A 56,334-nucleotide genomic window follows, 5' to 3' on the forward strand; every position below is an offset into this window, starting at 1 on the left:
CACCCGGTCCGGCGACCTCGGCCACGCGCCGGTGGCCGGCCTGGTCCGGGCCGCCGAGGCGGAGAGCCCCGGACGATTCGTCCTGGTCGAGTCCGACACCGACCGGCTCGACCTGCTGCCCGCGGTGGCCGCCGCCGGGGAGCCCGAAGCGGCCCTGCGCGCCGGCACCGTCCTCCTCCCGCGCCTGGCCGAGACGGCCGTGCCCGCCGCGTCCGGCGACCGGCCGGGCCCGCTGGGCACCGGAACGGTCCTGGTGACCGGCGGCACCGGCGGCCTCGGCGGCCTGCTCGCCGAGCACCTGGTCGCCGCGCACGGCGTGCGCCGGCTGCTCCTCACCAGCCGCCGCGGCCCGGCCGCGCCGGGCGCCGGCGACCTCGCGGAGCGGCTGACCGCGCTCGGCGCCGAGGTGACCGTGGCCGCCTGCGACACCGCCGACCGCGACGCCGTGGCCGCGCTGCTCGCCGCCGTCCCCGCCGACCGCCCGCTCAGCGCCGTCGTGCACGCCGCCGGCACCGCCGACGGCGCGCTGCTCGGCTCGCTCACCGCCGAGCAGCTGCACTCCGTGCTGCGCCCCAAGGTCGACGCCGCCTGGCACCTGCACGAGCTGACCCGGGACCTCGACCTCACCGCCTTCGTGCTGTTCTCCTCCGCCGGCGGCCTGGTGCTCGCCTCCGGGCAGGCGAACTACGCGGCGGCCAACACCTTCCTCGACGCCCTCGCCGAACACCGCCGCGCCCGGGGCCTGCCGGCCACCGCGCTGGCCTGGGGCCTGTGGGACCACAACACCGGGCTCGGCGGCGAGCTCGGCGAGTCCGACCTGCGCCGGATGGCCGGCCTCGGGATGCCCGCGCTCAGCGTGGAGCAGGGCCTGGCCCTGTTCGACCGGGCGCTCGGCGCGGAGCCGGCCGTGCTGGCCGCGCTGCGCCTGGACCCGGCCGCGCTGCGGGCCCGGGCCGAGGACCTGCCCGCCCTGCTGCGCGCCTTCGCCCCGGCCCCGGTGCGGCGCGCCGCCCGCGCCGCCGGCCGGGCCCGCGGCGGACCGGCCCTGGCCCAGCGCCTGGCCGGCCTGGCCGGCGCCGAACGCGACCGGGTGCTGCTGGAGCTGGTGTCCACCCAGATCGCCGCGGTGCTCGGCCACGCCGACGCCTCGGCGGTCGACGCGGACCGGGCGTTCAAGGAGCTCGGCTTCGACTCCCTGGCCGCGGTGGAACTGCGCAACGCGCTCAGCTCGGCCACCGGGCTCGCGCTGCCCGCCACCATGGTCTTCGACTACCCGACCGCCCGGGCCGTGTCCGAGTTCGTCATGGGCCGGCTGATGGAGACCGCCGAACCGGCGGCCGGGGCCAAGGCGGCCACCACCGCCCGCGGCCGCTCCGACGAGCCGATCGCGATCATCGGCATGGGCTGCCGCTACGCCGGCGGGGTCGCCTCGCCCGCGGACCTGTGGCGCCTGCTGGTCGACAACGTCGACGCGGTGACCGAGTTCCCGACCAACCGCGGCTGGGACATCGACGGGGTCTACGACCCGGTGCCCGGCAAGCGCGGCAAGACCTACGCCCACGAGGGCGGGTTCCTGCACGAGGCGGCCTGGTTCGACCCGGCGTTCTTCGGCATCGGCCCGCGCGAGGCGATGGCCATGGACCCCCAGCAGCGACTGCTGCTGGAGACCGCCTGGGAGACCATCGAGCACGCCGGGATCGACCCGAAGTCGCTCAAGGGCAGCCTGACCGGCGTCTTCGCCGGCGCCATGTACGACGACTACGGCAGCCGCCTCAAGGACGCGCCGGCCGACGTCGAGGGCTACCTGGCCAACGGCAGCTCCGGCGCGGTGGTCTCCGGCCGGATCTCCTACCTGCTCGGCTTGGAGGGCCCGTCCCTGACCGTGGACACGGCCTGCTCCTCCTCGCTGGTCAGCCTGCACCTGGCCACCCAGGCGCTGCGCAACGGCGAGTGCTCGCTGGCCCTGGCCGGCGGCGTCACGGTGCTCTCCGCCACCGACCTGTTCGTGGACTCCAGCCGGCAGGGCGTGCTGTCGCCCAACGGCCGCTGCAAGTCCTTCGCCGCGGCCGCCGACGGCGTCGGCTGGGCCGAGGGCGCGGGCCTGCTGCTGCTGGAGCGGCTCTCCGACGCCCGGCGCAACGGCCACGAGGTGCTGGCCGTCGTGCGGGCCTCCGCGGTGAACCAGGACGGCGCCTCCAACGGCCTGACCGCCCCGAACGGCCCGTCCCAGGAGCGGGTGATCCACGCCGCGCTGGCCGCGGCGGCGCTCACCCCGGCCGACGTCGACGCGGTCGAGGCGCACGGCTCGGGCACCCGGCTGGGCGACCCGATCGAGGCGCAGGCCCTGCTGGCCACCTACGGCCAGGGCCGCCCGGCCGACCGGCCGCTCTGGCTCGGCTCGGTCAAGTCCAACATCGGCCACGCCCAGGCCGCCGGCGGCGCGGCGGCGGTGATCAAGGTGGTGCAGGCGCTGCGCCACGACCTGCTGCCCAGGACCATGCACGTGGACGCGCCGTCCCCGCACGTCGACTGGTCCAGCGGCGCGGTGCAGCTGCTGACCGAGGCACGGCCGTGGACCCCGCAGGGCCGCCCGCGCCGCGCCGGCATCTCCTCCTTCGGCATCAGCGGCACCAACGCGCACGTCATCGTCGAGGAGGCCCCGCCGGCCCGCCCGACCCGGCCGGAGCGCCCCGCCGACCCCGCGCCGGCGCTGCCGCTGGTCCCGCTGGCCGTGTCCGGCAGCACCGCGGACGCGCTGCGCGAGCAGGCCGCCCGGCTCGCCGAGCGGCTGGACGCCTCGACCGAGCTGCTGGACGCGGCCTTCTCCTCGGCCACCACCCGCGCCGCGCTGGACCACCGCGCGGTGGTCCTGGCCGCGGACCGCGAGGCCGCGGTGCGGGCCCTGACCGAGCTGGCCTCGGGCGGCGCGTCCGCGGGCCTGGTCCGGGCCACCGCCCGCTCGGCCGGCCGGCTGGCCTTCCTGTTCACCGGCCAGGGCTCGCAGCGGGTGGGCATGGGCGCGGAGCTGTACCGGGTGTTCCCGGCCTTCGCGTCCGCCCTGGACGAGGTGTGCGCGGTCCTGGACAAGGGTCTTGAGCGTCCGCTGAAGGACGTCATGTGGTCCCCGTCGGAGGAGGGCCTGCTCGACCGGACGGGCTACGCGCAGTGCGCGCTGTTCGCCGTCGAGGTGGCGCTGCTGCGGCTGTTCGAGTCCTGGGGCGTGCGGCCGGACTACGTGGCCGGGCACTCGATCGGCGAGTTCGCCGCCGCGTACACCGCCGGCGTGTGGTCGCTGGAGGACGCCTGCGCGCTGGTCTCGGCGCGGGCGCGGCTGATGCAGGCCCTGCCCACCGGCGGGGCGATGACCGCCATCGTCGCCACCGAGGACGAGGTCCGCGCCGCCCTGGTGCCGGGCGTCGACATCGCCGCCGTGAACGGCCCCCGCGCCGTCGTCGTCTCCGGCGACACGGAGGCGGTGGCCCAGGTCGCCGCCGGCTTCCGGCGCAGCAAGGCGCTGACCGTCTCGCACGCCTTCCACTCGGCCCTGATGGAGCCGATGCTGGAGGAGTTCCGCGCCGTCGCCGCCCGGCTGACCTACCGGGAGCCGACCGTCGCGGTGGTCTCCACGCTCACCGGGAAGCTCGCCACCGCCGAGGAACTCGCCAGCCCCGACTACTGGGTGCGGCAGGTCCGCGAGAGCGTCCGCTTCGCCGACGCGGTCACCACCCTCGGCGCCAGCGGCGTCACCCGGTTCGTGGAACTCGGCCCCGACGCCGTCCTGACCGGCATGGCCGGACACAGCGTCACCGACGGCCAGGTGCTGCTCCCGACCCTGCGCCGCACCGGCGAGGAGACCAGGACCGTGCTGAACGCCCTGGCCGGACTCCACGTGCGCGGCGTCGCCGTGGACTGGCACGGCGTGTTCGCCGGACGCGGCGCCCGCAAGGTCGCCCTGCCGACCTACGCCTTCCAGCGCAAGGAGTACTGGCTCAACGCCACCGCGCCGGCCGGCGACGTCGCCTCCGCCGGTGTGGACGGGGCCGGGCACCCGCTGCTCGGCGCCGTGGTCGAACTGCCGGACACCGGCGGCGTGGTGCTCACCGGGACGCTCTCGCTCGCCCGCCAGCCGTGGCTGCGCGACCACCTGGTCATGGACACCGCGCTGCTCCCCGGCGCCGCGTTCGTCGAACTGGCGGTCCGGGCCGGCGACGAGGTCGGCTTCGACCTGCTGGAGGAGCTGACCCAGCAGGCCCCGCTGATCCTCCGGGACGGCGTCTCCACCACCGTCCGCGTGGTGCTCGGCGGCGACCTGGACGGCCGGCGCACGCTGGCGGTCTACTCGCGCGACTCGGCCGCCGTCGGCGCGCCCTGGACCCAGCACGCGGCCGGCACGCTCGCCCGCGCCGACCGGCCCGGGCAGCCGTCCTTCGACGCCGCCGCGTGGCCGCCGGCCGACGCCCGGCCGGTGGACATCGACGGCGTCTACGCCGACCTCGCCGACCTCGGCTTCGGCTACGGCCCCGTCTTCCAGGGCATGAAGGCCATCTGGGTCCGCCGCGCCGACGACGGCGCCGTCGCGGAGGTCCTCGCCGAGATCGCCCTGCCCGAGGGCACCGACACCGCGGGCTTCGGCATCCACCCGGCACTGCTGGACTCCGCCCTCGGCGCCATGGACTTCCTGGTGGACGGCGGCCCGAAGGCCGTCGGCGAGGCGACCATCCCGTTCGCCTGGACCGGGGTCCGGCTGTACGCGGCGGGCGCGAGCGCGCTGCGGGTCCGGGTGCTGCCCGGCGCCGGGGGCACCACCCTGGACCTGGCCGACCCGGCCGGAGCGCCGGTGGCCCGGATCGACGCGCTGGTGGTCCGCCCGGTCACCGCGGACCGGCTCGGCGGGGCCGACCCGGCCCGGGACGCGCTGCTGCGGATCGGCTGGCAGCCCGGCCCCGCCGTCGGAACGGCCGAGGCGCCCGAGGGCTGGGCGCTGCTCGGCACCGCGGACGGCCCGGCGCTGCCGTTCCCGGTGGTCCCCGCCACCGAGGCACCGCACGCCGAGGTGGTCCTGCTGACCTGCGCATCGGGCACCGGCACCGTGCCGCAGGAGGTCCGGACGCTGGTCCACCGCACGCTCGCCGGCGTCGCCGACTGGCTCGCCGAGCCGGGAGACCCGCGGGCGCGCCTGGTCGTGCTGACCACCGGCGCCGTCACGACCCCGTCCGACACCGAGGGCCCGGACCTGGTCCAGGCCCCGCTGTGGGGCCTGATCCGGTCCGCGCAGGCCGAGAACCCGGGCCGGCTGGTCCTGGTCGACACCGACGGCTCGCCCGCCTCGCTGCTGGCGCTGCCCGCGGTCGTCGCCTCGGGCGAGCCGGAGGCCGCGGTGCGCGAGGGCGCCGTCTGGCTGCCCCGCCTCGAACGGGCCGAACCGCTCCCGGCGGACCCGGCCGACCCGGCCGCCTGGGACCCGGAGGGCACGGTCCTGATCACCGGCGGCGCCGGCCTGCTGGGCGGACACCTGGCCCGGCACCTGGCGGCCGAGCACGGCGTGCGGCACCTGCTGCTGACCAGCCGTCAGGGCGCGGACGCGCCGGGCGCCGCCGACCTGGCCGCCGAACTCGGCGAGCTCGGGGCCGAGGCCACCTTCGCGGCCTGCGACGTGGCCGACCCCGACGCGCTGGCCGCACTCCTCGGCTCCGTCCCGGACGGCCACCCGCTCACCGCCGTCGTGCACGCCGCCGGACTGATGGACAGCGCCGTCTTCGGCTCCCTGACCACCGGCCAGGTCGACGCGGTGCTGCGGCCCAAGGTCGACGCCGCCTGGCACCTGCACGAACTGACCAAGGGGCTGGACCTGAAGGCCTTCGTGCTCTACTCCTCCGCCGGTGGCCTCGTGCTCACCGCCGGCCAGGCGAACTACGCGGCGGCCAACGTGTTCCTCGACGCCCTCGCCGAGTACCGGGCCGCCCAGGGCCTGCCGGCCAAGGCCCTGGCCTGGGGCCCGTGGCAGGGCAGCGAGGACCAGGTGGACCTGGAGCGGCTCGCCCGCTCCGGCGTCGCCGAACTGTCCGCCGAGGAGGGCCTGGCCCTGTTCGACGCCGCGCTCGGCACCGCCGCACCGGCCCTGGCCCCGATCAAGCTGGCCCCGCGCCCGCCGGCCCCGGCCGGCCAGACCCCGCCCGAACCGCCGGCCCTGCTGCGCGGCCTGCTCCGCGGCCCGGCCCGGCGCACCCTGGCCGCCGCCGCGGCCGGCTCCGCAACCCCGGAGGCGGCGCTGGACGTACGGCTGGCGGCGATGGCCCCGGAGAAGCGGACGGCCGTCGTACTCGACCTGGTCCTGCGGCACACCGCGGGCGTGCTCGGCTACCCCGACACCACCCAGATCGACCCGGACAAGGGCTTCACCGACCTGGGCCTGGACTCCCTGGCGGCGGTGGAGCTGCGCAACCGGATCGGCGCCGAGACCGGGCTGCGCCTGCCCGCGACGCTGATCTTCGACTACCCGACGGCGCAACCGCTGGCGGACTACCTGCTGGACGAACTGGTCCCGGACGCACCCGAGGAGCAGGCCGGGCCGACGGCGGACGGCGCTTCCGCCGCCGAGAGCGCGTCGCTCCAGCAGGAGATCGCCGCCATGAGCGTCGAGGAACTGATGAAGTCGGTCTACGGCGAACAGGATGGCCAGTCGTGAGCGAGTCGGAATCCACCGAGCGGATCGTCGCGGCACTGCGCCAGGCGGTTCTGGACAACGCGGTGCTGCGCCGGGAGAACGACCGGCTGACGGCGGCCCAGGACGAGCCCGTGGCGATCATCGGCATGGGCTGCCGCTTCCCCGGCGGGGTCACCTCGCCGGAGGGGCTGTGGCGGCTGGTCGCCGGGGGCGTGGACGCGGTCGGCACCTTCCCCGGTGACCGCGGCTGGGACCTCGGCCGGCTCCACGAGCCCGGCTCCGCCGCCCGCGACGCGGCCTACACGCCCGGTACCACCTACTCGCTGGACGGCGGCTTCGTCGACGGCGCGGGCGAGTTCGACGCGGAGTTCTTCGGCATCTCGCCGCGCGAGGCGCTGGGCATGGACCCGCAGCAGCGGCTGCTGCTGGAGGTGTCGTGGGAGGCGCTGGAGCGGGCCGGGATCCGGCCGGGCACGCTGCGCGGCTCGGCGACCGGGGTCTACGCCGGGGTGATGTACCACGACTACGGCCCGGGCAGCAGCGACGGCAGCCTGATCTCCGGGCGGGTCTCCTACACCCTGGGCCTGGAGGGCCCGGCGGTGTCGGTGGACACGGCCTGCTCGTCCTCGCTGGTCGGCCTGCACCTCGCGGCGCAGGCGCTGCGCCGGGGCGAGTGCACGCTCGCCCTGGCCGGCGGCGTCACGGTGATGACCGAACCCGACATGTTCGTCTACTTCAGCGAGCAGCGCGGGTTGGCGCCCGACGGGCGCTGCAAGGCGTTCGCCGACGCGGCCGACGGCGTCGGCTGCTCGGAGGGCGCGGGCATGCTGCTGCTGGAGCGGCTCTCCGACGCCCGGCGCAACGGGCACCCGGTGCTCGCGGTGATCCGCGGCAGCGCGGTGAACCAGGACGGTGCGTCGAGCGGTTTCAGCGTCCCCAACGGTCCTGCGCAGCAGCGGGTGATCCGGGCGGCGCTGGCGGACGCGGGCCTGGGCACGGGCGACGTGGACGCGGTCGAGGCGCACGGGACCGGGACGACGCTGGGTGACCCGATCGAGGCGCAGGCGCTGCTGGCGACGTACGGGCGCGAGCGGGCCGAGGACCGGCCGCTGTGGCTGGGGTCGGTGAAGTCGAACTTCGGGCACACGCAGGCAGCGGCGGGTGTGGCCGGGGTCATCAAGATGGTGATGGCCATGCGGCACGGTGTGCTGCCGCGCACGCTGCACGTGGACGCGCCGTCCTCGCACGTGGACTGGTCCAGGGGCGGGGTGCGGCTGCTGACCGACGAGGTGGCGTGGCCGGCCGGGGAGCGGGTGCGCCGGGCCGGGGTGTCCGCGTTCGGGCTCAGCGGCACCAACGCGCACGTGATCGTCGAGGAAGCCGCCGCCACGGATGAAGGCGACGTGCAGGCTCCTTCCGGTGTGGTGGTGTGGCCGGTGTCGGCGCGCACGCCTGCGGCACTGCGGGCGCAGGCAGGGCTGCTGCTGGATCGCTTTGAGGACGTTTCGGACGACGAACTGCCCCTGATCGGGCGGTCGTTGGCGACGGCGCGTACGCACTTCGAGCAGCGTGCGGTCGTGGTCGGCTCCGGCCGTGAGGAGGTGCTCGCGGGCCTGACCGCGCTGGCGACCGGAACCGATGCCCCCGGCATCGTCCACGGGACGCACATGGCCGGGCGGACGGCGTTCCTGTTCACCGGCCAGGGCTCGCAACGCGTGGGCATGGGCGAGGAGTTGTCCCGGGCGTTCCCGGTGTTCGCCGCCGCCCTGGACGAGGTCTGCGCCATCCTCGACAAGGGACTGGAGCGTCCACTGAAGGACGTCATGTGGTCCCCGTCGGAGGAGGGCCTGCTCGATCAGACGGGCTACGCGCAGTGCGCGCTGTTCGCCGTTGAGACGGCCCTGCTACGGCTGTTCGCGTCCTGGGGCGTCACCCCCGACTACGTCGCCGGGCACTCCATCGGCGAACTCGCCGCCGCCCACGCGGCCGGGGTGTGGTCCCTGGAGGACGCCTGCACCCTCGTCGCGGCCCGGGCCCGGCTGATGCAGGCCCTGCCCACCGGCGGCGCCATGACCGCCATCGTCGCCACCGAGGACGAGGTCCGCGCCGCCCTGGTGCCCGGCGTCGACATCGCCGCCGTCAACGGCCCCCGCGCCGTCGTCGTCTCCGGCGACACGGAGGCGGTGGCAAAGGTCGCGGCAGGCTTCGAGCGCACCAAGGCCCTCACCGTCTCGCACGCCTTCCACTCCGCCCTGATGGAGCCGATGCTCCAGGAGTTCCGCACCGTCGCCGCCACCCTCACCTACCACGAGCCCACCGTCCCCGTGGTCTCCACCCTCACCGGGAAGACCGCCGCCGAAGGCGAGTTGAGCGACCCCGAGTACTGGGTCCGCCAGGTCCGCGAGAGCGTCCGCTTCGCCGACGCCGTCACCACCCTCACCACCACCGGTGCGACCCGCCTCGTCGAACTCGGCCCCGACGCCGTCCTCACCGCCATGGCCGCACACAGCACCACCGACGGCGACCAGGCCCTCATCCCCACCCTGCGCAAGAACCGCCCCGAAGAACAGTCCGCCGTCACCGCCCTCGCCGCCCTCCACACCCACGGCACCACCGTCGACTGGACCACCTTCCACCCGGGCACCGGCACCACCGACCTCCCCACCTACCCCTTCCAGCGTCGGCGCTACTGGCTGCTCTCCGACACCGCGCGCGACGTCGCCGACACCGGCCTCGAACCGGTCGAGCACCCCTTCCTCGGCGCCGGCACCGCGCTGGCCGACGGGCAGGGCTGGGTGCTGACCGGGCGGCTGTCCCTCGACGCCTTCCCGTGGCTCGCCGACCATGTCGTGTCCGGTCAGGTCCTGCTGCCGGGCACCGCGTTCGCCGACCTGGCGCTGACGGCGGGCGAGCGCGCGGGCTGCGGCCAGGTGGAGGAGCTGATCCTCGAAGCCCCGCTGGTGTTCGGCCCGGACGAGCCCGGCCGGACCACCGCGGCGCGCGCCGTCCAGGTGCGGGTGGGCGCGGCCGAGGCGGACGGCAGGCGGCCGGTCGCGGTGTACTCGCGGGCGGCCGACGCGCCGTCCAGCGCCGAGTGGCTCCGGCACGCGAGCGGCCGGCTGGCCGAGGCCGGGATCGACGGCTTCACCGACCTGGCGGTCTGGCCGCCGCAGGGGGCGGAGCAGCTGGACGTCTCCGAGGTCTACCCGGCGCTGGCCGCGTCGGGGCTGCGCTACGGCCCGGTGTTCCAGGGGCTGCGCGCCGCCTGGCGCCGCGGCGAGGAGGTGTTCGCGGAGGTCGCGCTGCCCGAGGGCGCGCAGACCGACGGGTTCGCCGTGCACCCGGCGCTGCTGGACTCGGCGCTGCACGCCGGTGCGCTGCGCGACACCGAGGCGGTCGACGGGCCTCCGATGGTCCCGTTCTCCTGGGGCGAGATGGCCGTGCACGCCCGGGGCGCCGGCGCCCTGCGGGTGCGGGTGCGGCCGGCCGAGGGAGGCGCCGTCGGGGTGCACTGCGCCGACGGCACCGGGGCGCCGGTCTTCTCGGCCGAGTCGCTGGCGGTGCGTCCCGCCCCGCAGCCGGTCGCGGACTCCGCCGACGACTCCCTGCTCGTCCTGAACTGGATCCCGGCCGACCCGGCGGAGCAGCCGAACCGCGGCGCCCGCCGCTGGGCGGTCGTCGGCGCGGACACCGCGGGCATCGCCGCGGCGCTCGAACCGTCGGGTGCCGGCGAGGTCCACGCCGACCTGGCCGCGCTGCGCGCCGCGCTGGCGGCCGGTGCGCAGGCGCCGGAGCTGGTCGTGGTGCCCTGCCTGCCCGGCGCCGACGACGAGCCCGGCATCGCCGGGGTGCACGCGGCGGTGCACCGGATGCTCGCCCTGGTCCAGGGCTGGTTGGACGAGGAACTGCTGGACGGTTCCCGGCTGGTCGTGGTCACCCGGTGCGCGATGGCGACCGGGCCGGCGGACCCGGCGGTCACCGATCTGGCCGCCGCGGCGGTCTGGGGCCTGGTGCGCACGGCCGAGGTGGAGAACCCGGGCCGGGCGATGCTGATCGACCTCGACGAGGCGCTCGCGCCCGGCTCCGAGGCCGCCGCGGCGGAGGCCGGACGCACGGCCGCGCTGGCCGCCGCGCTCGCCCTGGACGAGCACCAGGTCGCCGTGCGCGGCGACCGGCTCCTGGTGCCGCGCCTGGCCCGGGCCGCGGACAGCCTCGGCCCGTCCGGGGACACCGTGTGGCCCGACCCCGCCGCCGGGCGGGAGCTGTCCGCCGGCACCGTGCTGCTGACCGGCGGCACGGGCGTGCTCGGCGGCCTGATCGCCCGGCACCTGGTCACCGCGCACGGCGTCGAGAGCCTGCTGCTGGTCAGCCGGCGCGGCCCGGACGGCCCCGGCGCCGCCGAGCTGGTCGCCGAGCTGTCCGGACTGGGCGCCGAGGTCAGGTTGGAGGCCTGTGACGCCGCCGACCCGGCCGCGCTGGCGGCGCTGCTCGCCTCGGTCCCCGCCGACCGGCCGCTGACCGGCGTCGTGCACTGCGCCGGCGTCCTCGACGACGGCGTGCTCGGGTCGCTGAACCCCGGGCGGATGGACACCGTGCTGCGCCCCAAGGCCGATGTCGCCTGGCACCTGCACGAGCTGACCGCGCACCTGGACCTCGCGGCCTTCGTGCTGTTCTCCTCGGCCGCCGGGACCTGGGGCGCGCCGGGGCAGGCCAACTACGCCTCGGCCAACTCCTTCCTGGACGCCCTGGCCGCGCACCGGCGCGCCCGGGGCCTGGCCGGGCAGTCGCTGGCCTGGGGCATGTGGGCCGAGCGCGGCATGTCCGGCGAGCTGCCGCAGACCGACCTGATCCGGATGGCCCGGGCCGGGGTGCTCGGCCTGTCGACCGAGGAGGGCCTGGCCCTGTTCGACACGGCGCTCGACCTGGCCGCGCCGATCCTGGTGCCGATCCGCCTGGACCGGGGCGCCCTGCGCGCCCAGGGCGAGGAACTGCCCTCCATCCTGAACGCACTCGCCGGACCGGGCGGCCGGGGCGGCCCGGGCGGGGGAGGAGCGCCCCGGTCGGCGGCGGCCGCGGCCCACGACGGGCCGGCGGTGCTCTCCGCCCGGCTCGCCGGCCTGGACGCCGGCGGTGCGCAGCGCGTGTTCGAGGACCTGGTGCGCGGTCTGGCCGCCACCGTGCTCGGGCACGCGGGCGCCGGCGCGATCGGACCGAACCAGCCCTTCCAGAACATGGGCTTCGACTCGCTGACCACGGTGGAGCTGCGCAACCGGCTGGCCACGGCCAGCGGCCTGCGGCTGCCGGCCACGGTGGTCTTCGACTACCCGAACCCGGCCGAACTCGCCGCCCACCTGCGCGAGCGCTTCGTGCCCGAGGCGGCCGCGGACGGGCCGTCCGGCGATCCGGACGAGGTCGCCGCGCTGCGCCGGGCGTTCGGCTCCATCCCGGTGGAGCGGCTGCGCGCGGCCGGCGTCTACGAGGTCCTGCTCGGCCTGGCCGAGCTGGACGGCGCCGCCGGCCCGGCGGTGCCCGCCGCCGCTCCCGCTGCTGCCGCCGCGGTGGCCGCGGCCGCCGTCGGGTCCGAGGACGAGGACGAGGACGACGACGACCTCGACGACCTGGACACCCAGAGCCTGATCGACCTCGCGCTCAGCGACGGCGCATCCCGTTGACCGTTCCACCCCCGGAAGATTGCGAGGCCCGCACGTGACCGGCTCCACCGAACGTCTGGAAGAGGCGCTGCGGGCGTCCCTCAAGGAGGCCAAGCGCCTGCGCCGGCAGAACCAGCAGCTGGCCGCCGCGGCGGCCGAGCCGCTGGCGGTGGTCGGCGTCGGCTGCCGCTACCCGGGCGGTGTCGACGGTGCCGACGCGCTCTGGGAGCTGGTCTCCGAGGGGATCGACGCCGTCGGCGAGTTCCCCGCCGACCGGGGCTGGGACGTCGAGGGCATCTACCACCCCGACCCGGAACACGCCGGCACCACCTACGCGAAGTCCGGCGGGTTCGTGGAGGGCGCGGCGCGGTTCGACGCCGGGTTCTTCGGCATCTCCCCCCGGGAGGCGCTGGCGATGGACCCGCAGCAGCGGCTGTTCCTCCAGTGCTCCTGGGAGGCCCTGGAGGACGCGGGCATCGACCCGGTCGGCCTGCGCGGCAGTGCCACCGGGGTGTTCGCCGGGTGCAGCTTCTCCGACTACGGGGTGCGCGGCGCCGACGCGGCGGACGCCGCCGGGCACCTGCTGACCAGCACCGAACTCAGCGTGGTCTCCGGCCGGGTCTCCTACACCCTGGGGCTGGAGGGGCCGTCGATGACGGTGGACACGGCCTGCTCCTCCTCGCTGGTCGGCCTGCACCTGGCCGCGCAGGCGCTGCGCCGCGGCGAGTGCTCGCTGGTCCTGGTGGGCGGCGTGACGGTGATGGCCACACCCGAGGCGTTCATCGAGTTCTCCCGGCAGCGCGGCCTGGCCTCGGACGGGCGCTGCAAGTCGTACTCGGCGTCGGCCGACGGCGTCGGCTGGGCCGAGGGCGCCGGCGTCCTGGTGGTCGAGCGCCTGTCGGACGCGATCCGCAACGGGCGCCGGATCCTGGGCGTGGTGCGCGGGACGGCGGTCAACTCCGACGGCGCGTCCAGCGGCTTCACCGCGCCCAACGGCCCCTCGCAGCAGCGGGTGATCCGGGCCGCCCTCGCCGACGCGGGCCTGGCGGCGGCGGACGTGGACGCGGTGGACGGCCACGGCACCGGCACCCGGCTCGGCGACCCGATCGAGGCCCAGGCGCTGCTGGCCACCTACGGGCAGGAGCGGGCCGACGGCCGGCCGCTGTGGCTGGGGTCGGTCAAGTCGAACATGGGGCACGCCCAGGCCGCCGCCGGCGTCGCCGGGGTCGTCAAGATGATGATGGCGATGCGGCACGGCGTGCTGCCCCGGAGCCTGTACGGCGACGAGCCGTCCCCGCAGGTGGACTGGGAGGCCGGCCGGGTCGAGCTGCTGAAGGAGCCGGTGCCCTGGCCCGCCGGGGAGCGGGTGCGCCGGGCCGGCGTCTCCTCGTTCGGGATCAGCGGGACGAACGCGCACGTGATCCTGGAGGAGTTCCGCGCCGAGGAGCCCGCGCGGGAGGTCTCCGCCCCGGCGGGGCCGCTGCTCTGGCCGGTGTCGGCGCACAGCGCCGAGGCCCTGCCGGTGCAGGCGGCCCGGCTGCGGGACGCCCTCCTCGGGGCGGGCCCCGACCCGGTCGACGTCGGGTTCTCGCTCGCCACCTCCCGGGCCGCCCTGGAGCACCGCGCGGTGGTGCTCGGGGCCGGCACCGGCGAGCTGCTCGACGGTCTGGCCGCGCTCGCCGCGGGCCGTCCGTCGCCGTCCGTGCTGGGCGGCGTGGTACGGCCCGGCGCGGCCACCGCGTTCCTGTTCACCGGCCAGGGCGCGCAGCGGGCCGCGATGGGCGCCGGAGCGGCCGCGGCCTTCCCCGCGTTCGCGGCCGCGTTCGACGAGGTGTGCGCCGAACTGGACCGGCACCTGGACCGGCCGCTGCGCGCGGTGATCGGTACGGACGCCGAGGCCCTGAACCTGACCGGCTACGCCCAGGCCGCGCTGTTCGCCGTCGAGGTGGCGCTGTACCGCCTGGCGGAGTCCTGGGGGCTGCGCCCGGACTTCGTGGCCGGGCACTCGATCGGCGAGCTCGCGGCGGCGTACGCGGCCGGGGTGTGGTCGCTGGAGGACGCCTGCGCCCTGGTGGCGGCCCGCGGCCGGCTGATGCAGGCCCTGCCCGCCGGCGGCGCCATGGTCGCGATCGTCGCCACCGAGGACGAGGTCCGCGCCGCACTCCAGCCGGGCGTCGACATCGCCGCCGTCAACGGCCCCCGCGCGGTCGTCGTCTCCGGCGACGCCGACGCGGTGGCCGCCGTCGCCGCAGGCTTCGAGCGCACCAAGGCGCTGACCGTCTCGCACGCCTTCCACTCGGCCCTGATGGAGCCGATGCTCGACGAGTTCCGCCGCACGGCCAAGGGCCTGGAGTACCGCCCGGCCCGGATCCCGGTGGTGTCGAACCTGACCGGCGCCCTGGTCGCGGCCGGCGAGCTGCAGGACCCCGAGTACTGGGTGCGGCACGTCCGGGAGACGGTGCGGTTCGCCGACGGCATCGCGACCCTGCGCGACCAGGGGGTGACCCGCTTCGTCGAACTCGGCCCGGACGCCACGCTGACCGCCCTGGTCGGCCAGTGCCTCGACGCCGCCGAGGACGCAGCCCCGGATTCCGCCCGGGACGCCGCCGAGGACGTCCTGGCCGTCCCGCTGCTCCGCCGCAACCGGGGCGAGGAGACCACGCTCGCCACCGCCCTCGGCGCCCTGCACGCCCACGGGGCGCCGGTGGACTGGCACGCCTACTACGCGGGCAGCGGCGCCCGCCGGGTGGACCTGCCCCGCTACGGCTTCGAGCAGCGCGAGTACTGGCTCGGCCGCTCGCCCGGCGGCGCGGCGGCCACGGGCTCGGCGGGCGCCGGCCAGGGCGCGGCGGCCCATCCGCTGCTGGGCGCGGTCGTGGACCTGCCCGAGTCCGGCGGGGTCGTGCTGACCGGCCGGATCTCCCCGACCTCCCGGCCCTGGCTGGCCGACCACGCCGTCCACGGCACGGTCCTGCTGCCCGGCACCGGGTTCGTGGAACTCGCCGTCCGGGCCGGCGACGAGGTCGGCTGCCCGCTGCTGGAGGAGCTCACCCTGGAGGCCCCGCTGGTGCTGGACACCGCGGCGGGCACCGACCTGCGGGTCGCGGTGGGCGGCCCGGACGGGGCGGGCCGGCGCACCGTCGCGATCCACTCGCGCCCGGCCGCAACGGCCGCCCCCGAACCGGACTGGACCCGGCACGCGGTCGGCACCCTCGCCGCGGACGGCGCCGAGAGCGCCCCCGCGCCCCTGCCGGAGGCCTGGCCGCCGGCCGGGGCCACCGCCCTGGACCTCTCCGGCGTCTACCCGGCCCTCGCCGAGCAGGGGTACGCCTACGGCCCCGCCTTCCGCGGGCTCACCGCGGCCTGGACCGCGGGGGAGGAGATCCACGCCGAGGTCGCGCTGCCCGCCTCGGAGCAGGAGGAGGCCGGCGCCTTCGGCCTGCACCCGGCGCTGCTGGACTCGGTGATGCACGCGATCGGCTTCGCCGGGCCGCAGACCGACCGGGGCATGGTGCCGTTCTCCTGGTCGGGCGTGCGCCTGCACGCGGCGGGCGCCGCGGCGCTGCGGGTGCGGGTCTCGTTCAACGGCCCCGACGCGGCGGCGATCAGCGCGGTCGACCCGGACGGCCGGCCGGTCCTGAGCGTCGCCGAACTCGCCTTCCGCTCGATCCCGGCCCCCGGCGGCCCGGCGGCCGGCACCGGAGCGGACCGGCTGTTCCGCCTCGACTGGACTCCCGCGGCCGACCCCGGGCAGACCCCCGCTCCCGCCGCCCGCACCGTCCTGGGCGCCGACGGCCTCGGGCTCGGCGCGGCACTGGCGGCCGACGGGCACCCGGTCCTGGCGTACCCCGACTGGGACGCGCTGGCCGCGGCCGGCCCGCAGCCGGGCACCGGCGCGGCGGCACCGCTCGTCCTCCTGCCGTGCTGGGCGCCGCCGCAGGACCAGGACGCGCCCGCCGCCCGCGCCGCCGCGGACCGGATGCTCGCCCTGGTCCAGGGCTGGGCCGCCGACCCGCGGTTCGCCGACCACCGGATGGTCGTGGTGACCCGGGGCGCGGTCGCCGCCGGCCCCGGGGACACCGTCACGGACCTGGTGCACGCCCCTCTCTGGGGCCTGATCCGCACCGTCCAGCAGGAGTACCCCGGCCGCTTCGTCCTGCTGGACCTGGAGCCCGGCACCCCGTCGGACCCGGCGCCCGACGCCGTCCTGCCGCCCGCCGCGCTCGGCCTCGCCCTGAGCGGCGAACCGTGCCTCGCCGTGCGGGGCGGCGTGCTCACGGTCCCGCGGCTGGCCCGCACCCGGCCGGAACCGGCGGACCGACCCGGGCTCGACCCGGCGGGAACCGTGCTGGTCACCGGCGGCACCGGGGCCCTCGGCGCCGCGCTCGCCCGGCACCTGGTGACCGGCCACGGCGTCCGGCACCTGCTGCTGGCCGGCCGCCGCGGCCCGGACGCCCCCGGCGCGGCCGAGCTGGCCGCCGAACTGACCGCGCTGGGCGCCGAGGTGACGGTGGCCGCCTGCGACGCCGCCGACCGGGACGCGCTGGAGCGGCTGCTCGGCTCGATCCCCGCCGACCGGCCGCTCACCGGGCTGGTGCACGCGGCGGGCGTGGTCGACGACGGCGTGATCGGCTCGCTGAACCCGCAGCGGATGGCGGCGGTGCTGCGCCCGAAGATCGACGCGGCCTGGAACCTGCACGTCCTGACCGAGGGCCTCGACCTGGCGGTGTTCGCGCTGTTCTCCTCGGTCAGCGGCACCCTCGGTGCCGCCGGCCAGGGCAGCTACGCGGCGGCCAACGCCTTCCTCGACGCCCTGGCCGGCCGGCGCGCCGCCGACGGCCGGGTCGCGCACAGCCTGGCCTGGGGCCTGTGGGCCGACGAGGCGGCGGGCGGCGGCATGGGCGCCGGGCTGCGGGAGTCCGACCGGGTCAGGCTGGCCCGGGGCGGCGTGCGGGAGCTCTCGGTGGCCGAGGGGCTCGCCCTGTTCGACGCGGCGGTCCGCGGCGACGAGCCGGTCCTGCTGCCGGTCAACCTCGACCTCTCCGCACTCGCCGCCCAGGCCGCGGACGCCGGCGAGGTGCCGCACCTGCTGCGCGGCCTGCTGCGCGGACCCGCGCGCCCCCGGGCGGCGGCGGGGCCGGGTACGGGCGCCGAGGGCGCGGGCGCACCGGCCGCGGGCGGGGCCTGGGCCCGGATCGCCGAGCTGGCCGGGCGCGACCGGGCGGACGCGCTGGTCGAGCTGGTGCAGGCCGCCACCGCGGCGGTGCTCGGACACGACCGTCCCGAGGCCGTCGACCCGGACAAGGGCTTCCTCGAACTCGGCCTCGACTCGCTGACCGCGATCGAGCTGCGCAACCGGCTGGACGCCGTCACCGGCTGCCGGCTGCCCGCCACGGTCGTCTTCGACTACCCGGCGGTGTCCGCCCTGGCGGCCCGGCTCGGCGAGGAACTGCCCAGCGCCGGATCCGCGCTGGCCGACCACCTGGCCGCGATCCGGGCGCTGCTGGAGTCCGGAGCCCTGACGGACCCGGAGCGCTCCGAGGCCACGGCCGGGCTGCGCGCCCTGGCCGCTGCCGCCGCCGGTGCCCCGACCGGTGCCTCCGCCGCACCCGGGGCGCCGGGGACGGCCGCCGGCCCCGCGCCGGCCGAGGACCTCGACGCGATCACCGCCGAGGAGCTGTTCGGGATCCTCGACGACGAGCTCGAATCCTCGTGACCGGCCCGTCGGGACCGTCGGGACCGACCGGCCCCACCGGCCCGTCGGGCCCGACCGGTCCGCCCGGACGCGGCCGGCGCCGCTTCCGGCACCGGCCGGAGGCCGCGACCACCTGAGCGACGACCCGGGCCGACGAGCACCTGAGCCGACGACGCCCCGGACCGACGACGCCCCGGCCCGGCAGACGGAAAGATCCCGCCGAACCCGCTCCGACGGAGCGCGTTCGGCGGGATCTTTCGAGGGTCGCCCGGGTTTCCCCGGTCGCCCGCTCCCTCCCCGCGGGGGAGCGGACTCAGACCGTGAGCGAGGCCGGCAGGTCGCTCCGGCCCCGGATGCCCAGCTTCTTGTAGATCCTGGTGAGGTGCTGCTCGACCGTGCTCACCGTGATGAACAGGGCGTTGCTGATCTGACGGTTGGTCCGGCCGAGGACGGCCAGCCGGGCCACCCGCAGCTCGGCCTCGCTCAGCGCGGCCGAGTCGGCCGGCTCGCTCTCCGGCTCCACCGCGATGTCGGAGAGCAGGGCCGAGGCCCGCAGCCGGCGCCGGGTGTCGTCGAGGTCGACGACGGGCACCCCGGCCGGCTGCAGGAACTGCGGCCCGGGCAGGCCCAGCAGCTTCAGCGCCCGCGCCAGTTCGAGCCGGTCCCCGCCGGCGGTGAGGCACTCCACCGCCTGGCTCGCGGGCTCCTGGTGCTCCTCGCCGGCCCCGGCCTGGGCCAGGACGAGCAGGGCCGCGCCGCGCGAGCCGGCATCGGAGTCGGAGGAGAGTTCGAGTTGCTGCCGGGCCAGCCGCAGGGCCAGCGAGGTGTCACCCATCTTCAGGTGCGCCTCGGCCAGATCGCTGCGCCACGGCACCAGCATCGGCAGGTCCAGGTCCCGGCGGAGCATCATCCGGCGGCAGTCGTGGATGTCGGTGATCGCCGCCAGCGGCCGTTCGGCGGCCAGGTGGTACCGCCCCCGGGCCCGCAGGTAGCGCAGGCCGTAGACGGTGTTGAAGGCGGCGTCCGGCACCGGATGGCGCAGCGTCTTCTCCACCTTGTCGAAGTCCCCGGTCGCGGTGTGCGCGCTCAGCAGGGTGGTCAGCGGGTAGCTGACCGGCACCCCCCAGCTCTGCATCCGCAGGGAGGACTCCGCGAGCGCGATCGCGGTGGGGATGTCCCCGCGCCGCAGGCTGATCCCGGACCAGACGCCGTCGATCATCGCCTGCCAGGTCACCGCGCCGTGCGCGACCGCCTTGCTGCTCAGCACGGCGCACCACTGCTCGGCCAGTTCGGCCTTGCCGCCGTAGTCCAGCGCGGTGATCGCGGTGAGCAGGGCTTCGAAGGTGAGGTCGGACAGCCGGCAGTTCCGCAGGATCTGGTTGGCGCTGGTGTTGGCCAGGCCGCCGTGCGCCCAGATGCCGGCCAGGGTGCGGGCGGTGCCGATCCACGGGTCGAGGTCGGCCAGCTCGGTGTCCTCGGCCAGCTGCGACCGGGACGGGCCGAAGTACCACTGGTGGGCGAGCATCAGCACCGCCTCGGACTGCGGATCGAGCGCCTCCGGGCCGCTCCGCAGACACTCCAGGGCCTGCTTGAACCCGGCCTCGTCGCCGTTCCACAGCGCCATCCGGGCCAGCATCGCCAACTCGGTCTGACCGGTGCCGGAACGGCCCGCCGACGCCGTCCCGCCGCCGGGCGGAGCGGTGCCGGCGGGGCCGCGGCCGCCGGTCGAGGAGGCGCGGGTCGCGTGCTCGGCGGACTCCTCCCGGGAGGTCTGGCGCAGGGCCGCGAGGTAGGACTGGGTGATCAGCGGATTGACCCGGAAGGTGCCGTTGGCGAGCCGGCTGAGCACCTCGCGGCGCTGCTCGCGGCCGGGTGCCAGGTCCAGCGCGAGCTTGAGGCAGCGCTGGGAGAGGTCCAGCTCGTCGCCGAGCATCGCGTGGTCGGCCGCCGCGCACAGGACCGGGAACGCCCAGTCGCCGGGCGTGGCGGCCGAGGCCACCAGGTGCCGGGCGATCTCGCCGACCGGCGCCGCCTGGCGGTACTTCAGTTCGGCGGCCCGGACGTGCAGGTCGGAGAGGACCTCCGGGGACAGGCAGCCGAGGGCGGCCGAGGCGGCCGCCGGGTGGCGGAACGCCCCCTCGGCGAGCAGGCCGGCCCCGGCCAGGGCGTCGAGGACCTCGACCGCGGAGTCGATCTCGATCCCGGCGAGTTCGGCCACCGTGTCCGGGGAGCCGTAGCCGTCGAGCACGGCCAGCGCGCCCGCCACCCTCGGCAGGAGCGGATCGCGTCGGCTGAGCACCGCCGACACGGCGTACGCGTAGCCGGCGCCCGGTAGCCGGCAGGGGTCCCCGTCGAGGTCGGTGCAGTCGTCGATCAGGGCCTCGACGAGGAGCGGATTGCCCCCGCTGAGGTCCAGGATCAGCGCGGGCAGGTCGGCACACGGGTGGCCGGGGACGGCGTCGACCGCCTCGACCAGGGCCTCGGCCGCTTCGAGGACGGGATCCTCGTCCGGGCCGGCGCCCACCAGGGAGAGCGCGCCCGCCCAGGGTTCGGCGGGGACGGCGCTCAGCGGACCGAGCACGGCACCGGCCGCGGTCGCGGCACCGCCGAGGGTCACGTGCACCCAGTCGCGGACCGAGGACTCGCTCAACGGGGTGAGCCGGATGTGGTGCTGGGGGAGCAGGCCGGCCCTGGCCCACTGCGTCCGGGGCTCGCCGGCCGACCGGTCGGGCTGGGTCAGGACCATCAGCAGCCTGGTCGACTGGATCCGCCGCTGCAGTTGCAGGAGGATCTGGAACGAGAGCCGGTCGACGAAGTGCAGGTCGTCGATGAGGAGGACCATCGGGTGCTCCTCGGCCAGCTCCAGGAGGATCTGGCGGAGCCCCTGGACCACCGCGGTGTCGTCGATCGCGGTGCGCATCGCGGTCTGCCAGTCCTCGAGTTGCCGCTTGTCGGCCGGGCCGCGGATCGCGGTCACCCGCCGCGCAACCTCGGCCGAGAGTCTCAGGGAGGCCAGTAACTGGTCGATCACGCCGAAGTCGTGCTGCTCGTCGGCGGCCCCCGTGGCGTACAGCGTCAACGCGCCCGCCTGGGTCGCGGCATGGCCGAAGTCGTGCATCAACTGGGTCTTGCCGCTGGCGATCCCACCGCTGACCAGGATCACCTGCCCCGGCCCCGAGGTGATCCTGGGCATCACTCCCCGGAGGAAGCCCAGGGCCTCCTCCGGCTCCAACGACCACGCGGCCCGCCGACCGGCGGAACCGGGGCCGAGGTACCGCGTGCGCTTCCGTGGAGGTCCGACATACTCATCCGTGTTGATCGAAAACATGATCCTACTCGCTGAGTTCAGAGAATGTCTGCCAATGGGCCCCCGTGCGTTCCTCCGACCGACTCCCGAGCCGGGTCGTTCGTCTGTTACCCGCGACCTCGTCCCCCGCTGCCATCGCCGGTACCCCCTTCCCGTTGCGTTCCGCCCTCTGGGCATACCTGAACCTGAACCTGCAACTGTATTGAACTGCCCTACTGCGTAAGACGCTTGTCAACGAAGGGCGGGATGCACCGGCCGCCCGTGCCGCGCCCTGGCCGTGCACCGGTGCGCTCCCGGTGCGATGCGGACCGCGGACCGTCCGACTGTCGCGGACCGGGCCGCCTCAGGGGCGCCGGCCCCTCCGGATACAGGATTCGGGCTCCGCCGTGCCGGTCCGCCGCTCACCGCGCGATCGCCCGGAACACTCCCGCGCCCACGGCGCCCGGCCGCGGTCCAGCTGCGGCCGTCGCCGCCGCGCCTGCTCCTCGGACGTGCGCCGACCCGTTGCCATGTAGCTCATACCACTGGCCTACCCGAAACGTTCACACACTGCCAGCCCCCCGCTGCAGTCGGTTATTCAGGATGAGTGATATCCTACAGTCTGTAACCGTCATTTTTGGCTACTGGCACGATTGTCCGTGTGTCAGGTAGCGGACAGGGCTTGGGCGATCGTGTGTTCTCCGGCGCCCCGCCGTCACCGAGGACCGCGCCCGGCGCGCTCTCCACGGCTTCGACCCGACCACCCCGGGGGTGGCGAGGCGTCGCAAACTCCGGCTCGTCGATGGACGGCGAAGTCGCCCGGATCATCGTGTACCCCCGGCGGCGTCTGGGCTCCGGAGCAAGAGAATGCTGCATGTGCCGACGCGGGGCAGGGGGGATAACACCCCTGCGGGGGTAGACAAAACCCCACCATCCGAAAAGTGGGCCGTTCATGACCCCGGGTCGGCCGAAGTCGGAATATGTCGCCCCGGTGGTCTTGCTGACATCAAGTCAACACTCATTGAACACCCGGGACCCGGCGTCCGGCTACCCGGCGTCGATGCCCATACTCTGCCCCAAGGGGAGGGGTCCCGCGCCCAAGAGGGCACCAACTTCCTCCGGTGCGGCCCCGATGCCGCGCGCGACCGGTACCGCCGAAGTCGGAGCGCCGCCCTATTCGGAACCCAACTCATCGGTATGGATGGGGAGTTCTTGAATTCGACGGTGTTCCGGTCGGTGATCGGAGCCCGGCTTTCCGGTGCGGGCCTGTCGGGTCCGATCCGGAACCGGTCCGTGCCGCTCGTCCGGCACGGCCCCGGAGTCGCCGGCCGTCCTGTGCCCGGGACAGGTGCCGGCCGGTCGCTTCGTGATCGGCGGGCGGTCATTCCGTGATCGCGATCTTGTTCCACGGGTGGTCCCGGACCGATAGCGTCTGCTCGGGACGTGTGAGGCGGGGAAGGCCGCGCCGGGTGTCGAGGGGAGCGTGGGCATGCAGCCGCTGGCAGCGGACGATCCGCGGCAGGTGGGCGAGTACCGGTTGCTGCGGCAGCTCGGGGCGGGCGGAATGGGCCGGGTCTACCTGGGCCGGACGGCGGGCGGGCGGACCGTCGCGGTCAAGGTGGTCCGCGGCGACCTCGCCGGGGACGCCGAGTTCCGGGCCCGGTTCCGGCAGGAAGTGGCGGCCGCCCGGCTGGTCGGCGGCACCTGGACGGCGCCGGTCCTGGACGCGGACACCGAGGGCGGCCACCCCTGGGTGGCGACCGGCTACGTCGCCGGGCCCGCGCTCACGGAGGCCGTGCGGGAGTTCGGGCCCCTGCCCGAGCCGGCCGTCCGCGCCCTCGGCGTCGGCCTCTCCGAGGCCCTCGCCCAGGTGCACGGCCTCGGGCTGGTGCACCGGGACGTCAAGCCGTCGAACGTGCTGCTGACCCTCGACGGGCCGCGGCTGATCGACTTCGGCATCGCCCGCGCACTGGACTCCGCCACCGCGCTCACCCAGTCCGGCCAGGTGTTCGGCTCGCCGGGCTTCATGTCGCCGGAGCAGGCGAACGGGCTGCCCGCCGGGCCGGCCAGCGACGTCTTCTCGCTCGGCGCCGTGATCGCCTACGCGGCGACGGGCCGGATGCCGTTCGGCGCCGGGGTGAGCGCGCCCGTCCTGCTCTACCGGGTGCTGCACGAGGAGCCCGACCTCTCCGGGTTGGCCGGCCCGCTGTCCGCCCTCGTCCGTGACTGCCTGGCCAAGGACCCGTCCGCCCGCCCGACGCCCGGACGGCTCCGGGAGCGGCTGGACGGCGACGGCACGGCCGCCGCCCGGTTGGGGCAGGGGGACTGGCTGCCGGCGGCGCTGGCGGCGGCGGTCGGGCGCAGCGCGGTGCAACTGCTGGACCTGGAGGGGGATCGGGGGACCGGGGCGGCCGCGCCGGCTCCGGACCCGGCGGCCGGGACACGGCCGCACACCGGGGGCCAGACGGTCGCCGAGGCGGCGAGGGCGGCCCGGGCGGCCGAGGCGACGGGCGGCAGGGCGCCCGGCTTCGGGCCGCCGCCCCCGCCGGCCTTCGGCCCGTCGAGCCTGCTCCCGGCCCCCACCCCGGCCCCGACGCGGTCGGTGCCGGTCACGGTGCCGGGCTACGGGCCGCCCCCGGAACAGCCGCGCGGCCGCCGGGGGTACGGCGCCCTGGCGGCCGTCCTGGCGGCCGGCCTGCTGCTGGGCGGCGGCTACCTGCTGTACGAGCGGGAACGGGACGACGACCGGCAGACCGAGGCGTCGAACCCCGGCCCCGGGGCGACCGCCCCGGCCCCGAAGAGCTCCGGTCCGAAGAGCCCGGCGCCGAAGAACTCCGGTCCGAAGAGCCCCGATCCCACCGACGACGCCTCCGACCCGGCCGAGGAGAGCCCCGAGCCCGACGCGTCCCCCACGGCCCCGGGGCCCGGCAGCGTCCCCGCGAAGTACCTCGGGATCTGGGTCGGCGAGCGCACGGCCGCCAACGGGGACGTCTCCACCGTCACCCTCACCATCGTCCAGTCGGCCCCGAGCGAGGAGAAGAGCCGGATCCTCGCCGAGACGAAGAACACCGGCACCTGGTGCGCGGGCGCGTGGACGCTCACCGAGGCCGACGAGAGCAAGGCCTCCTTCGCCTCCCGGGCGACCGGCTCCTCGCCCGGCGCGGACTGCATGGCCGACCGCTCGCCCTACCGCCTGATCACGATGCAGCCGGACGGCACGCTCCGCTACGCCACGGACCTGCTCAAGCCGGACCAGTACCTGGTGCTGCGGAAGAAGAGCTGAGACGGCGGACGGAGACTCCGGGGCAGGAAGGTCAGACCGGGCGGGTGCGGGCCCAGTCGTAGAGGCGGCGGGCGCTGTCGCCGAGGCGGGTGGCGTAGAGGGTGCCGGGCGGGCCGCCCGCGAGTTCCTCGTCGGTGGTGGTGACGCCGACGACGGTGCCGGTGCCGGTGCGGGGGTCGAAGCGGGTGAAGTGGGGGCCGCCGCTCGCGCCGTGGGACATGTCGCAGGACTCGCCCCACAGGAGGGGCACCGCGGTGCCGGGGCGGGCCGGGCCGGCGCAGTGGATCATGCGGGAGCCGGTGTACTTGCCGGCGGGGTCGTTGAGGCGGTCCTTGGGATAGCCGAAGGCGTGGACGAACTCGCCCTCGACCGGGCGGGTGAACGCGATCTGCTGGCTGCCGGTGACGTCCGCGACCCGGCGGCCGTCGGCGGAACGGTTCACCACGAGGATCCCGGCGTCGTGGCCGGCCGCGGCGACCTGGTCGGAGGTCGTGCCGCCCGGATCGGCGTCCCACTGGGAGGAGGTGGCCATGCTCCGGACGCTGAAGCCGCCGAGCGGCTTGGTGCCGTTGCGGTAGCCGGGCACGAAGTACAGGTTGTGGCGCCAGGTGTCGTCGGCGGCGGGGGCCCCGACGCCCCGCAGGCAGTGGGCGGCCGTGATGACGGTGCTGCGGTTGGTGGCGGCGACGACCGTCGCGGTGCAACTGCCGTCGTAGCCGTCGGAGAAGGTGAAGAACAGCCGGCCCACGCTCCGGTTCACCGCCCCGCCGTGGGTCCAGACGGCCCCGGCGTCCGGGGTGTCCGCGGGCAGCGGTCGAGGGTCCTCGGGCGTGTGGTCGTCCTCGGGCACGGGCGTGATCTCGGGGATCAGGGCGCCCGCCAGCCGCATCCGGTCCGGCGTCCAGTAGGCGTCGATCCGGTCGCGCTCCTCGGCGGTCGTGGCGCCGGAGTGGGTGGTGAGGGAGTGCGTGGCGAGGGAGTCGCGTTCCGCGGCGAGGGCGGTGCCCGGCAGCGCCGCCGCCGTGGTCGCGGTCAGGAGGAGGGCCGCCACGGCGGCGAGCCCGTGGGGGCGCGGTGTCTTCGGCATGTGCCGCACGGTAGGCGTGGGACGTCAGGGTCCCGTGTGGACCGGGTTTCATCCCTTCATCGAAGGGATCAGGGTCCGGTAACGACGTCGCGACCGCGTATCGGTGGCGGGCCCGCCGTACCGAACCGCGGCACCGTGCCGCCAACGGTCCCTACGTGACACGGCGTTCGCCCAGGCGCTCCGGGCCTGCGGACGGCTCCGGGCCGGAGCGGGTCAACGCCTACCGCCTGCCGCACTGCCCCGGGGCGGCTGAACGCCGACGACCTGCCGCCCGTCGGGCCGCAGGTCGGAAACGCGACAGCCGGCCGTCACGCTTCGGGTGACGGCCGGCTGGGGTGGTGCTCATCCGCCGAGACGGGCGAGGAGCAGGCGTGCCCGCCGGGTCTTGGCTTCGGCGCGGTTCTTCAGGTACAGCGCGTGCGCGAGGCGGTGCTGCTCGGCCTCCCGCATCCGCTCGTCGATGATGGCGCGCGCGGTGTCGAGGTGGTAGTTCATGGCGGTCGTTCCCCCTGTCGTCGGGTGGCCTGCCGCTGCCTTCAGCATCGGCCCCAAGACCTCCCTTACGCCTATGATTCTACACCAAAATTCGAGCGATGGCCGCCAATCCGCAGTCACTGCGGGTTGTTCGCCTGTTGTTTGAAGGCCTGTCGGTTGGTGAGCACAGGGTGTGCCGGGCGTGGCCACCCGTGGCTGCCGGGAGAACGCGCAGGTGGCAGCCACCCGGTCCGTCGTTCCGTACCGTGTGGCCGAGGTCCCGCTCCGGTTGATAGGCATGGCGCTGAACTCCGGTGCGGGGACCGGCCGACTCCCGAGGGTGGGGCACATGATGAGGAGCAAGCCCGTCAGGGCGTCCGTACGCGTGGTGTGGGAGCACAAGCGTCTGCTGCTCCTGCCCGGCGGGGCCTGGGTGGTGCAGGCGGCGGTGGTAGCGGCGCTGGTCGCGGTCGGATCCGCGCTCTGGTCGGGGGATCGCGCCGGCGCGGTGGACGTCGCGCTCGTCGTCGTCGGGGTTCTCCTGGTGACCCTGGTCGGGACGTACGCCAACGCCGCCCTGATCCTCGCGGCGGACCAGGCGTTGCAGGGGCGGCCCGTCAGGATCGGCCGCAGCTGTGCCGCGGCTGCCGGGCGGCTGCCGGTGATCGCCCTGTGGGCCCTGGTGGGTGTGGTGGCGGTGTCGCTCGGGGCGCTGCTGGACCGGGTGCCGCTGGTCGGGCCGCTGCTGGAGCGGCTGTTCGGGATCGGGTGGGCCGTGGTGACGTACCTGGCGCTGCCCGCGATGATGATCGACGGTCTCGGAGTGCGTGACGCGATGCGCCGTGCGCGGCGGATCGGCCGCGGCAGCGGCGGGCGGATCGTCCGGGGCTCGATCTGGACCTCGCTGCCTGTCCTGGTGGCGATCGCGCCGGTGCTCACGCTCCTCGTCCTGGGGCTGAGCTCCGACGACCACCTGACGGCCGGCCTCGCGGTGGTGTGCGCCGGCCTGCTGGCAGCCGCTTCGGCCACGGTCGGTACGGGTCTGGCCGGGGTGTTCAGGACGCGCCTGTACCGGGAGGCCGAGGGGTGATCACCGCTGGACCCGGAGACGGCGTCCAGCACTGTCCGGAGGTCGTCCGGGAACGTCCGGGACCGTCCGGGATGCCGCTCGACCCGTTGTTCCCCGCTCCGCCGGCTGCTGAGGTTCGAGGTGCTCCCGGTGCCAATCCCGGGACGGAATCGATTCCTTGGAGGGGAACCATGCGATTCACCAGGACCGGCAAGCGTGTCGCCGCCGCCGCGATCGCCACGGTGGCGATGGGCGTGATGGGGATCGGGACCGCGTCGGCGGCCGAGACCGCCCAGACCGCCGAGGGCCAGTTCGTGTTCGGCACCGGCGGCTGCGTGGCGGTGGAGGACGTCCAGCTCATGAGCGACCACCACGACTGGATGCGGGTCATCCCGACCTCGAACCCCGGCCACTGTCTGTTCGGGGTCTTCGACCGGAACGCCTGGAAGTGGCTGGGCCCCGCCGGCGCGACCCCCAGCAGCAACCCGTCCCAGTGGTGGTACGACGGGCCGGGCCAGAGCCTGGAGGCCTGTCTGATCGACACGGCCAACAACAACACCTGGGCCTGCGGCCCGATCAACTGACCGAGGCGCGCCGAGTGAGGTGGGAGCGGGCCACCGCGGCTCCGCTTTCACCCCGCTCGGCCGCAGCCGCGGAACGACCGCACGACAGGGGAGGAGCACGATGCGCATCACCACGACCGCCGGACGCGCGGCGGCCGTCGCCCTCGCGGCTGCCGCGTTCGGCCTGGGTGCCACGACCTCGGCGCAGGCCGCGTGGCCGGGAGGCGACACGACCATCACCAACGGCGGCTGCTCGGTCCGCGCGACCTACGCGTACGGCCTCGTCACCGCCCAGGTGACCGCCACCGACGACAGCTGTACGTTCTTCGTCCACGACGCGGCCGGATCGGCCTGGTTCGCGGCCCCGACCACCACCGGGAACCTCCAGTGGCAGGTCCTCATGGGCGCGGACCGCAAGCTGATCGGCTGCCTCCGGAGCGGCGCTACGTTCCAGGTGGTGTGCGCCCCGTTGGTCTGAGCCCGGCTCGTCCGCGCACGGTCCCGGGCCGCCGGAGTACGCGGAGTACGGGGGACTCCGGCGGCCCGGGGCGGAGGCGGCCGCCCCGGGAGGCCGCCCGGGTCACTCCGGCAGGGAGTCGAGCAGGGCCCGGGCTTCCGCCGCCTCCGGGATGCCCAGCGAGGTGTGGATCTCGACCGCCTGTTCGGCGTGCCTCCGAGCGGCCCCGGGCTCTCCCAGGCGACGGTGGGTGCGCGCCAGCCCGACGTGGATGCGGCCGAGGTTGTACCGCTCACCGGTGTGCGGCAGGTACTCGATCGCGGCCCGGTAGTGCCCGAGCGCGCTCGCCGGAGCGTCCAGGGCCAGCAGGGCGTCGCCGAGCAGGGTGTGCGACTCGGCCTGGCCGAAGGTGTCACCGAGGTCCCGGTGCAGCTCCAGGGCCTCCTGGTACAGGTCGAGGGCCTCCGGATGGCACCCCAGCCTCTGCTGGTGCTCGCCCAACTGGTTGAGCGCGATGGCCTGGCCGAGGCGGTTGCCGCCGCGCCGGTGGAACTCCAGCGCCTCACGGTGCCGCTCCAGGGCCTCCGGCAGCCGGCCGAGCCTGGTCAGCGCGGGTCCCAGGTTGGTCAGGGCGATCGCCTCGACCGCCGGTTCGGGGATCTCCCGGCTGAGCCGCAGCGCCCGCCGCAGGTGGTCGAGGGCCTCCTCCAGGCGCCCCGTCCGGGTCAGGGTGAGGCCCAGGTTGGCCAGGACATGGGCCTCGCCGCCGAGGTCGCCGGTGCTCCGCCGGATCTCCAGGGCCCGGTGGAGGAGGTCGAGCGCCTGCGGGAAGTTGCCGAGCTGGTACTGGACCAGCCCGAGATGCCGCAGCGCGGCCGCCTCGCCGGCCGGACTGCCGAGCTGCCGGGTGGCCCGCAGGGCGCGGGCACCCAGCCCGAGCGCCTCGTGGGCGGGCAGGTGGCGCTTGAGGTGGCGCCAGAGGATCGCCGGCAGGTCCGCCGCGTACTCCGGCAGGTCGGCGTCGGCGGCGTGGCGGGTGACGGCCAGCAGGTTGGCGTGCTCCCGGGCCAGCCACTCCGTCGCGTCCGCCCCGTCGGAGAACACCAGGGGAGTGCCGCCGGGCGGCGTGGGCGGCTGCGGCCGGTGGTGCCGTTCCAGCGGGGCCAGCAGGTCCATCGCCGAGGCGGCGGTGTGGCGGTAGTGGTCGAACAGCCGGATGAGCGCGGCGCGCGGGAGGGGAGTGGGCGCGTCCCGGGCGAGCAGTTCGCCGGCGAAGGTGCGCAGCAGGTCGTGGAAGGTGTACCGGAACGCCGTGTGCTCGATCAGCAGGTGGTGCTGGTGCAGCGCCTCCAGGAGCTCCTCGGCCCCGTCCAGCGGCGCGTCGACCAGGGCGGCGAGGGCGTGCGGCGTGAGGTCCTCGCCGGGATGCAGCGCGGCCAGCCGGAACGCGCGCCGCTGCGCCGCGGTGAGGGAGTGGTACGACTCCACGAAGGCCGCGGCGACGCTCTGGTCCTGGTTGGAGAGTTCGGTCAATAACCGCTGCGGGCGCCGGATCCGCTGCAGCAGCTCGACCGGCGTCCAGGCGGGATGGTGCGCCAGCCGGGCGGCGGCGATCCGCAGCGCCAGCGGCAGCCGTCCGCACCGCGCGACGATCTCGTCCACGGTGGCGGCGTGGCCCAGGACCCGGTCCGGGCCGGCGACCCGGGTGAACAGCTCCACGGCCTCGTCGTGGCTCAGCACGTCCAGCGGCACGCCGACCGCCCCGTCCAGCGCGGGCATGCGCCGCCGGGACGTCACCAGCACCAGGCAGCGCGGGCCGCCGGGGATCAGCGGGCGGACCTGCTCGGCGTCGACGGCGTTGTCCAGCACCACCAGGTACCGCTTGCCCGCCGCCCGGCTGCGCCACAGCTGGGCGCGCTCCTCGGTGCGCGACGGCAGCGCGCTCTCGCTGACACCGACCGCCCGGAGCAGACCCGCCAGCGCCGTGCCCGGTTCGAGCGGCCGCTGGCCCGGGGTGAAACCGCGCAGGTCGACGAAGAGCTGCCCGTCGGGGAACCGGCCGGCGAGGGAGTGCGCGACGTGGACGGCCAGGGCGGTCTTGCCGACACCGGCCATGCCGTCGATGGCCGAGATCACCAGCGGGCGGGCCCGGGCACCGCCCGCTCCGACGGCCAGGGCGAGCAGCCGGTCCACCTCGCCGCGCCGTCCGGTGAAGTCCGGGACGGCGTACGGCAGCAGCCGGGGCACCACCTGGTCGACCGGCTCCCTGGCGGGCAGTGGCTCCGGTTCCCCGCGCGCCGCGGAGAGCAGCCGGTCGCGGTCGGCCGGTTCCAGCCCCAGGGCCGCGGCCAGCCGCGCCACCGACGACAGCCGGGGCCGCCGCCGTCCCGATTCCAGCACGCTGATCGCGTGCGCCGAGATGCCCGACCGTTCCGCCAGCTTCTCCTGCGTCCACCCGGTCGCGTACCGGTACTGGCGCAGCAGCGTTCCGAAGTCCCCCAGCAACGCGTCCCCCGTCGGTGGCCCCAGGCCTGCGGCCCTGACGGGCCCCTGACAACAGGTCATCATAGAACGCCAAGCGAACGCCATGGAGTGGTCAGGCGGTGTTGGCCAGGATGGTCCCCGGCGCACGCGCCGCGGCGATCGGCCGATCGAACCGATCACTCCAGGGGGGAAGATGACCGAGCGAGACCTGGGCAGGGACCCGGGCCGGTTACCGGAGCGGGCTCCGGCGACCATGCCCGGTCCGGACGGGGCGACCACACCGCAGGAGTTCGTGTGCCGGCTCCGGGCGGTCAAGGCGTGGTCCGGCAATCCGTCGCTGCGCGAACTCGAGCGCCGCACCGGCCTTCCGCGCAGCACCCTCTCGGGGGACATGAGCCCCCGGCGGAGCCGCCTCCCGCCCCTGGAGCGGGTGCTGGCGCTCGCCGCCGCCTGCGGCGTGCCCGCCGAGGAGCTCGCGCGCTGGCGGTCCGCCTGGCAGCGCATCCAGGTGCGGGAGCAGTCGGCCGAACCGCCGTCGCCGACGCCGCCCGCGCCCGCCGCTGTCGAGCCACCGGTGCCCGAGGCGGCACCGCAGGCGCCGCCGGCACCGCGGCCACCGCGGGAACCGGAGCGGACGGGGCGCCGACGATCCGCCCGTCGGCGCCCCGTGCGGCCCGTGCGGCCCGTGCGGCCCGTCCTGTCGGCCGGCGGTCTGCTCGCCGCCCTGCTGGCCCTGCTCCTGACCGCCGCCCCGGTCACCGGCGACGGGCCTCCCTTCCCGGTCGGTGCCCAACTGCCGGGCCCGTGCGGCTTCCTCGGCCGGATCAGCGACAGCGTGGCCGCCGCCCCGCTCGACGCTGCCGCCACCACCGGTGAGTCGCTGCCGGTCAAGAGCCCGGTCGCCAAGGGCGACACGCTGATCGTCACCCTGGTCCTCGCCGGAGCCGGAACCGGCCCCATCACCGTGCGGGACACCGCAGGCAACCGCTACCGTCCCATCCGCGACGAGACCACCGGCGGCACCCGGCTGGCCGTCTTCGCCCTGTTCGACGCCCGGCCCCTGGACGCCCTGGACCAGATCACCTTCCTCTGGCCCCGCTCGAAGCACGACTACACCGCCGTCGACGAGTTCCGGAACACCCGCCCCGCCGACCCGGCGAGCGTCCCCGAGCCACCCCTCGGCTCGGGGAGCGCGAAGCCGTGCTAGAGCGGCGGAAGGAGTCCGCGTGTCACGGCGAAGGCGGAGGCGGCTGCGACGAGCAGGGCGTTGACACGGCCGATCACCCGGTCGATGCGCGCCGGGTCGTTGGCCGCGATGGCCTCCTCAAGGTCGTCCGCGTGGCCTCGGGCGGCGAGGGCCGAGGTCGCGGGACGGCCGGTGGTGGCCGGCCGGCCGGCTGCCGCACCGCACCACGACCCGGCCGAGGCCCTCGCCGGGCTCCTCGACGGCTGAACCGCCGGGGCCGTGCCGCGGCAGTACCGTCCGGGGCCCGCGTTAGCCCGGCCAGGCAGCGGTGTTCCTCCACCCGAGTCGCCGGGCTCCCGCCCGGGGGAGGGGTTGGGTGGTGCGGGTACGGATCGGGCCGGTGTGGAGGAACAGCCCCCGCCGAGGAACACCCCAGACCCCTGAACCCCAGGAGGCCGACATGGCCCGTACGAAGCCCCTAGTCCTGACCGCCCTCGCCCTCTTCGGCGTCCTGGCCGCGAGCACCGCCGCCGCCGCCGACGACCGGCCCGCCGACAAGCCCGCCTCCGTCAAACCGACCTTCAACGCCCCCCACGACCAGGCCGCCGACCCCTCGCTGCTGGCCGCGCACGACCAGGTCGTCGGCGACTGGGTCGACGTGGCCCCGGGTGACAACGGAATCGCCTACGTGGCCTGTCCGTCCGGCGAGGTACCCACCGGCGGTGGCGGCCAGACCAGCGCCTTCCGGATCTTCTTCACCGACTCCTACCCGAGCGGCGGCTCCTGGGTCGTGCGCGGCACCAACACCGGCAGCTCGACCGAGTCCATCCGGGCGACCGCGGTCTGCACCACCCCCTGACCCGGGGCCGAACGCCCCCGGCCCCAGCCGGTCCGAGCCGCTCCGAGCCGCCCGGCCGGGGTGCCGGGGGACTTTAGCCGAGGTTCTGAGGGCGGGCCGGCGGAGTGAGTGACGGGCGGCCGGTACCGGTCAGGTCGTGAGGACGCCCAGCAGCAGTGACCCACGGTGGAGCAGGAAGTCGGCGGGGCCGACTTCCTGCTCCACTCGGTTTAGCGGGCGCCCCCGGTTCGGAGGCCCGTGCCCGCCACCGGCCCGCGAGGCTGCCGACCGGCACGGGCAGGTTCACCCGAACGAGTGGGAGTGGCGCACGGAAGGGCTCCGGGGCCCCGGGCGGACCATCAGCGCGTCCGCCCCGCAGGTGCGCTCGCCGGAGCTCCTCGGCGGGCAGCGGCCCGGCGGAGCCGGAGTATCGTGATGCGGCGTCACCTGTGCCGTTCCCCGGGGAAAGTAGGGCGGCTGATGAACCGGCGTACCGCGCTTCGAGCGGGAGCCCTCAGCGCGGCCGCGCTCGCGCTGCCCGCTCCCGCCCGGGCGGCCGGAGCGGTCCCGAGGCCGGCGGGCACGCCCGAGTCGGCGCTGGCCAGGCTCCGGGCGGGCAACGAGCGGTGGTCGGCCGACCGGGCCGCGCACCCGGACGCGGGCGCCGCCCGCCGCGCCGAGCTGGCCGCCGGCCAGGAGCCGTTCGCGGTGGTGTTCTCCTGCATCGACTCCCGCGTGCCGCCCGAGCTGGTCTTCGACCAGGGCCTGGGCGACCTCATGGTGATCCGCACCGCCGCCCACACCCACGATCCGCTGGTGGCCGGCAGCCTGGAGTACGGGCCCGCCGAACTCGCCACCCCGCTCCTGGTAGTCCTCGGGCACCAGCGCTGCGGAGCGGTGACCGCCGCCGTCGAGTGCTTCCGCGACGGCCGGCGACTGCCCGGCCACCTGGCCGACCTCGCCCGGGACCTGCGGCGCCCCTACGACGAGGCCCTGCGCCTCGGCACGGCACCCGGCGACCTGGTCGAGGCCACCGTCCACGCCCAGACCCGGCAGACCGTGACCGCGCTGCGCAACGACCGCCTGCTGCGGCCGATGGTCGCGGCGGGACGGCTCCAGGTGGTCGGCGGGTACTACCGCCTGGACTCCGGCCGGGTCGTCTTCTTCGACTGACGGTGATGGTGTTCGTGGTGGTGCTGCCGCTGGACGACCGGGGCGCCCCCGCGGCTCCAGGACACGGCTGCGCACCGGGCGGCGGCGTACTCCGGACGGGGCACCCGGAGCCGCTGACGGGCCGTCGCGGAGGCTGACCACCGGCGCGGACCCTAGGCTCCGGCCAGCGGACGATCATCCGGTGGTGCGACACCCGACGGGGCGGCAGCGATGGCGACGACCTTGCACACGGCACTGCGGGACCGGGCGGATCTGCTGGCGTTCGGGGCCGCGCTCGCCGGACTCGCGGCCGGCGGCATCGCCTGGTGGACGGGCTCGCCCGACGCGGCGCGCTGGATCTGGGGCGCGGTGACGGTCCTCGGGATCTGCTGCGCGACGCTCTGGGTGGTGCGGGCGCTGCGCCGTCGTGAACTGGACGCCGACGTGATCGCGCTGCTGGCACTCGTCGGCGCGCTGGTGGTCGGCGAGCAGCTGGCGGGTGCGCTGATCGCGGTGATGCTGACCACCGGCAGCGCGCTGGAGGGTCTGGCGGAGGGCCGGGCCCGGCGCGACCTGGAGACCTTGCTGGCCAGGGCCCCGAAGACCGCCCGGCGGCGTACGGGCGGGCAGGTCGAGACGGTGCCCGCCGAGCGGGTGCGCCCCGGCGACGTGCTGGTGGTGGGCACGGGGGAGGTGCTGCCGGTGGACGGCGCGGTGGGCGCGGGCGGGGCGGTGCTGGACGAGTCCGCGCTGACCGGGGAACCGCTGCCGGTGGAGTACTGGGAGGGCGACGCCGTGCGCTCCGGTGTGGTCAACGCCGGGTCCGCGTTCGACCTGCGGGCCACGTCGACGGCCGCGGACGGCGCCTACGCGGGCGTGCTGCGGCTGGTGGAGGACGCCGCGTCCGACAAGGCCCCGGCGGTGCGGGTGGCCAACCGGGTGGCGGGCTGGTTCCTCCCGTTGACCCTCGCGGTGTGCGGGCTCGCCTGGCTGCTGTCGGGCGAACTGTCGCGCGCGGTGGCGGTGCTGGTGGTGGCGACGCCGTGCCCGCTGATCCTGGCGGTGCCGATCGCGATGGTGTCCGCGCTGTCGCTGACGGCCCGGCGCGGCGTGGTGGTGAAGGGCAGCGGCGCGCTGGAGTCGCTGGCCGCCGTGCGGACGCTGATCGTCGACAAGACCGGCACCCTCACCGCGGGGCGGCCGGCGCTCAGCGCGGTGGTCACCGCCGGGGCCGTGCCCGCCGACGAGGTGCTGCGGCTGGCGGCCTCGCTCGACCAGGTCTCCGCGCACGTGCTGGCGGCCGCGGTGGTGCGCGCCGCGCACGAGCGGAGGCTGCCGCTGAGCGCGCCGACCGATGCCGAGGAGGTCACCGGGCAGGGCATGCGCGGTCGGGTCGACGGCCGCGAGGTGCACCTCGGCAAGGCGGCCTTCGCGGGGGAGCGGGGCGACGCGCCGTGGGCGGTCGCGGCGCGGCGCCGTTCCGACGCGGACGGGGCGCTGACGGTGTTCGTCGGCGTGGACGGCCGGGCCGCCGGAGTGCTGCTGTTCGACGACCCGGTCCGCCCCGACGCCGCCCGCACCGTCCGCGAGCTGCGGCGCGGCGGGATCGACCGGGTGGTGATGGCGACCGGCGACCGTCGGCCGGTGGCGGAGGCGGTGGCCGCGGCGGCCGGGCTGGACGAGGTGTTCGCGGAGTGCAGCCCCGGCGACAAGGCCGACCTGGTCCGCTCGGAACGGGCCTCCGCCCCCACCGGCATGGTCGGCGACGGGGTGAACGACGCCCCGGCCCTGGCCCTCGCCGACGTCGGCGTCGCGATCGGCACCGGCGGCGCGACCGCCTCCTCCGAGGCCGCCGATGTGGTCCTCACCGTCGACCGCCTCGACCGCCTCGCGGAGGCGATGACGGTGGCCCGCCGCGCCAAGCGGATCGCCGGGCAGAGCGCCGTCGGCGGCATGGCGCTGTCCGGGGTCGCGATGGCCTTCGCCGCGCTCGGCCACCTGCCCGCCGCCTGGGGCGCGCTGCTCCAGGAGGGCATCGACCTGCTGGCCATCCTGAACGCCCTGCGAGTCCTGCGGGTGGGCGCCTCGACCGTCGAACTCGACGACCGCACCCAGGAGTTGGCGCGCCGGTTCGCCGCCGAGCACGTCATGGTGCGCGGCGTCCTCGACCGGCTGAAGGCCGCCGCCGACGGCCTCGGCACGGATCCCGGGCCCGCCGAACTCGACCGCGCCCGGAAGATCCACACCGAGCTGGTGGAGGAGATCCTCCCGCACGAGCAGGCCGAGGAGGACCTCCTCTACCCCGCGATCGCCTCCGCCATCGGCGGCATCGACCCGACCGGCCCGATGAGCCGCGCCCACGTCGAGATCCGCGCCCAGAGCGACCGCCTCGGCCACCTCCTCGACCGCGGCACCCCCGGTGCCGCCGACCTCGCCGAACTGCGGCTGGTGATGTACGGGCTGTACGCCGTGCTGCGGCTGCACACCTTGCAGGAGGAGGAGAGCTACCTGTCGCTGGCCGACACCGCCCCGGCCGACACGGCCCCGGCCGGCTGAACACCCCGACCGAGGGCCCGTCCGCAGCGGCTGCGCGCGACCCGGTCGAGTGCGCCGAGGTCGGGCCGGGGGGACGCGGGCGGCCCGAAGTCGGCGGCGGCCGTGGGCTGTTCCCCTCCGGGCGTCACGGGGTAGGTTCCGTGGATTCGGTCGTGGAGGAGCTCTCGTGCGTGCGTGGAACCCGCCTGTCGCCGGAAGCCTCCGGGGTCCGGTCGTCGCGGTCGTCGCCGCGGTGGCGTCCCTGGTCGTCGCGCTCGCCGGCGTCCTCGCCTCCCCGGCCTCCGCCGCTTCCTCCTCCACCGTCTCCTCCGTTGGGGAGCGGGCGGGAGGTGCGGGCACCTGGACCGGCGCCTGGGGCTCCGGGCTCGTCCGCCCCACCGCACCCCAGCCGTGGTCCTGGCCCAACTGGGCCTGGGAGGGGTTCGCCGACCAGAGCCTGCGCCAGGTCGTCCGCAGCGGCGCCGAAGGCTCCCAGCTGCGGGTCAGGCTCTCCAACCAGTACGGGCACGGGCCGCTGCGCCTGACCCGGGCGACCGTCGCCAGGGCGGCCGAGGGCGCGTCGGCGCTCCCCGGCACCGTCCGGGAACTGCGGTTCTCCGGCCGCGCCGAAGCCGTCGTCCCGACCGGGGAGGACCTGCTCTCGGACGCCCTGCGGCTCCCCGTCCGGCCGCTGGAGCGGCTCGCGGTCACGCTCTACTTCGCCGGCGCGACCGGCCCCGTCGGCTTCCACGAGGACGGCCTCGCCACCGCCTACCGCGCCGCCGGCGACCGCACGCAGGACACCGCCGGCGACGCGTTCGGCGGCGCGACCAGCGAGTCCCACTACCTGCTCGCGGGGGTCGAGGTGCGCGGGGCGCGCACCGAGGGCGGCGTCGTCGCCTTCGGGGACTCCCTCACCGACGGCTGGGGCTCCACCCCCGGCACCGACCGCCGCTACCCCGACCGGCTCGCCGAACGGCTCCTCGCCGACGGCCGACGGCTCGCCGTCGTGAACGCCGGGATCAGCGGGAACCAGCTCCTCACCGACTCGCCCTGCTACGGGGACCGCGCCCTGGACCGCTTCCGCCGCGACGTCCTCGACCGCCCCGGGGTCCGGACCGCCGTCGTGCTGATCGGCATCAACGACATCGGCGCCAGCGGCCTGCCCGACTGGGGCTGCGGGAGCACCCTCGCCGTCACGGCCGGGCAGGTCATCGAGGGCCACCGGGCCCTGATCCGGGCCGCGCACCGGCGCGGCGTCACGGTGATCGGCGCCACCCTCACCCCGTTCCGGGGCTACGCCGCCTACCACTCCCCGCAGAAGGAGCGGGTCCGCGACGCCGTGAACCGCTGGATCCGGACCTCCGGGGCCTACGACGCGGTCGCCGACCTCGACCGCGTCCTGGCCGACCCCCGCCCCGGCCACCGAACCGAGTTGGCCCCCGCCTACGACTCCGGCGACGGCCTCCACCCCAACGACGCGGGGACGGCCGCGATGGCCGAGGCCGTCGCCGACCTCGTCCCGTAGGGCGTCGGACCGTCCGGGGCCGGCTGCGGCAGCCGGCCGCCCCCCGCGCCTCGCCGTGGGCGTCCGCGCGGAGCGGCTCACGGCGAGGCCGCCGTTGCCCTGTCAGCCCCTCCTGCCCCGACGGGCCGTCAGGACGGCGCCGGCGCCGGCTCCGATCAGGCCGAGCGCGAGGGCGGTCAGTGGAACTCTGCCCGCTGCGGCACCGGTCTCGGGCAGGGGAGCCGGCGGCGGGGTGTTCCCGCTCGGGGACGGCGAGGGGGTCGCCGTCGGGGTGCGGCTGGGGGAGGGCGAGGGGCTCGGTGACGGGCTCGGTGACGGGCCGGCCGTCGGAGTCGGCGATCCGCTGGGCGTGGGCGTGGGCGTGGGCGTGGGCGTCGGGGTCGGGCTGGGTGAGGGGCTGGGGGAAGGTGCCCGGCAGACGACCGAGACCTCGCCCAGCCGGACCTGGGTGACCGGGCCCTGGTAGAGCTGTTCGCCGGCGAGGCCGTTGAACACACCGGTGATGTCGACGTCCAGCCAGGCCTCGGCCGTGAGTTGGGCCGCCTGGGGTGCGGGGTCCTCGTGCCTGGTGACGGTGACGTCCAGGGTGCTGGCTCCGACCGTGGGGACGCCGAGGTCGGTGCCGGTGATGTCCAGGTGCGTGGTGCCGAGGGCGACGGCCTGGCCGAGGACGGTGATCTGTCCGGCGTCGGTCCGGTTGTAGGCGAGCGCGAGCGGTCCGACCGGAGGGGGAACGCACTCGGCGTAGGAATCCAGTGAGGCCACGGTGCCGGCCACCACCGGGCCGTAGCCGACCAGCGCCCTGGAGTGGAACCACACCTTGAGATCGGTGAGTTGGGCCTGCGCGTAGTACCTCGCCGGGTCGGTGGCGGTCCGCGTGGTCCGGGTGGCGACGGTGATCCGGGACAGCATCCCGTCGGGGTCGCTGGCGAAGTCCGCTTCGTCGGCGTCCGGCACGGTGGTGGACGCCGCCGTTCCGTACGTGCCGGTGTACGCCTCCATGTCGATGGCCGGGACGTTCTGATTGACCATCCGGATCAGCGTCGCGCTCGCCAGGTCCCCCGGCGCGGCGGCGGCGTTCGGGAGGCCGGGCAGCAGGAGCGCCGCGGTGACGGCAGTTCCGGCGCCCGCGAGGACGGCGGTGGCGGTGGCGGCCCGGAGGCGGGGCGGGTGCTTCATGGGGCTCATCTCCCACCGGATACAGCACCCGATTGCGCGCCCCGGGAGGACGCGCCCGCCGTTGCTCCGGCCGGGCGTACGCCAACCCCACAACGAACCCCGGCCCCGACCTGGGCGCTCCAGGCCTCGGCCCTCTCAACCGGTGCGGAGCATGCAAGGGATCTTGAGACCGCGAGCAGCGCATGGCAGGCTCATGCCGCATGATCGATGAATTCGCGAAGGACACCCTGCACGCGCGACTGCGGCGGGACCGCGAGGCGCTGCTCTGGAAACTCGACGGCCTGTCCGAATACGATGCCCGCCGACCTTTGACAGCGACCGGGACCAACCTCCTCGGCCTGGTCAAGCACGTGGCCAGCGTCGAGGCCAGGTACTTCGGCGAGGTCTTCGACCGCCCTTCCCCGGAACCGCTGCCCCGGTGGCAGGACTCCGACGGCAGCGACCTGTGGGCGACCGAGGACGAGACCCGCGATCAGATCATCGGGTTCTACCGGCGCACGTGGGAACACTCGGACGCGACGATCAACGAGCTTCCCCTCGACGCCCCCGGCCACGTGCCGTGGTGGCCGGAGCCTCATCCCAACACGAACCTGTTCGCCGTCATGGTCCATGTCCTCGGCGAGTCCATCCGGCACGCCGGGCACGCCGACATCCTGCGCGAGGGCCTCGACGGCCGGACCGGGGTGCGCGCCGAACACGAGAAGCCGATCGACGAGGAAGCCCGTGCGGCCCACCGCGCGAAGATCGAGCAGGCCGCCAGGTCGGCCGCACCGATCGAGGCTTAGAGGCCGCCTCACGTGACTCGATGTCCACGGTGACAGCCGGTGCCTCGGCATGACGGCTCCGCGGTACCGTCGCGGCCGCCGTTCTCACTTCATCAAGTTCTCACCATCCGGGAGTAGATGGGGGGTTGCCGGGACAAGGATCGATTCGACCCCATGGTTCCAGTGATCCCTGGAGGACCACGTGCGCAAGAGGTTGATCGTTTCTGCCGCCGCCAGTGCCCTGAGCCTGTTCCTGGCCGTCCCCGCCTCGGCCGCCGGCTTCCAGCCGGGTGCGGACGGCCTGGGGGACCCGTACTACCCCACCCTCGGCAACGGCGGGTACCGCGTCTCGCACTACGACGTCCGGCTGAAGTACCAGCCCGCCACCGACGAGCTGGAGGGCACGACGACCATCCTGGCCACGGCCACCCAGAACCTCTCCCGGTTCAACCTCGACTTCGCGCTGAAGGTCTCCGAGGTCCGGGTCAACGGACGGCTCGCCACCTTCACCACCAGTGGCGATCAGGAGTTGGAGATCACTCCGGCCCGGCCGCTGGCCAAGGGGTCCCAGGCCGCCGTGGTGGTGCGCTACAAGGACGTGCCGTCGACCGTGGAGAAGTACGGCGGCTACACCGCCTGGCGCCGCACCCCGGACGGCGCGGTGGTGGCCGGCGAGCCCGTGTCGGCGGGCTGGTGGTTCCCGAGCAACGACCACCCGAGCGACAAGGCGACCTTCGACGTCTCGGTGCTGGTGCCGGACGGCACCCAGGTGGTCAGCAACGGGGTGCTGACCGGCACCACCTCGCGGGCGGGCTGGACCCGCTACAACTGGCGCGAGGACAAGCCGCAGGCCACCTACCTGGCGACCCTGGCGATAGGGAAGTTCGACATCACCCAGGACACCACGGCCGGCGGGCTGCCGGTCTACAACGCCTACAGCAAGGACCTCGGGGCGAACGCCGGCGCGGCCCGGGCGAGCGTGGAGCGCACCGGTGAACTGGTGGACTGGCTGAGCGGCTACTTCGGCCAGTACCCGTTCAGCTCGGTCGGCGGCGTCGTGCCCAACGTCCGCAGCAGCGGCGGCCTGGAGACCCAGACCCGGGTCTTCTACGGCCCCGGGCTGTTCGCGCGGGGATCCAACACGTCGGTCGTCGTGCACGAGTTGGCCCACCAGTGGTACGGCGACAGCGTCTCGCTCTCCCGCTGGAGCGACATCTGGCTGAACGAGGGCTTCGCCCAGTACGCGCAGTTCCTCTGGTCCGAGCACGAGAACGAGGGCACCGCACAGGAGCTGGCCGACTACATCTACGCCTTCTACCCCGCCGACGACCCGTTCTGGAACGTCAAGCCGGGCGACCCGGGAGAGGAGAACCAGCTCTCCGACGCGGTCTACCAGCGCGGCGCGGTCGCCCTTCAGGCGCTGCGCAACACCGTCGGGGACGAGACGTTCTTCCGAATCCTGAAGGGCTGGCCCACCGAGCACCGCTACGGCAACGCCACCATCGCGCAGTTCCGGGCGTACGCGGAGAGGGTCGCCGGCCGGCAGCTCGGCGACCTCCTGAACACCTGGCTGTTCACCCCCGGCAAGCCCGCCACCGGGCCGGTGCCGAGCGGCACCGCGGCAGCGGACCGGGGTGACGGGCGGCCGCCGGTGGAACCGAAGTCCTGGAAGAAGATTCGGGAGGCCAACTCCGTTCACTCGGAGAGGAAGTGACGGGCTCGACCTGATTCGCCGGCGGTCCGTGCGTACGGCAGGGACCGCCGGCCCCGGCCTACGCAGCCGGCGGTTCGGCGAGGCGGCGGACGGCGAAGGGGGTCCGGACCAGAAGTAGGCGGTAGGGCGCGTTGCCGACCAGGACTCGCGGATGCCCGACCGCTCCTCGAGCTCATGCTCCACGAAGGGGAATTGGCTCCGCTGCCGTCCCCACCTCCGGCTCCTCGATCCAGCCCCGATCGCCTCTGGATCTCCCTCGGGAAGCGGCGGAGTCCGAGCCAACGGGTTGGGTGCGAAGGTCCCGCTCTGGGGCTCGTCCGCAAAGATGATCAAGCGATGAGAGGCCGCGCCTGTCGCGGTTCCTGCCCGCTTCGGGAGTGGATGGGCGGCCTCGGTCGGATGATCGGGTGGCGCTGAACGGGATCGTGCCGAAGCTACGGACCGGCACGTTGGGTGGGGCGTCCCGGAACCTGTGGCTCCTGGCGGGCCCCGTACATACGGATACGCTGGGGCGGCCCCCCGAGCGCGGGGCCGCCCCGTGGGTGGCGTCGATGCGGTCAGGGTCGGGGGACAATCCCCGCGAGCGCGGGACCGACTGCTCGGACGGACGGCACCCGAGCGTGTGACCGGAGCAACCCCCGCAAGGGCAGGGCCGACCGCGAGGGGCAGATGCAGCTCAACTACCGCCCGGAGCAACCCCCGCGAGCGCGGGGCCGACCGGTACGCCCCGCCCGTGACAGAAGGCAGGGACGAGCAACCCCCGCGAGCGCGGGGCCGACGCGGAGCAGGCCTTCGACATCATCACCGCCGGGGAGCAACCCCCCCCGCGAGCGCGGGGCCGACTGCATGGGGTGGAACACGCTGACGATGCAGGCGGAGCAACCCCCGCGAGCGCGGGGCCGACGTCCTGGTCCGAGGTGAGGCCGTAGACCACCCAGAGCAACCCCAGCGAGCGCGGGGCCGACACCCGTTACGGTGCGACCTGGAACTCTCCGGCGGAGCAACCCCCGCGAGCGCGGGGCCGACGGGACGTCCTCGGGCATGCGGGACCAGTCGTTGGAGCAACCCCGCGAGCGCGGGGCCGACGCCGACGAGCTGGTGGTCGTCGGCGATCATCGGGAGCAACCCCCGCGAGCGCGGGGCCGACTGGGGCTTGGCCGCACTGGCCGCCGTACTGCTGGAGCAACCCCCGCGAGCGCGGGGCCGACTGGGGCTTGGCCGCACTGGCCGCCGTACTGCTGGAGCAACCCCCGCGAGCGCGGGGCCGACCGGGCCGCGTTCGGGATCCTGCAGCCGAACGCGGAGCAACCCCCGCGAGCGCGGGGCCGACACTGTGCGTGCTCGCTGGGTGACAGACTATGGGGAGTAACCCCCGCGAGCGCGGGGCCGACTCGCCGTCCAGGATGGTCGTACCGTCGACGTTGGAGCAACCCCCGCGAGCGCGGGGCCGACCCCACGCTCCAAGGTGAGCACCGCTCACCGCAGGAGCAACCCCCGCGAGCGCGGGGCCGACGGCAGCGACGCCACCAGCAGCCGCTGGCCGGCGGAGCAACCCCCGCGAGCGTGGGGCCGACGGGTCGTCGCCGTCGCGCGTCAGGCTCGGCAAGGAGCAACCCTCGCGAGCGCGGGGCCGACCGCATGTACGCCACCTGCCCGGCCGGCCACCGCGAGCAACCCCCGCGAGCGCGGGGCCGACGACGCGACGGCGCGGGCCTACGGCCGCAAGGCAGAGCAACCCCCGCGAGCGCGGGGCCGACCGCGTGGAGCCAGTTGGTCTTGCCGGTGCCGGTGGAGCAACCCCCGCGAGCGCGGGGCCGACGAGTAGGCGCCGAACGGCAGGCGTCCGTAGAGGGAGCAACCCCCGCGAGCGCGGGGCCGACTTGTCGCACCTGTGTACGACAACGCACAGCGAGGAGCAACCCCCGCGAGCGCGGGGCCGACCGGTCCTGCACCGTGCGGGCAGCATCGGCCGCCGAGCAACCCCCGCGAGCGCGGGGCCGACCGACTCCCGCCGCTCAGGGAGGTGATGGCCCAGGAGCAACCCCCGCGAGCGCGGGGCCGACCGCCCCCGGCTCACCCGGCGCGGCCACCCCCAGGAGCAACCCCCGCGAGCGCGGGGCCGACGTGGTGCCGCCCCGCGACCAGATCGTGGTGGGGGAGCAACCCCCGCGAGCGCGGGGCCGACTGTTGGCGGGTTGGTGTGGGTGAACTCGCTTGGGAGCAACCCCCGCGAGCGCGGGGCCGACGAGGCCGGCCAGCATCCTGCGGGCGACCTGTAGGAGCAACCCCCGCGAGCGCGGGGCCGACATGCTCAAGGCCGGGGGCGTCTGCGCCGTGCTGGAGCAACCCCCGCGAGCGCGGGGCCGACGGAGGCCCTCATCGGGCACCGCCCCGGACCGGGGAGCAACCCCCGCGAGCGCGGGGCCGACCGGCACGATGGCCGGCTGCTGATCCGACTCGGGGAGCAACCCCCGCGAGCGCGGGGCCGACAGCCTCGGCGGGCGGCGGATCATGGAGACTCTGGAGCAACCCCCGCGAGCGCGGGGCCGACTTGAAGCTCCCCCGCCCGGGCGGGGTGCGGTGGGAGCAACCCCCGCGAGCGCGGGGCCGACCCCCTGGCCAGGGGCAATACATGCGAACAGACGGAGCAACCCCCGCGAGCGCGGGGCCGACGTACGCGGGGCCGGCCACCGCGTCGGTCCGGCTGAGCAACCCCCGCGAGCGCGGGGCCGACAGACGAGGATGGACACGCCTACGCTCCCGCTGGGAGCAACCCCCGCGAGCGCGGGGCCGACACTTGCTGACCTGCGGTTCTTCGCGGCAGAGGGCGCTGGTTGATTCAGTTCGATTGAATTGCCGCTTGGGCGGAAGCAGGTGCTCCACCGTCAGTTTCGCTGATCCCCAAGCTAGTTGTCAGTGCTGTGGCCTACGCTCCCGAAGCGTAGTCGCATGTGGAGGTCGAGACGATGGTCGAGGACCGTTTTCGGGATTATCCGCCCGAGGTCAGGGGCTGGTTGGGCGCGCTGTGGGGCAAGTCGGCAGGGCGGGCTGGGGGGACGGTGAATCTCCTGCTGTCGCACATGCTGGACACCGCTGCGGTGGCCGAGGTGGTCTGGGACCGGTACCTCCCGCAGGTCACGCGGCGGCGTCTGGACGCGTTGGCGGGGAGTGCGGGGAACGGGCGGCGGCTGTTCGCATGGTTGTGCGGGATTCATGACCTGGGCAAGGCCACTCCCGTGTTCCAGCATCTCGACGCCGCAGGCGAGGCCGCTGTTCGTCAGGCGGGGCTCACGTGGGACAAGTATGCGGTGAAGGGGGCGTCATGGCGGCACGACAAGGCCGGTGCCCGGGTGCTGAGGGCGCTACTCGCCGAGGCGAAGTGGAGTGAGGAACAGGTCGGCTGGGTCTGGCCGTTGGTCGCCGGTCACCATGGTCTGATCCCGACGATCGGACAGCTGAGCCCGCCGAAGAGGAACGAGAAGCTGCAGGGACACAGCCGGCCCTGGAAGCTCGCGCAGCTGGCCCTGGTGGAGGTGTTCACCCGCGAGGTCGGCTACGACGGTGCGTCGCCGCTCTCCGCGGTGGAACCCGCGCTGGTGCCGAGTCGTGCGATGCAGCTTCAGCTGGCCGGCTTCGTGGTGATGGCCGACTGGATCGCCAGCGACGAGCGGCACTTCACCGGGGTGTCGGACCTGTCGAAGGTGACGATGCCCCACGCGCGGCAGCGGGCCGCGACAGCCTGGTCGAAGCTCGAACTGCGCGGGGGCTGGGGGGCGTTGACCGTGCCCGGGCCTGAGGCGTTCCGGGACCGTTTCGGTCACGGGACCAGGCCTTCGCAGGAGCTGGTCCTCGATGTGGTGCGTCGGATGGGCGGGCCCGGGCTGGTGATCGTCGAGGCGCCGATGGGGGAGGGGAAGACGAAGGCGGCGCTGGCGGCGGCGGAGCTTCTGGCGGCCCGCCACGGTGCGGACGGCGTGTTCCTGGGCATGCCGACCCAGGCGACCGCGGATCCGATGTTCACCCAGGTGCGCTCGTGGCTGCGCCGGGTCGGGGACGGGCTGGAGGACCAGGTCGCGCTGCTGCACGGCAAGCGGGTGTTCAACAAGGAGTGGCGCGGCCTCCTGGAAGGCGCGGGGGAGTGGGGGCAGGGCGCGGACGACCCGTTCTCCTCGGTGGGGGAGGACGAGTACGGCATGTCGAACGCCGGCTTCGACGGCTGCGGGGCCGCCGAGCGCAGGGCTCCCGCAGAGTGGTTCCTGGGACGTCGCCGCGGTCTGCTGAGCCCGTTCGCGGTCGGCACGATCGACCAGCTCCTGTATGCCGCGACCCGCACCAAGCACGTGATGCTGCGGATGGCCGGACTGGTCGGCAAGGTCGTGATCCTGGACGAGGTCCACGCCGCCGACGTCTACATGTCGCAGTTCCTGCTGGAGGGTCTGTGGTGGCTCGGGCAGGCCGGGGTGCCGGTGGTGCTGCTGTCGGCGACCCTTCCGCCCGAGCAGCGGCATCGCCTGGTCGCCGCCTACCTGGCCGGTGCGCGGTCGGCGGAGGAGCCTGCGGCACTGGAGCTTCCCGAGCCGCAGGGCTATCCGAGCGTGACGGCGGCCTGGTCCGGACGGGAGGGTCGGCCCGAACTGCTGGTCGAAAGCGGTGAGTCGTGGCGCGGCGACCTCCGGGTCCGGGTCGAGCTGCTCAACGAGGCACCGGTAGCGGCCCGGAACGATGACCCGGGAGCGGCCGATGCCGCCGTGGCCGACTGTCTCAAGGACCGCCTGGCCGACGGCGGGTGCGCCCTGGTGATCCGCAACACCGTGGCCCGCGCCCAGTCCACGTTCGAGGCACTTGAGAAGGAGTTCGGATCCGATGTCCGCCTCCTGCACGGCCGCCTTCACGCCGGCCACCGGGCGGACCGTACGCAGGAGGTGTTGAGTCTCCTCGGACCACCCCGTGAGGGACACGAGCGTCCCGAGCGGCTGATCGTCGTCGCCACCCAGCTCGCCGAGCAGTCCTTCGACGTCGACGCCGACCTGCTGATCACCGACCTCGCCCCGATCGACCTGCTCCTCCAGCGCATCGGACGGCTCCACCGCCACGAGGGCGTGAGACGACCCCACCGGCTGTCGCGGCCCACCGTGGTCGTCACGGGTCTGCACCTCCACGACGGCGAGGCACCGCACATCCTCGGCGCTTCCGAGAAGATCTACGGCCGTTGTCTCCTGCTGCGCACGGCCGCCGAGATCGAGCGGGCGGCGAAGGACAGCGGGGACGGGTGGCGCATCCCCGGCCAGGTGCCCGATCTGGTCGCCCGCGTGTACGGCACGGGGGCCGTCGTCCCGGAGGCATGGGCCGAGGCCGAGGCGCAGGCCCGGCGGGACTGGGAGGAGCGGCAGGCCGAGCGCCGCGAGAAGGCCGCCCAGTTCCTGCTGACCCGCGCCGGGGAGCACGGGGAACCGACGCTGGCCGGCTTGCACTTCGGAGCCCACGGCAAGCTGACCGAGGGGCAGTTCGAGGCGCTCGTCCGCGACGGCGACCGGAGCGCGGAGGCGGTCCTGGTACGCCGCATCGGGGACGGCTTCCACGCGATGACGGGCCGCAAGCTCGGTCCGAACGGCGAGGTCGCCGCCGAACTGCTGGACGACGTGCTCACCGGGACGGTGCGCCTGCCCGCCAAGCTGACCGCGGCCGCCGAGCAGGCGCTCGGTCCGCTGCCCGGATGGCGCGACCACCCCTGGCTGCGATACGGACTCGCCCTCGAACTCGACGAGCACGGCGAAGCGACCCTTGCCGACTTCCACCTGCGCTACGACGAGGACCTCGGACTCGTCGTGAGCGGAGGGCGCCACTACGGATGATGACGAGGGGTGGCGGGCCGGTGAGTCGCCGACCCGCCACCTCAACCCCGCGACCGCGGAGCCGACTTGTGCCCACCGAGGACGTGCAAACACGGCCAGGGGCCATCCCCGCGCAAGAGAACCCGCGGGGCCGAGGGGCAATTCAAGCATTCACCCCCCGGCCGGCCTCGAACGGTGCCACGCTGAGTCAGTAACGAGCTAAACATGGCCAGTTGGGAGAACAGTGCGTGCCTGGGTACAACCTTGTCGACGAACCGTGGCTGACGGCGCGGCCCGTCGACGGAGGGCCTGCTGTTGAGCTCGGGATCGCCGAGGCCCTGGCCCGGGCACACGAGTTCGAGGGCATCGTCGTCGAGTTCTCCACCCAGCTCCCGGCTCTCCTCCGACAGGTTCTGCTGCCCGTCGTCGCCCATGCCACCGGAGCGCCGGGGAGCCTGAAGGAGAAGGGCGAACGGCTGACGCGGAACAGCGGCGGGTTCACCGAGGAGGAGCGGAGCCGCCTCCAGGCGTATCTCGAAGAGCACCGCGCGAGGTTCGACCTCTTCGACCCGGTCGCCCCGTTCGCACAGGTCGCCGGGCTGCGCACCGCCAAGGACGAGACGAAGGGCTCCGCCGCACTCGTGGCGACCGCGGCGAGCGGCAACAACGTCCCGCTGTTCGCCAGCCGCACGGACGCGGACCCGCTCGACCTGACACCGGCCCAGGCCGCCCACTGGCTCGTACACGCCCACTGCTGGGACACCGCGGCGATCAAGACCGGCGTCGTCGGCGACGACCAGGTCAAGGCGGGCAAGACGACCGGGAACCCCACTGGCCCGCTCGGCCAGCTCGGCGTCATCGTCCCCACCGGCCGCACCCTGTACGAGACCCTCCTGCTGAACCTCCCGGTCACCCCGCCCGACGTCCTCGGTGCCCCGCAGTGGCTCAAGTCCCCCCACGGCCCCGCCTGGAAGGCGCGCGCGGCCGACGGCCTGCTCGACCTGTGGACCTGGCAGGCCCGGCGGATCCGGCTCGTCCCGTACCAGGACGAGGCCGGGCGGCTGACGGTCGCCCGGGTGGTCATCAGCGCCGGCGACCGCCTCACGCCCCTGCCCGAGCGGGAACCGCATACCGCCTGGACGTTCACAGTCCCCGCGAAGAAGTCCGCCTCGGCCCAGCCCGAGCGTCGGCCGCGCCGACACACCCAGGGCAAGGCCGCCTGGCGGGGCCTGGACGCCCTCCTCGCCCCCAGCCGGCAGAGTGTCGACGGCTTCGAGACCAGCATCCTGCTCGACGAGGTCAGCGGCCTCCAGGAGAGCGGCCGACTTCCCGCCGCCTACCCGCTGCAGGTCGAGACCTTCGGCGTGGTCTACGGAACCCAGTCCGCCGTCGTCGAGGACGTCATCCACGACACCATCCCCCTGCCGCTGCTCGCCCTCCACCAGGACAGCGAAGCCCACGAGCTCCTCCTGGACGTCGCCGAGCAGGCGGAACTCCTTGCGAGAGCCGTCAACAACCTCTCCGCCGACCTGCGCCGCGCCGCCGGCACCGACCCCATCCCCTGGGACAAGGGTCAACGCCCCGGCGACCTCCTCCTGCACACCCTCGACCCCCTGGTACGCCGCCTGCTCGCCGGCGTGCGCGACGCCGGATCCGACGAGGACGTCCTGGAGCGGGGCCGACTGGCATGGGAGCAGATCGCGGACCGCCACGCCTGGGACGCGGCGAACACGCTCCTGCTGGCCGCACCCGCCACCACGTTCGGCGGCCGTACGCTCGACCAGCCCGGCCGAGCGGGCAAGACACAGACCTACCGGCTCGGCACGGCCGGCGCCAACTTCCGGCGCCAGGTCAAGGAGATCCTCCCTCGCCACGCCGACGCCGTCCGGCAGGCGGCTGCCGCCCGGGCGGCCGAGACCGGACCCGCCCTCGACTCCGACCCCGCCCCTGGAGCGGACTTTGACTACTGAGCACATCGCCACCGCCAGGCAGCGCCGCCGGTACTGGGACGACGTCACCGCCCCCGACCACACCTGGCGCATCGACCCTCGGACCAAGCAGCCGCGCCGCCCGCCCGGCGAGGACCTCGCGGCCATGCGCTCCGGTCTCGGGCGCCCCGTCATGGACAGCCCCAAGATGTGGCCCCTCTACAGCTGCGAGGTCGACGACGTCCTCGCGCTGCGCGACGAGGTCTCCGACGAGCAGAAGGCCGAGCACGCCGCCCTCGCCCTCTACGGCCTGCACCAGCAGAGCCAGTCCACACCGATGCACCGCCGGGGCGTCAAGCTCGGCGAGGCCCTCCGGGCCCTGCGCCGCAGCGGCAAGTTCAGCGAGGAGGCCCTCGACACCCGGGTCGCACAACTCGCGGGCGCGACCAGTGTGTCCGCGCTGCTGGTCCACCTGCGCGGCCTGATCACCCAACTCCGCACGGTCGGACAGCCGTTGGACTACAACCACCTGATGGACGACATCCAGGCCTGGCACCACACCGACCGGCGCCCGCGGGTCCGCCTCAAGTGGGCCGTCGGCTACCAGGCGTGGAAGGACAAGGAACCCGCCGACTGACCCCACCCGGGACCCGCCCCGCTGCCCCTACCGACAACCATCGAGGACAAGCGCATGACCGACCGCCTCTACATCGACGTGCACATCCTGCAGACCGTCCCGCCGGCGAACCTCAACCGGGACGACAACGGCAACCCCAAGGAGGCCTACTTCGGCGGCAAGCGCCGCTCCCGCGTCTCCTCCCAGGCCTGGAAGCGCGCCACCCGCATGCACTTCGCCGAAACCCACGACCCGCAGGACCTCGCCACCCGCACCAAGCGGATCTCCGCCCGGCTCGCCGAGGGCATCACCTCGCGCACCGCCGTCACCGCGGAGGACGCCCAGCGCATCGCCGACGCCCTGATCAAGTCGACCGGGATCTCCGCGGGCAAGAAGGAGGGCGACACCGCCTACCTCCTCTTCTACGGCCGCCGCCAGCTGGACGGCATCGTCGACCTGGTCGCCGACACCGCCACCGACCTCGCCGCCCTCGACGCCAAGGGCCTCGACGAGGCCGTCAAGGCCCTCCCGGTCAAGGAACAGCTGCAGAGCGGCCACCCCGCCGACGTCGCCCTCTTCGGCCGCATGGTCGCCGACATCCCCAGCCTCAACGTCGACGCCGCCACCCAGGTCGCCCACGCGATCTCCACCCACGCCGCCGAACTCGAATTCGACTACTACACGGCCGTCGACGACGAGAACAGCGCCGACGAGACCGGCGCCGGCATGATCGGCACCATCGGCTTCAACTCCGCCACCCTCTACCGCTACGCCACCGTCGGCCTGCACCAGCTGCGCGACAACCTGGGCGACGACAAGGCCGCCATCGACGCCGTCGACCTGTTCGTCGACTCCTTCGCGCGTTCCATGCCCACCGGCTACGGCAACTCCTTCGCCCACCGCACCCGCCCCAGCCTGGTCGCCGTCGTCATCCGCACCGACCAGCCCGTGAACCTCGTCTCCGCCTACGAGAACGCCGTCCCGGCGCGCCACGGCATCGTCGCCGAGTCCGCACGCCGCCTCGCCACGGAGTTCTCCACCGCCACCGACCAGTGGGGCGACGAACCGCTGTACGTCGGCATCTGCCACACTCTCGGCGCCGACACCGACGAGATCGGGCAGCAGCTGGCGAAGGCGTTCGGGGCGAACCGCACCTTCGCCGCGCTGCGCGACGGCCTGCGCGCCTCCCTCACCGAGCGGGTGAACGGCAACTGATGCCCGCCGATCCCACCCCCGCCCGGCCGGACGAGGAGCAGGCGGTCCTCGTCCTGCGCCTGGCCGGCCCGCTCCAGTCCTGGGGCGACCGCAGCGCCTTCAACCGCCGCGACAGCCGTCCCCGGCCGACCAAGTCCGGCGTCGTCGGCCTGCTCGCCGCCGCCGCGGGCCGTCCGCGCGAAGCCGACATCAGGGACCTGGTCGGCCTGCGCCTGGGCGTACGCATCGACCAGCCCGGAACCCTGCTGCGCGACTACCACACCGTCAGCGACTACCGCGGCCGCCCGCTGCCGCAGGCCGGCGTCAACGCCAAGGGGGTGCAGAAGCCGACCTCCCCGGCCAAGGACACCCACGTCACCCACCGCTACTACCTCCAGGACGCGGTGTTCGTCGCCGCTGTCCAGGGCCCGGCCGCCCTCGTCACCGCGCTCGCCGGGGCGATCCGCCGCCCCGCGTTCCCGCTCGCCCTCGGCCGTCGCTCCTGCGTCCCCACCCAGCCGATCGCGCTCGGCGCGGTGCGCGACGGGCGTCTGGAGGACGTCCTGGCCGACGAGCCCTGGCAGGCGGGCGAGGCCGCCAGGAACGCCTACCGGCGGCGGGCCGAACGGGCACCGGAACCGTTCTCACCGCAGCGGATCGACCTGGCCGCGACCTTCGACGACCCGTCGGGGGAGGACACCGCGCAGGACGTTCCGCGCTCCTTCGCACCCCGCGAACGGGGCTTCTCCACCCGGCGGATCCACCACACCTGGCTCAGCGTCCCGACCGGCCTCCCCGCCCTCGCCACGCCGCCCGACCGACCGGCCCGCGAGGCCGGCAGCCACGACCCGTTCGCCCTGCTGGGCTGGTGACCCCATGACCTACCTCTCCCGCGTCCGCATCAACCCCCTGCGCGCCGCCGGCCGCACCCTGCTCGCCAACCCCCGCGCCCTGCACGGCGCCGTCACGGCCGGCATCCCCGACATCGCCCCCGGCGACCGGACCCTGTGGCGCCTGGACGCCGACCACCCCCGCCGCCCCATGCTGCTCGTCCTCACCCCCTCCAAGCCGGACTGGACCCACCTCGTCGAACAGGCCGGATGGCCCGACGCCGACGGCGAGCACTACGCGATCCGCGACTACAGCCCGCTGCTCGCCCAGCTCGCCGTCGGCCGCGAGTTCGCGTTCCGGCTCAAGGCCAGCCCCGTGCAGAACACCTCCAAGCCCGACAAGGCGAGCCCGCACCGCACCAGGACCGAAGCCGAACTGCGCCACCGCTCCTACCGCATGGCCCACCGCACGGCCGCCCAGCAGCTCACCTGGTTCCTGGAGCGCACCGACCGCTGGGGCTTCACGGTGCCCGAAGCACGGACCGACGAGCCGGCACCGGGCCTCGAACCGGCTCCCGAGGACACCCCTGCCGACGCGCGGCCCGCCCGGGAGGTGAGGATCACCGACCGCAGCCGCAGCACCTTCACCAAACCCGGTACCCGCACCCCCGTCACCCTCACCACCGCCACCTTCGAGGGGCACCTGCGCATCACCGACCCCGGCCTGCTGCAAGCCGCCCTCCTCGGAGGCATCGGCCCCTCCAAGGCCTACGGCTGCGGCCTGCTCACCCTTGCCCCACTGCCGGCAGGGGCACGCTGACCAGTGGCCGACATCTGGTGGAAAGCCCACCCCCACGACCTGCACCGCCTCGCCGACCGCGTCTCCAGCGTCTACGTCGAGCGCAGCCACATCGACCGCGACGAGAACGCCGTCGTCGTCATCAACAAGCGCGAGACGGTCCGCGTGCCGGCGGCCATGGTCGCCGTGATGCTCCTCGGCCCCGGCACCCGCATCACCCACGGCGCCGTCAACCTCCTCGCCGACTCCGGCACCACCGTGTGCTGGGTCGGCGAACAGGGCGTGCGCATGTACGCCGCCGGCCTCGGCCCCAGCCGCGGAGCCGCCCTCCTCAACCGGCAGGCCTGGCTGGTCAGCCGCACCAAGGAGCGCCTCGCCGTCGCCCGGACCATGTACCGCATGCGCTTCCCGGGCGAGGACGTCAGCGCGGCCACCATGCAGCAGCTGCGCGGCCGCGAGGGAGCCCGCATCCGCAAGCTCTACCGGGCCGAGGCGCGCCGCACCGGCGTGGAGTGGAACGGCCGCGTCTACAAAGCCGGCGACGCGTATGCCGCGGGCGACGACCTGAACCGGCTCCTGTCGGCCGCCAACGCCGCGCTCTACGGCATCTGCCACGCCGTCATCACCGGGCTGGGGGCCAGCCCCGGCCTCGGCTTCGTCCACACCGGACTGGCCACCTCCTTCGTCCTCGACATCGCCGACCTCTACAAGGCCGAATACACCATCCCCCTCGCCTTCGACCTCGCCCAGCAGGGCCACACCGAGGAGCGCGACGCCCGCCTCGGCCTGCGCGACCGCATCGCCGAGGACAAGTTGCTCGGCCGCATCGTCCACGACGTCAAGACCCTCCTCAGCCCGGAGGGGACCGACATGCCCGACGTCGAGGCCAACGAACTCTGGGACGAACGCGTCGGCACCGTCCAGGGCGGCGTCAACTGGGCGGGCAGCGAAGGAACATCGGCAGCCGGTGCCTCCGACCCGGGCATGGGCGACGAGCACCTGGCCATCATCGGCCCGGAGTTCACCCAGGACACGAGCAGCCCATGACCGTCATCATCCTCATCGCCGCCCCCGAAGGCCTCCGCGGCCACCTCACCCGCTGGATGGTCGAAGTCAACGCGGGCGTCTTCGTCGGCACCCCCAGCCGCCGGATCCGCGACCGCCTCTGGGACCTCCTCGCCACCCGCATCGGCGACGGCCAAGCGGTCCTCGTCGAACCCGCCACCAACGAACAGGGCTGGACCGTCCGCACCGCCGGCAAGGACCGCTGGAAGCCCGTCGACTTCGACGGACTGATTCTCTCAGCCCGTTCCCGCCGATAAACCTGCAGGTCACGAAGTGTCGGCCCCGCACGCGCGGGGATTGCTCCCGGTTCGTCGGCAAGGGCGGCGCGGCCGGCGGGTCGGCCCCGCACGCGCGGGGATTGCTCTCCCTCTGACTCAGGAGACCGATGGACATCGATGTCGGCCCCGCACGCGCGGGGATTGCTCCTGCCAGCCAAGAAGGCCATGGAGCGGATGAACGTCGGCCCCGCACGCGCGGGGATGGCTCCGGAGAGCTGAGCCCAGGTGACCGGCTCCCCACGTCGGCCCCGCACGCGCGGGGATGGCTCCCCTTACCGAACCTGCGCACGTCGTGGCGGATAGTCGGCCCCGCACGCGCGGGGATGGCTCCTGGACGTGAGCCGGACTCTCGGCCTCCTCCCGGTCGGCCCCGCACGCGCGGGGATGGCTCCGCGGCGGTCGCCGCCATCGCCCGCAGCAGGCTGTCGGCCCCGCACGCGCGGGGATGGCTCCTCGCAGAGCATGTCCGTCCACTCCTGGGGGCTGTCGGCCCCGCACGCGCGGGGATGGCTCGTACTTCTCCTTCATCTTCGGCCGGGAGCTGGTGTCGGCCCCGCACGCGCGGGGATGGCTCCACCTCCTGAGACCACCGATACCGCTCACGGGCGTCGGCCCCGCACGCGCGGGGATGGCTCCGCCTACATCCCCGGCATGGGGAGCGTGGCCGAGGTCGGCCCCGCACGCGCGGGGATGGCTCCGTGCGCCGAGTCCACTGCTCACGAGCGGGCAAGTCGGCCCCGCACGCGCGGGGATGGCTCCCAGGCCGCCGAGGCCCTGCGCGCCGCCGGCCAGTCGGCCCCGCACGCGCGGGGATGGCTCCAGCACCCGGTTCCGCTCGCCGGGCTGACCGGCGTCGGCCCCGCACGCGCGGGGATGGCTCCGCCGACGATCAGTCCCCATTGCGCGTGCCACTGTCGGCCCCGCACGCGCGGGGATGGCTCCCCGGTCTACAGCGGTTGGCAGGTACGCAAGCTGTCGGCCCCGCACGTGCGGGGATGGCTCCAGAGTCGTCCGCGTCCCCGACGACGACTGGTCGTCGGCCCCGCACGCGCGGGGATTGCTTTCCCCGGGATCACGGTCGGGCGGCAGGACAGGACTGCGACGGGACTCCTGGTCGGGCGTCCGTGAGGTCACGGATGCCCGACCAGTGCAGTACTCGCCAGCGCCGCTCGGACGGTCGACGGTTCCAGCCGACCACAGGCCAAGGATCAGGCCTCCGAGCGGTGCCGCCCCACCTCCTCGCGGTCAGGCGCCGGCGGTGGCCAGGCGGGCGTGGCGGCGGGCGGTGGCCTCGGTCGGGTCCAGGACCGGGACGGCGGCCAGCAGGCCCTTGGTGTACGGGTGCTGGGGGGAGTCGTACACCGTGGCGGCGTCGCCCTGCTCCACGATCCGTCCGGCCTGCATCACGGCGACGCGGTCGCTGACCTGCCGGACCACGGCGAGGTCGTGGGCGATGAACACCAGCGCGAGGCCGAGGTCGCGCTGCAACTCGCCCAGCAGCTCGACCACCTGGGCCTGGGTGGTGACGTCCAGCGCGGAGACCGGCTCGTCGCAGACGATCAGCCGGGGCTCCGGGGCCAGCGCCCGGGCGATTCCGACCCGCTGCCGCTGACCGCCCGAGAACTCGTGCGGGTAGCGGTGGTACCAGTCGGGGTCGAGCCCCACGCGTTCGAGGAGTTCGCCGACCCGGCCGCGGATGCGGCGCTCGTCGGTCCCGCCGGCGATGCGCAGCGGGTCGGCGACGGACTCGCCGATGCTGCGGCGCGGGTTGAGCGAGGAGACCGGGTCCTGGAAGACCATCTGGAGCTCCTGCCGGATCGGGCGCAGCTCCTTCTCCCCGAGCCTCGCGATGTCCTGGCCGCGGTAGTGCAGCCGGCCGCCGGTCGGCTCCAGCAGGCGGACCAGCATCCGGCCGAGCGTGGTCTTGCCGGAGCCGGACTCGCCGACGACGCCGAGCGTCTCGCCGGCCCGCACGGTGAGCGAGACGCCGTCCACGGCGGTGACGGGCGCGCCGCGCCGTCCGAGGCCGCCACGGGTGGGGAACTCCCGGCGCAGGTCGGTGGGGTGGGGGGGGGGCGCCCAGGCACCCCCCCCCCCCGGGGGGGGGGGGGGGGCGCGCCCCCCCCCCCCCCCGGCGGCCCCCGGGCCCCCCCCCCCCCCCCCCCCCGGGGGGGGGGGGCGCCG

27 protein-coding genes, 1 pseudogene and 2 CRISPR repeat arrays (1 of these 30 running past the window's edge) are annotated in these 56,334 nt (G+C 75.0%); of the genes and pseudogenes, 22 read left to right on the forward strand and 6 right to left on the reverse strand.

The genetic code is table 11. The annotated features are described in order from the left end of the window. The 3 genes and pseudogenes from ACFC0B_RS00525 to ACFC0B_RS00535 all read left to right on the forward strand — a co-directional run. On the forward strand, window positions 1–6,685 hold the end of the coding sequence (locus ACFC0B_RS00525) for an SDR family NAD(P)-dependent oxidoreductase (RefSeq protein WP_376080114.1). It extends 9,575 nt beyond the left edge of the window; only the last 6,685 of its 16,260 coding nucleotides appear in the window; the start codon falls outside the window, past its left edge; the stop codon is at window positions 6,683–6,685. Then, window positions 6,682–12,336 (forward strand): type I polyketide synthase, encoded by a 5,655-nt coding sequence (locus tag ACFC0B_RS00530; RefSeq protein ID WP_376080117.1) that lies wholly within the window; start codon window positions 6,682–6,684, stop codon window positions 12,334–12,336. Before ACFC0B_RS00525 ends, ACFC0B_RS00530 begins: the two co-directional genes overlap by 4 nt. 58 nt (window positions 12,337–12,394) lie before the next feature. Next, window positions 12,395–18,031: pseudogene (locus ACFC0B_RS00535) on the forward strand (type I polyketide synthase); the annotation flags it as partial. 292 nt (window positions 18,032–18,323) lie between these two features. Here ACFC0B_RS00535 and ACFC0B_RS00540 read toward each other — a convergent pair. Further along, window positions 18,324–21,494 carry an AAA family ATPase gene (locus tag ACFC0B_RS00540; RefSeq protein ID WP_376080119.1) on the reverse strand — a complete coding sequence of 1,057 codons (3,171 nt, stop codon included), beginning with the start codon at window positions 21,492–21,494 and terminating at the stop codon, window positions 18,324–18,326. Window positions 21,495–22,785: 1,291 nt separating this feature from the next. Here ACFC0B_RS00540 and ACFC0B_RS00545 point away from each other — a divergent pair. After that, the gene (locus tag ACFC0B_RS00545; protein ID WP_376080121.1) at window positions 22,786–24,579 is read left to right on the forward strand and encodes a protein kinase; all 1,794 of its coding nucleotides are present in this window, start codon (window positions 22,786–22,788) and stop codon (window positions 24,577–24,579) included. 31 nt (window positions 24,580–24,610) lie between these two features. Here ACFC0B_RS00545 and ACFC0B_RS00550 read toward each other — a convergent pair whose 3' ends face one another. Then, window positions 24,611–25,666, reverse strand: a complete 1,056-nt coding sequence (locus tag ACFC0B_RS00550; RefSeq protein WP_376080124.1) for a trypsin-like serine peptidase — start codon at window positions 25,664–25,666, stop codon at window positions 24,611–24,613. Window positions 25,667–26,008: 342 nt separating this feature from the next. Beyond that, window positions 26,009–26,161: a hypothetical protein gene (locus ACFC0B_RS00555; protein WP_209413824.1), complete on the reverse strand. Its 153-nt coding sequence runs from the start codon at window positions 26,159–26,161 to the stop codon at window positions 26,009–26,011. Window positions 26,162–26,492: 331 nt separating this feature from the next. Here ACFC0B_RS00555 and ACFC0B_RS00560 point away from each other — a divergent pair, with 331 nt between their 5' ends. The 3 genes from ACFC0B_RS00560 to ACFC0B_RS00570 all read left to right on the forward strand — a co-directional run bounded on the left by ACFC0B_RS00560 (window position 26,493) and on the right by ACFC0B_RS00570 (window position 28,250). Then, on the forward strand, window positions 26,493–27,230 hold the full coding sequence (locus ACFC0B_RS00560) for a DUF6159 family protein (RefSeq protein ID WP_376080127.1): 738 nt from the start codon (window positions 26,493–26,495) through the stop codon (window positions 27,228–27,230). A gap of 170 nt (window positions 27,231–27,400) precedes the next feature. After that, a complete protein-coding gene (locus ACFC0B_RS00565; RefSeq protein ID WP_376080130.1) occupies window positions 27,401–27,793 on the forward strand; it encodes a hypothetical protein in 393 nt (130 codons plus the stop codon). A gap of 100 nt (window positions 27,794–27,893) precedes the next feature. After that, window positions 27,894–28,250: a hypothetical protein gene (locus tag ACFC0B_RS00570; RefSeq protein ID WP_376080132.1), complete on the forward strand. Its 357-nt coding sequence runs from the start codon at window positions 27,894–27,896 to the stop codon at window positions 28,248–28,250. 102 nt (window positions 28,251–28,352) lie between these two features. Here the strand turns inward: ACFC0B_RS00570 and ACFC0B_RS00575 are convergent, their stop codons facing one another. Then, complete coding sequence (locus ACFC0B_RS00575) at window positions 28,353–30,734, reverse strand: tetratricopeptide repeat protein (protein ID WP_376080134.1); 2,382 nt, start codon at window positions 30,732–30,734, stop codon at window positions 28,353–28,355. Between the two features lie 172 nt (window positions 30,735–30,906). Between ACFC0B_RS00575 and ACFC0B_RS00580 the strand changes: the two genes are divergently transcribed. The 5 genes from ACFC0B_RS00580 to ACFC0B_RS00600 all read left to right on the forward strand — a co-directional run bounded on the left by ACFC0B_RS00580 (window position 30,907) and on the right by ACFC0B_RS00600 (window position 37,952). Further along, the gene (locus tag ACFC0B_RS00580) at window positions 30,907–31,920 is read left to right on the forward strand and encodes a helix-turn-helix domain-containing protein (protein WP_376080137.1); all 1,014 of its coding nucleotides are present in this window, start codon (window positions 30,907–30,909) and stop codon (window positions 31,918–31,920) included. Window positions 31,921–32,359: 439 nt separating this feature from the next. Then, entirely contained in the window at window positions 32,360–32,758 is a 399-nt protein-coding gene (locus tag ACFC0B_RS00585; RefSeq protein WP_376080139.1) for a hypothetical protein, read from the forward strand. Window positions 32,759–33,217: 459 nt separating this feature from the next. After that, window positions 33,218–33,910 carry a carbonic anhydrase gene (locus ACFC0B_RS00590; RefSeq protein ID WP_376080142.1) on the forward strand — a complete coding sequence of 231 codons (693 nt, stop codon included), beginning with the start codon at window positions 33,218–33,220 and terminating at the stop codon, window positions 33,908–33,910. A 210-nt stretch (window positions 33,911–34,120) separates the two neighbouring features. Then, the gene (locus tag ACFC0B_RS00595; RefSeq protein ID WP_376080145.1) at window positions 34,121–36,445 is read left to right on the forward strand and encodes a heavy metal translocating P-type ATPase; all 2,325 of its coding nucleotides are present in this window, start codon (window positions 34,121–34,123) and stop codon (window positions 36,443–36,445) included. A gap of 166 nt (window positions 36,446–36,611) precedes the next feature. Beyond that, window positions 36,612–37,952 (forward strand): SGNH/GDSL hydrolase family protein, encoded by a 1,341-nt coding sequence (locus ACFC0B_RS00600; protein WP_376080148.1) that lies wholly within the window; start codon window positions 36,612–36,614, stop codon window positions 37,950–37,952. Between the two features lie 102 nt (window positions 37,953–38,054). On the opposite strand, the gene ACFC0B_RS00605 is transcribed toward ACFC0B_RS00600, so the two are convergent. Continuing rightward, on the reverse strand, window positions 38,055–39,131 hold the full coding sequence (locus tag ACFC0B_RS00605; protein ID WP_376080150.1) for a hypothetical protein: 1,077 nt from the start codon (window positions 39,129–39,131) through the stop codon (window positions 38,055–38,057). A 200-nt stretch (window positions 39,132–39,331) separates the two neighbouring features. Between ACFC0B_RS00605 and ACFC0B_RS00610 the strand changes: the two genes are divergently transcribed. The 10 genes from ACFC0B_RS00610 (at window position 39,332) to cas2e (ending at window position 54,129) form a co-directional block, all read left to right on the forward strand. Then, window positions 39,332–39,916, forward strand: a complete 585-nt coding sequence (locus tag ACFC0B_RS00610; RefSeq protein ID WP_376080153.1) for a DinB family protein — start codon at window positions 39,332–39,334, stop codon at window positions 39,914–39,916. Between the two features lie 181 nt (window positions 39,917–40,097). Further along, window positions 40,098–41,609, forward strand: a complete 1,512-nt coding sequence (locus ACFC0B_RS00615; protein WP_376080156.1) for a M1 family metallopeptidase — start codon at window positions 40,098–40,100, stop codon at window positions 41,607–41,609. A gap of 507 nt (window positions 41,610–42,116) precedes the next feature. Further along, a CRISPR array of direct repeats spans window positions 42,117–44,404; the repeat unit is 28 nt; unit sequence GAGCAACCCCCGCGAGCGCGGGGCCGAC. Between the two features lie 171 nt (window positions 44,405–44,575). After that, window positions 44,576–47,461 (forward strand): CRISPR-associated helicase Cas3', encoded by a 2,886-nt coding sequence (gene cas3, locus ACFC0B_RS00620; protein ID WP_376080159.1) that lies wholly within the window; start codon window positions 44,576–44,578, stop codon window positions 47,459–47,461. A 227-nt stretch (window positions 47,462–47,688) separates the two neighbouring features. Beyond that, window positions 47,689–49,410 carry a type I-E CRISPR-associated protein Cse1/CasA gene (casA, locus tag ACFC0B_RS00625; RefSeq protein WP_376080162.1) on the forward strand — a complete coding sequence of 574 codons (1,722 nt, stop codon included), beginning with the start codon at window positions 47,689–47,691 and terminating at the stop codon, window positions 49,408–49,410. Then, the gene (casB, locus tag ACFC0B_RS00630; protein ID WP_376080164.1) at window positions 49,400–50,005 is read left to right on the forward strand and encodes a type I-E CRISPR-associated protein Cse2/CasB; all 606 of its coding nucleotides are present in this window, start codon (window positions 49,400–49,402) and stop codon (window positions 50,003–50,005) included. Before casA ends, casB begins: the two co-directional genes overlap by 11 nt. Before the next feature lie 54 nt (window positions 50,006–50,059). Continuing rightward, window positions 50,060–51,199, forward strand: coding sequence for a type I-E CRISPR-associated protein Cas7/Cse4/CasC (gene cas7e / locus ACFC0B_RS00635; RefSeq protein WP_376080167.1), 1,140 nt, complete (start codon window positions 50,060–50,062; stop codon window positions 51,197–51,199). Then, window positions 51,199–52,050 carry a type I-E CRISPR-associated protein Cas5/CasD gene (gene cas5e / locus ACFC0B_RS00640; protein ID WP_376080170.1) on the forward strand — a complete coding sequence of 284 codons (852 nt, stop codon included), beginning with the start codon at window positions 51,199–51,201 and terminating at the stop codon, window positions 52,048–52,050. Before cas7e ends, cas5e begins: the two co-directional genes overlap by 1 nt. A gap of 4 nt (window positions 52,051–52,054) precedes the next feature. Beyond that, a complete protein-coding gene (gene cas6e / locus ACFC0B_RS00645; protein WP_376080173.1) occupies window positions 52,055–52,828 on the forward strand; it encodes a type I-E CRISPR-associated protein Cas6/Cse3/CasE in 774 nt (257 codons plus the stop codon). A gap of 3 nt (window positions 52,829–52,831) precedes the next feature. Next, entirely contained in the window at window positions 52,832–53,854 is a 1,023-nt protein-coding gene (cas1e, locus tag ACFC0B_RS00650; protein WP_376080176.1) for a type I-E CRISPR-associated endonuclease Cas1e, read from the forward strand. Continuing rightward, a complete protein-coding gene (gene cas2e, locus ACFC0B_RS00655) occupies window positions 53,851–54,129 on the forward strand; it encodes a type I-E CRISPR-associated endoribonuclease Cas2e (RefSeq protein ID WP_331744407.1) in 279 nt (92 codons plus the stop codon). The genes cas1e and cas2e overlap by 4 nt, the downstream gene beginning before the upstream one ends. 18 nt (window positions 54,130–54,147) lie before the next feature. Next, window positions 54,148–55,214: direct repeats of the CRISPR family, unit length 28 nt; unit sequence GTCGGCCCCGCACGCGCGGGGATGGCTC. Window positions 55,215–55,395: 181 nt separating this feature from the next. On the opposite strand, the gene ACFC0B_RS00660 is transcribed toward cas2e, so the two are convergent. Beyond that, a partial coding sequence (locus ACFC0B_RS00660; RefSeq protein WP_376080179.1) for an ABC transporter ATP-binding protein occupies window positions 55,396–56,334 on the reverse strand: 939 nt, incomplete at its 5' end.

Origin of the sequence: Kitasatospora sp. NPDC056184, assembly GCF_042268405.1 — a bacterium.
Classification (GTDB): domain Bacteria; phylum Actinomycetota; class Actinomycetes; order Streptomycetales; family Streptomycetaceae; genus Kitasatospora.

What these genes read in the sequence shown, in the direction of transcription:
- ACFC0B_RS00560 (WP_376080127.1), top strand. Translation starts at nt 26,493, where the DNA reads ATGAGGAGCAAGCCCGTCAGGGCGTCCGTACGCGTGGTGTGGGAGCAC.
- ACFC0B_RS00585 (WP_376080139.1), top strand. Translation starts at nt 32,360, where the DNA reads ATGGCCCGTACGAAGCCCCTAGTCCTGACCGCCCTCGCCCTCTTCGGC.
- ACFC0B_RS00540 (WP_376080119.1), bottom strand. Translation starts at nt 21,494, where the DNA reads ATGCCCAGAGGGCGGAACGCAACGGGAAGGGGGTACCGGCGATGGCAG.
- ACFC0B_RS00550 (WP_376080124.1), bottom strand. Translation starts at nt 25,666, where the DNA reads ATGCCGAAGACACCGCGCCCCCACGGGCTCGCCGCCGTGGCGGCCCTC.
- cas7e (WP_376080167.1), top strand. Translation starts at nt 50,060, where the DNA reads ATGACCGACCGCCTCTACATCGACGTGCACATCCTGCAGACCGTCCCG.
- ACFC0B_RS00595 (WP_376080145.1), top strand. Translation starts at nt 34,121, where the DNA reads ATGGCGACGACCTTGCACACGGCACTGCGGGACCGGGCGGATCTGCTG.
- cas2e (WP_331744407.1), top strand. Translation starts at nt 53,851, where the DNA reads ATGACCGTCATCATCCTCATCGCCGCCCCCGAAGGCCTCCGCGGCCAC.
- cas3 (WP_376080159.1), top strand. Translation starts at nt 44,576, where the DNA reads ATGGTCGAGGACCGTTTTCGGGATTATCCGCCCGAGGTCAGGGGCTGG.
- ACFC0B_RS00610 (WP_376080153.1), top strand. Translation starts at nt 39,332, where the DNA reads ATGATCGATGAATTCGCGAAGGACACCCTGCACGCGCGACTGCGGCGG.
- ACFC0B_RS00580 (WP_376080137.1), top strand. Translation starts at nt 30,907, where the DNA reads ATGACCGAGCGAGACCTGGGCAGGGACCCGGGCCGGTTACCGGAGCGG.
- ACFC0B_RS00605 (WP_376080150.1), bottom strand. Translation starts at nt 39,131, where the DNA reads ATGAAGCACCCGCCCCGCCTCCGGGCCGCCACCGCCACCGCCGTCCTC.
- cas6e (WP_376080173.1), top strand. Translation starts at nt 52,055, where the DNA reads ATGACCTACCTCTCCCGCGTCCGCATCAACCCCCTGCGCGCCGCCGGC.
- ACFC0B_RS00570 (WP_376080132.1), top strand. Translation starts at nt 27,894, where the DNA reads ATGCGCATCACCACGACCGCCGGACGCGCGGCGGCCGTCGCCCTCGCG.
- ACFC0B_RS00555 (WP_209413824.1), bottom strand. Translation starts at nt 26,161, where the DNA reads ATGAACTACCACCTCGACACCGCGCGCGCCATCATCGACGAGCGGATG.
- ACFC0B_RS00590 (WP_376080142.1), top strand. Translation starts at nt 33,218, where the DNA reads ATGAACCGGCGTACCGCGCTTCGAGCGGGAGCCCTCAGCGCGGCCGCG.
- cas5e (WP_376080170.1), top strand. Translation starts at nt 51,199, where the DNA reads ATGCCCGCCGATCCCACCCCCGCCCGGCCGGACGAGGAGCAGGCGGTC.
- ACFC0B_RS00545 (WP_376080121.1), top strand. Translation starts at nt 22,786, where the DNA reads ATGCAGCCGCTGGCAGCGGACGATCCGCGGCAGGTGGGCGAGTACCGG.
- ACFC0B_RS00565 (WP_376080130.1), top strand. Translation starts at nt 27,401, where the DNA reads ATGCGATTCACCAGGACCGGCAAGCGTGTCGCCGCCGCCGCGATCGCC.